We start from the raw sequence: 56,654 nt of genomic DNA, 5'->3' as shown, positions 1-56,654 counted from the left end.
GGCCGACGGCTACCCCGGTCCGGAGACCTGGCGCCGGCTCTTCGGGTGACACGACGGACATGACGGAGGCGGGTATGCGATCCACGGTGTCGGACAGCTCCGGAACCCCGGAGAACGGAAGGCCGCAGGAGGACGGGCGGGAGCCGGAGCCGGTCCAGGTGTGCGGCCCGGACCGGGTGGTGCCGCCCGGGCGGGAGGACGGCGGTCCGGACGGGCCCGGCGTCCCGGGGGCCTCGGTCGCGGTCGCCGTCCCGGGGGCGGGGTCCGTCGCGGAGGCCGGGGCGGAGGACGGGGCGGACTCCGTGGTCGATCTCGTGCTGGACCTGGTCCCGGGCGAGGACCTGGACTCCGCGTTCGGCGCGACCTCGGCCTCGGTGTCGGTCCCGGCCGCGGCCCCGGTGACCGAACCCGACCCGTCCTCGCCCCGGCACCGCTCGGCCCCCGACACCGTCTTCGACTCCCTCCCCGTCTCCGGCGGCGACGGGGCCGTGCAGCGGACCGACGACACGCTGTGGGGGATCGGGCGCCACCACGCGGTCATCGCCAACGAGCGGACCGCGTCCATCCCCGTGCACCTGCTCTTCCGCGAGGACGCCGTGCGCACCGACGCGGCCGCGCTCCCCGCCGGTGTGCTGCGGCGGGCGGCCGGTGGCGACCCGCCGCAGACGGGGGTGCGGCGGCCGCCCGTGCCGAGGGGGCCCCAGGTGCGGCCCTCGACGCGCCCGGCCCCGCTCGCCGATCCACGGCTCGCCGAGCGGCCGGGCCCCGCGCTCCCCGGCTGGCTCGCGCTGCTCGCCGGACTGGCCGGGGCCGCCGCCGGGGGCGCCGTGCTCTGGCGGATCGGAGCGCTGCCCGCCGCCGCGCTGGCCCGGTTCGGGATCGGCTCGCGCCCGTACGACGGGATCGGGACCGGCGCCTGGGCGGCGCTCGTCGCGCTGGTGTCGCTGGTGCTCTTCGCGCTCGGCGGCCTGAGCCGGGGACGTGTGGGGTACGCCTGGGTGCTGACGCTCTTCGGCGAGTACCGGGGGAGCGTGCGGCGGACCGGGCTGATGTGGATCAGCCCCCTGCTGCTGCGCCGCCGGGTCGACGTACGCCTGCGGCACTGGCGCAGCGAACCGCTGCCCGCCGTGGACGCCAACGGCACGGCGCTGCGCGTCGTCGTCCTCGTGGTGTGGCGGATCAAGGACACCGTACGGGCGACGCTCGGGGTCGCCGACCACGAGGCGTATCTGCGTGAACAGGTCGAGGCGGCGATGGCCCGGGTCCTCTCGCAGCTGCCCGCCGACGCCTTCCACGAGGACGCGCACACCCTGCGCAACGCCGAGGCGGTCGGCGACGCGCTGACCCGGATGCTGAAGGCGGACTGCGAACCCGTCGGCATCGAGGTGTACTCGGCGCAGCCGACCGGTATCGAGTACGCGCCGGAGGTCGCCGCGGCGATGCAGCGCCGCCGGATCGCGGCCATCGACGCCAAGCACCGCGACAGCGTCTTGACTTCGGTGGTCGACGCGGTCGACGACACGGTCAACCGGCTGACCGCCCGCGGCATCGTGGAGCTCGACGACTACGAACGGAAGTCCCTGGTCAAGGACTTGACGGTGGCGTTCTACACCGGGCGCAGCGGTGGGGAAGGCGCTTGAGGGCCCCGGGAGGAGGCCGTGGGGCCAAGCGGAATCCAACTCTCATTGGTCTGGACATGTTCATATCCCGTCAATAATCTAAGTCTTGGTCTAGACCGCAGGACACGCGTGCAGCACAGCTCATGGAACCTCCCCCACGTTCTTGAGGAGCGACAGCAATGCGTAAAAGGGCAAGCGCGGCCGTGGTCGGCCTGGCAATCGCGGGCGTCTCGATGTTCGCGACGAGCACTGCCAGCAGCCACGGCTACACCGACAACCCCATCAGCCGTCAGAAGCTCTGTGCCAACGGCACGGTGACGGGCTGCGGCAACATCCAGTGGGAGCCACAGAGCGTCGAGGGCCCGAAGGGCTTCCCGGCGGCAGGTCCGGCCGACGGCGCGATCTGCTCCGGCGGCCACGGCGAATTCGCCCAGCTCGACGACCCGCGCGGCGGCAACTGGCCCGCCACCCAGGTCACCGCCGGCCAGGGCTTCAGCTTCCGCTGGCAGTTCACCGCGCGCCATGCCACGACGGACTTCCGCTACTACATCACCAAGGACGGCTGGGACCCCACCAAGCCGCTGACCAGGGCCGCCCTGGAATCGCAGCCCTTCATGACGGTGCCGTACGGCGGCAAGCAGCCCCCGGCGACCCTGACCCAGCAGGGCACCATCCCCACCCAGAAGAGCGGGAAGCACATCATCCTGAGCGTCTGGAACATCGCTGACACGGGCAACGCGTTCTACGCCTGCTCCGATGTTCAGTTCTGACGCCTAGTCGGTTACCGTGCGGCGCCATGAGGAGCGCAGGCACCGTAGCGGAGCTCGTACAGCGCCAATGGGGCGACCACCGGCCCGGACTGAGACATCAGGACACCGTCCTCACTCATCACCAGGTCGCCTCGGGCGCTGCCGCGCGGGCCGCGCTCCTGGCGGATCTGCTGTCGGCGGGCAGCGAACCGCACCTCGGGGTGCTGCTGGACAACACCCCTGAATTCCCACTCTGGTTGAGCGCGGCGGCCCTGGCCGGGGCCGCCGTGGCCGGTATCAACCCCACCCGGCGCGGCGCCGAACTGGCCCGGGACATCCTGCACACCGACTGCCGGGTCCTGGTCACCGAACGCGCGCATCTGCCACTGCTCGACGGCCTGGACCTCCCCGGTGTCCGGATGCTGGTCACCGACAGCGACGCGTACGCCGAACTTCTCGCCCCGTACGCCGGGGCCCGGCCCGGCGACACGGCCCGGCCGGACATCGGCCCCGCAACCCGGATGCTGCTCTATTTCACCTCCGGATCGACCGGCGCGCCCAAGGCCGCGATCTGCACCCAGGGACGGCTGGCGGCGGCCGGACAGTCGCTCGTCGACCACTTCGGCGTACGGCGCCAGGACGTCCACTACATCTGCATGCCGATGTTCCACGGCAACGCCGTGATCGCGGACTGGGCACCCGCACTGGCCGGCGGGGCCGCCGTCGCGCTGCGCCGCCGCTTCTCGGCCTCCGGATTCCTCGACGACGTACGGGCGCACGGGGCGACGTACTTCACCTATGTCGGTCGCGCCGTGCAGTATCTGCTGGCCACCCCCGAACGCCCGGACGACCGCGAGCACCCGCTGCGGCTCGGCTTCGGCACCGAGGCCGGTGCGGTGGACGCGGCCCGGTTCCGGGAGCGGTTCGGGGTACGGCTGGTGGAGGGCTACGGCTCCTCCGAGGGCGGCGCGGCGATCCAGCGGACCCCGGACACCCCGGAGCGGGCGATCGGGAAGGCCGCGGCCCGCGACGATCTCGCGGTCGTGGACCCGGAGACCGGTGAGGAGCGGGCCGTCGCGGTCTTCGACGGAGCGGGCCGGCTGACCAACGGGGCCGAGGCGATCGGGGAGCTGGTCAACCGGGGACGTACGCCCTTCGAGGGCTACTGGCGCAACACGGCGGCGGAGGCCGAGCGGGTCCGCGACGGCTGGTACTGGACCGGTGACCTCTTCTTCCGCGACGCCGAGGGCTTCCTCTACTTCGCGGGCCGCACCGATGACCGGCTGCGGGTGGACAGCGAGAACCTGGCCGCCGCGATGATCGAGAACATCCTGGCCCGCTGGCAGGACGCGGCGGCCGTGGCGGTGTACGCGGTGCCCGACCCGGTCGCCGGGGACCAGGTGATGGCGGCGCTGGCCATGCGGGAGGGGGCCGCCTTCGACCCCGCCGCCTTCGCCGCGTTCCTCGCCGCGCAGTCGGACCTGGGTACGAAGATGGCCCCCGCCTTCGTCCGGATCGTCCCGGCGATGCCGGTCACGGCGACGAACAAGGTGCACCGTGCGGGGCTGCGCCGGGAGGGGTTCTGGTCCGGGGGACCCGTGTGGTGGAAGGGTGACGGCGCCGGGTACGAGCCGTTCGGCGAGGAGCGGCTGAGCGCTCTGCTGCGTGAGTACGAGACACACGGGCGTGCCGCGTTCGGCCCTCGACCGCCGGACGGACCGAACGCACCGGACGGACCGAACGCACCGGACGGACCGGACGCACCGGACGGGCGCGGAGTCCGAGCCCGTACGGCGGCCGAGGACACGGAGGCAGGGCGGGTGGACCCGCACTAGCCAGGATCTTTCGTCCGGGTCATGCAGGGCTCGCGGGGTCCGGCGCGCTTGCCGTCGTCGGCCCCTGGTTCCTCGGGGCCGGCTCCCGCTGCTGCGGCGGCCCCCGCCCTCCGCAGCAGCGAAAACACACTGGGCGGTTCACGTGTGTACGTGAACCGCCCAGTGCGTTGTCTGTGCGCCGCCAGGGACTCGAACCCCGGACCCGCTGATTAAGAGTCAGCTGCTCTAACCAACTGAGCTAGCGGCGCTTGCTGACTCGAAAATAATACCTGCTCCGGAGGGGTGCTGATGACACCCCTCCGGACGGCGCCTAGAGCGCCATCGACAGGAGGACCGGCGCCGCCCGCCGGTTCAGGGTGTCGGCCGCCGAGCGCAGGCGGTGCGCGTCCTCGATCGGCAGCGACAGTGCCAGGCAGCCCGCCGACGCACCGGCCGTCAGCGGTACCGCCGCGCACACCGTGCCGACCGCGTACTCCTGGATGTCGAGCATCGGGACCGTGGCCGGCTGGCTGTCCAGCTTGGAGAAGAGCACCTTCTCGTTGGTGATCGTCCGTGAGGTGAGCCGGGGCGTCTTGTGGCGCGAGATGTGGTCGCGGCGGCCGTTGTGATCCAGCTGGGAGAGCAGGCATTTGCCGACCGCCGAGGCGTGGGCGGCCGAGCGGAAGTCCACCCACTCGTTGACCGCGGGGGTGAGCGGGCCGTCGGCGTACTGCGTGACCCGGATCTCGCCGTCGACGTACCGGCTGATGTAGACCGCCGCGCCGACCGAATCGCGCAGCTGCGCCAGCATCTGCTGGAGTCTGGTCTCCAGGGCCTGTCTGCGGGCCGGGCCGGAACCGAGGAGCAGGAGCGAGGAACCGATGACGTACGCGCCGTCGGTGACCTGCTCCACGTAGCCCTCGCGGCGCAGGGTCAGCAGCAGGGAGGTGAGGTGGCCGGTGGGCAGTCCCGTCTCGCGGGAGATCTGGGTGTCCGTCACACCGTTGCCGTGCTTGGAGACCGTTTCGAGAACACGAAGGGCGTACTGCACCGAATGGAACGGTGCGGTCGGTTCGGGCTTCAACGTCACGGTTTCCCCCTACCAGGTTGTGACCGCAAGCTCTGCCTTCACGATAGCCGCCAAGGCCCTTGTCCGGGGCGGCTGTTGGCGACTCGCCGACGCGTGGCACCCCTGTGAGCTGCGGAGCATCCATCTGGCATATGTCAACGTCAATGCCGTTCGGCGAGTGGCGAGGTCACAGCGCCGTGCGCGGGAACGGACGGGTGCGTCCGCGCCCCGCGCCCGGAAAGATTTTTTCCGGTGAACCGAATTCGCTCGTCCGTCCACTGTCGAACGCCAGTGCCGCTTTCGGTCCCGGATCACTCACCCGGCTCCACCACGGGTACGTAACCGCGCTGCTTGTCCACCACGTTCGGCAGCGGCTCACCGGCCGCCCAGAGTTCGTACATCGCGACGAACTGCTCGCCCAGCCGGTCCCGCCAGCCCGCCGTGTCGCCGCTCATGTGCGGTGACACGACCAGATCCGGTACGTCCCAGAGCGGGCTCTGCGGCCCCAGTGGCTCCTGCTCGAACACATCGAGCGCCGCGCCCGCGATCCAGCGCCTGCGCAGGGCCTCGGCCAGATCGTCCTCGACGACCATCGGGCCGCGCCCCACGTTGATGAACCGGGCCGACGGCTGCATCAGCCCGAAGAACCGGGCGTCGAACATGCCGCGGGTCGACTCGGTCAGCGGAGCCGCGCAGATCACCCAGTCGGCCAGCGCGGTCAGCCGGTCCAGATCCTCGGCGCCGTGGATGGTGCGCCGCGCCCTGCGCCCCACGAGCGCCACCTGGACCCCCAGCGCGATCAGCAGCCTGGTGATCTCCCGCCCGATCGGGCCCGCGCCCACGACCACCGCGCGGCTGCCCGCGAGCTGCGTGCTCTCGCGGTGGCGCCACTGCCGCCGGCGCTGGAGCTCCAGCGTGCCGGGGAAGTCCTTGGCGAACGCCAGCACCAGACCGGTCACGTACTCGGCGATCGGCCGCTCGAAGATGCCCCGGGCGTTGGTCACCACCGTGCCGGAGGCCGTCAGCTCCGGGCAGAGCAGCCGGTCCACGCCCGCGCTCGCCGTGTGCACCCAGGCGGGGCGCGGCCCGTCACCGGGCCAGGCGGCCCGTACGGCGTCGGAGGTGAAGTCCCACACCAGCAGCACATCGGCCGACGGGAGCCGCGCGGCCAGTCCGGCCTCGTCCGTGTAGCGGATCCGGGCCCGGCCGGTCAGCCGGCCCAGCCGTGGTGACGGGTCGCTGTCCAGGACGAGCAGGGTGGGCTCTGACATGAGAGGCGCTCGCTCCGCTGCGTCTGGGATGTGCGGATTGACCACGCTCGCACCCGCGCCCCCACCCGTCAACAGGGCATCGGAGGCGTCGCGACATATGGGGGAATACTTGGAGGAAACGGAAACAGGGAGGGTGGACCTGTGGACATGACGATCGTCGGAATTCTCTACCCGGGTCACTTCGCGGCGGACGACTTCCCACGGATGGAGATCCTGCTCGACGCCGTCAGGCTGGTCGTGAACCGCACCGATGTCGACGAGGACGCCTACGGGATCGACGCCCTGATGCGGACCGGCTCGCCCGAACACCTGGCCGCCGGGGTGGAGGAGCTGCAGCGCGCCGGTGTCGAGTCCGTCGTGTGGGCGAGCGGCGGCGGCAGCTTCCTGTACGGCTGGGAGGGCGCCCATGAACAGACCGCCGCCCTGGCCCGGGCCGTCGGTGTGCCCGCCTCCAGCGCCTCCCTCGGCTTCGCCCACGCGGTACGGGAGCTGGGCGCCGGACGGGTCGCCGTCGCCTCCACCTACTCCGAGCGGGTCACCGGTCTGTTCGCCGACTTCCTGCATGCCGCGGGCATCGAGGTGGCCGCTGCCCGCGCCGCCTCGCTCGGCTCGGCCGCCGAGGCCGCCGCCTGGGACCTGGACCGGGTGAAGGAACTGGCCGTCGCCGCCGACCGGCCGGAGGCGGACGTGGTGCTGCTGCCCGACACGGCACTGCACACCGCCGGGCACGAGGCGGACCTGGAGGAACTCCTCGGCAAACCGGTCCTCACCGGGAACCAGGTCACCGTCCGCGAGGGCCTGCGCCTGGCCGGCCGCCGCTCGTGGTCCCCGCGACTGGGCCGGCTCTTCGCCGCCAGGGAAGCCCCGCCGGCCCCGGTCGCCGCCTGGGGCGAGGGCCGGGCACGCGCCCACAGCGGCAGGCGCGGCAGGCCGGGAACGTGACTCCGGTCCTTCCCGGAGACATGCGGGGGAATAACCGGAGACAACCTCCTGTTATCCGCTTCCGGACGTACGAGCCGGACGTACGAGCCGGACCGAGGCGCATCACCGGAGAGGTCAGCACGTGGACGAGATTCGAGGCGACGAGATCCGTGGCAGGGCGGAGGGAACGGCCCCCGTTCCGCTCTCCGTGCTGGACCTGGTGACCGTCGGGCAGGGCCGTACCGCCACCCAGGCGCTGCGCACCGGTGTGGACATCGCGCAGCTCGCCGAGCGCCGAGGCTTCCACCGCTACTGGGTCGCCGAACACCACTCCATGCCCGGCGTCGCCTCCTCCTCGCCCGCCGTGATCCTGGCCCACCTCGCCGCCCGCACCGAGCGCATCAGGCTCGGCTCCGGCGGCGTGATGCTGCCCAACCACGCACCGCTGGTCATCGCGGAACAGTTCGGCACCCTGGAGGCCATGGCCCCCGGCCGAATCGACCTCGGCCTCGGCCGCGCCCCCGGCACCGACGGCGCGACGGCGGCCGCCCTGCGCCGCAGCGACCGGCTGAACGAGGGCGCGGACGACTTCCCGCAGCAGCTCGCGGAGCTGACCCGGTTCCTGGACGACGACTTCCCCGACGGCCACCCCTACGCCCGCATCCACGCGGTCCCCGGCCCCGTCCAGGCCACGGCCGACGGCGGCGTCCAGTCGCCGTCCCGCCCGCCGCTCTGGCTGCTCGGCTCCTCCGGCTTCAGCGCCCGGCTGGCCGGTGTGCTCGGCCTGCCCTTCGCCTTCGCCCACCACTTCTCGGCCCAGAACACGATTCCGGCGCTCGACCTGTACCGGGAGTCGTTCCGGCCGTCCGCGGTGCTGGACGCCCCGTACGCCCTGATCGGTGTTGCGGCCCTGGCCGCCGACGACGAGCGCGAGGCCCGCCGGCAAGTGCTCTCCGGCGCGCTGTCCATGGTCCGGCTGCGCACCGGCCGCCCCGGTCTGGTCCCGACGCCCGAGGAGGCGGAGGCCTACGCCTTCAGCCCGATGGAGCGCGAGTTCGTCGACAGCTGGCTCGCCAACATCGTCCACGGCACCGCGGACCAGGTCCGTACCGGCCTCGACGGCCTGGCCAAGCGCACCGGCGCCGACGAGCTCATGATCACCGCCAACGCCCACAGCGGCGAGGCGAGGCTGCGCAGCTACGAACTGATCGCGGACGCGTACGGACTGCCCACGGCCTGACCCGGCCCCCCGCGCCGGCTCAGCCCTGCATCGGGCGGGTGCCGATCAGCTCGGCGATCCGCTCCGGGGCCACCGCGCGCGAGTAGAGCCAGCCCTGCCCGGTGTCGCAGCCGATCCTGCGCAGCCGTTCCGCCTGGCCGGCCGTCTCCACGCACTCCGCGGTGACGGTCAGGCCCAGCCGGTGCGCCAGCTGCACCATCGCCTCGACGATCGTCTCGTCGGCCGGGCTCGGGTGGGCGCCGTCGTCGTAGCGGAAGCCGCGTACGAAGGAGCCGTCCAGCTTCAGTACCGAGACCGGCAGCCGGCTCAGATAGGCGAGGTTGGAGTAGCCGGTGCCGAAGTCGTCGATGGCGATCCGTACGCCCATCTCGCTGAGCGACTGGAGCGCCTGGATCGGGCGCCCCGCCGAGCCCATCACCGCGGACTCGGTCAGCTCCAGCTGGAGCAGCGAGGGGTCCAGGCCGGTCTCGGCGAGGATCTCCGCGACATCGGTGACCAGGTCGGAGTCCCAGACCTGGCGCACGGCGACGTTGACGCTGATGAACAGCGGCGGATCGCAGGGGTGCTCCAGCTGCCAGCGCCGGGCCTGGCGGCAGGCGGACTGCAGCACCCACCGGCCGAGCTGGACGATCGAGCCGTCCTCCTCGGCGATCGCGACGAACCGATTCGGCGAGAGCATGCCGAACTGGGGATGGTTCCAGCGGACCAGGGCCTCCACCCCGCGCACGACTCCGTCGGCCATGCCGACCAGCGGCTGGTACTCGATGGTGAACTCGCCGCGCTCCACGGCGGGCCGCAGATTGGACGAGAGCGTCTGCCGGGTCATCCGGTGCGCGTTGCGCTCCGGGTCGAAGACCGTCCAGCGGGACTTGCCGTCCGCCTTCGCCCAGTACAGCGTGGTGTCGGCGGCCTGCATCAGGCCGGTGGCGGAGGTCCCGGCCACGGCCCGTTCCACCACCCCGATCGAGGCCGACACGGAGATCCGCTGTCCGGCCAGGTCGAAGGGCTGCTGGAGGGCCGCGAGAACGCTGCGGGCCAGGTCGGTGAGCTGCTGCGTACCGGCGGAGTCCTCGACCAGGATCGCGAACTCGTCACCGCCGAGGCGCGCCACCAGATGGGCGCCGGCGCGGTGCGGGCCGTCCTGGGCCGCGCAGTCGGTGAGCCGTGCGGCGACGGCGGCGAGCAGCCGGTCGCCGATCCGGTGGCCCATCGTGTCGTTGACGGCCTTGAAGCCGTCCAGGTCCAGATAGCAGAGCCCGACCCGGCCGTGCCCGGAGGCGCTGTCGCCGTACGGCGGGGTCTCCAGGACGGCCGAGAGCCGTTCGAAGAACAGCGTCCGGTTGGGCAGCCGGGTCACCGGGTCGTGCATCTGGAGGTGGCGCAGCCGCTTCTGCAGCTCGCGCCGGTCGCTGATGTCCGAGACGGAGAGCAGCACCCGGCCGGATGCGGATCCGTCGCCCGCACCCGTCACCTGCACGGGCATCGGTACGACGGTGACCTCGGCCCACAGGGCGCGTCCGTCGGGGTGCTTGAGCCGGTGGGTGCAGCGGAACCGTGAGCGCCGCCCGTGCAGCACCTCGCGGTACGCGTGCCAGGTGCGGCCGTCCGCCGCGAGGTCGAGCAGATCGGCCGCGGACTGGTTGGTCAGTGCGGAGGCGGGGCGGCCGAGGAGGCCGCCGAGGGCTTCGTTGGCGGTGACGACCAGGCCCTCGTGATCGACGACGGCCATCGGGAGGGTGGCGGCCAGGAACGCGGCCCGGTAGCCGTGCGGCTCGGAGCACCCGGCTCCGGCCGGTGGCCACGGAGTGTCACATTCCGTGGTCGCCGGTCCTGCGGAATACCGGGGTGTGCCCGCCGTGGGCCCGGGCCCTTCGGGGGTTCCGCTCACCGTTCGCTCCCGCCGTGCAGTTCTGTCCTGAACAGGTGTGGCCGGACTGGCCCGCCGCGCGGAGCGCCTGGGTCGAAGGCGGTATCCACGCGGGAAAGCCTGGTGAAGCATAGAGGTTGGTACGTCGGCCGTTCCAGCGTCCGACCCTTCCACGCCCCGCGTTCGCCCCGCATGGGCCATTCATGCGTAGCTCCGATTTGCACGTAACAGATCAGTTCTGAGTGATTGCGTTCTACTGCAAGGCCTCGCTGATCGATTGTGACTTTCTGTGAGGGTCAGGGTCGTGATCGATTGCTGACTCGACTGGGGCAGCCCAACAGGACGAAAGCCTCGAATCATCACAGGGTGAGTGGGTGACCGCATCTCGCACCCGGAGGTAGACGTGCCGCCGCGTCAGCACAGATCCGGGGGAGTGGAGAGGCCGAGCCTGCGTGCCGTGGGTGCCGCCGTGACCTCTCTTCTGGCGCTCGCTGCCACCTCCCTCGTCGCCGGGCCCGCCGCGGCCGGCGCTGACGGGGCCGGTCCCTGCGCCCTGCCCCGGACCGAGGCGCACCACTCCCTCGGTGTGAGCGACTGGAACGGCTCCTACCCCCGCCCCGACCACCCCCTCGACGCGGTCATGGTCTTCCTCTCCTTCCCGGACCACACCCCCGCCATGACCCCCGCACAGCTCGCCGCCGACCACTTCCCCGCCACCACCCGGTTCTTCCAGCGCGCCTCGTACGGGAAGTTCACCCTGCGCCCGCACCCGATGCGGCAGTGGATCCGGATGCCCAAGACGTCCGACCAGTACGGCATACGCCGCGACTGGGACAACGACCGGCGCAGCAGCTATCTGCACGACGCCGTCGCCGCGGCCGATCCGAAGGTCGACTTCTCCCGGTACGACATCGTCTATCTGGTCGCCGACCCGGACGCCCCGGGCGTCGACTCCGATGCCACCAAGGTCGTCAACTTCGACCGGCCGCTGCACGCCGACGGTACGGACATCCGGCGCGTCGTCACCGTCTTCGAACAGCACCCGCCGGACCACAATGTGCTGGCCCACGAGACCGGGCACGTCCTCGACCTGCCGGACCTGTACCACCGGCCGTCCGACGGCAAGGGCGACTGGGACACCTACGTCGGCGACTGGGACGTGATGGGCAGTCAGTTCGGACTCGCGCCGGACCTCTTCGGCTGGCACAAGTGGAAGCTGGGCTGGCTGGACAGCCAGCAGGTGATCTGTGTCCAGAAGAGCCGGGACGTCACCCTGGAGCCGATGGCCGCCGTGCCCGAGCCCGGTGCCTCCATCGGCACCCGGCTCGCGGTGATCAGGACCGGCGAGGACAGTGCCGTGGCCATCGAGGCCCGCAGCGCCACCGGCAACGACAGCATGACCTGCACCGAGGGCGTCCTGATCTACCGGGTACGCAACGGAACCCCGTCCGGCGGCGGCCCGGTCGAGGTCCTCGACACCCACCCCCGCACCGACGCCTGCTGGGACCGCTCGGTCTACGCGCCGCTCGCCGACGCCCCGCTGCGGGTCGGCGAGACGTACAGCATCCCCGGCGCGCACGCGAAGGTCGAGGTCGCCGACCGTACGCCGTCGGGCGCCTGGACGGTCCGGATCACCACCGGGACGTAGGGCGGCCGGCATCCGGCGGACACGAAGAAGCCCCCCGCTCGCGCGAGGGGCTTCTTCCGTCTGTGCGCCGCCAGGGACTCGAACCCCGGACCCGCTGATTAAGAGTCAGCTGCTCTAACCAACTGAGCTAGCGGCGCCTGCTGACGTCGTAGACATTAGCATCCGGATCGGCGGGAGGAAAAATCGAATTCCGGGCCATCGACGAGGGCGCCGATCTGGTCACCCGCACACAGGCCCAGAGCAGCACGTCGGGGCCCGGCAGCCAGGGGCTGCGAGTGTCGGGGGCGACCAGCCAGCGGGGGCCGGGAGTGGTGGAGGTGCAGGTCAGGGGCGGGACGGTCACCGCGTCCCCGGTGCCGTGGCAGAGCAGCGGCGGGACCTTGCCGTCGGCTTCCTCGCCGTCGCCCCACCCGTGCGGGCCCATGACGGCCCGCGGCCCGGGCCCGCCGCCCCACTCCTCCCAGTCGAGCAGCGAGGGGAGCCGCTGGGCGGTGCCGGGCGAGGCGAACAGCAGCATCCGCCCGCGGTGCGTGGCCACCGGACCGGAGCCGGGGCCGTCGGACCACAGGTGTTCCAGCATCCGGCGCCCGAAGAGGGTGGGCACATTCACCACGTCGAAGGCCGAACCGCAGGGCAGGACCCCCGGCGAGGAGGGGTGGGCCTCCCACTGGGCCAGTGTGCTGCGCGGATACGCGGCGGCGCCGGCGAGCCAGGCGGCACCGGCCGCCGTGACCTGAGCCGTCTGGTTCGCGGCCTGGTTCCGCAGAACGGCGAAGAGGCCCGCGTCCTGGTGGGTGTCGCCGTGGTGCAGGGTCGAATTGTCTGGCAGCCATGCGGTCATGCCGACATATCTACCGGGAGTGATCGAGCGGATTCCGAGAGTTGCCGGAAACCGGGACAGGCCGGGGTGCGGAGGAGTATCTTGCGCTCGGGCATATGCCAGTGGTTCTGCCCGGAGTCAGGACCGGCCCCTCAGGGCGTGGCACCGCCCAGCAGGCTCCGGCCGAACTCGACCATCTTCTTGGCGTAGTCCTCGGTCCACTGCGCACGCTGTGCGATGTCCGCGGTCGTGAGCCGGTCGAACCGGCGCGGATCGGCGAGCTGGGCGGCCGCGATCGCCTGGAACTCGACCGCGCGGTCGGTCGCGGCACGGAACGCCAGGGTCAGTTCGGTGGCGCGGGACAGCAGCTCCCTCGGATCCTCCATCGACTCCAGGTCGAAGAAGTGCTCGGGATCGGCGACCGCCGCCGACGGCTCGAAGAGCAGGGGCGCGGGGCGCAGCCGCTGCCGCTCGTTCCGCTCGGGTTGTGCCATGTGGTGTTGCCTCCTTGGGTCGGCCCGGTGGCCACCCTCCATTGTCCAACGCCCCGCAAGGGGGCCCGGAGCACGGCGGCCGTCACCCCGCCCACCGCACCCGGTGCTCCGCCAGATGCGCCAGCACCGAGTGGTTCGCCTCCCAGCCGTCCGGGAACTTCACCGTGACGCCCAGCTGCACCGGCTCCGTCGACGGGTGCTCGTCCAGCAGCTCGGCGACGCCCGCCCGGCACACCACGATGCAGGCGTGCCGGTGGCGCGAGGCCAGCACGCAGAGCCGGCCCGTCTCCAGGTGGAAGGCCGTGGCGTCGGGACGGCCGGAGAGCGGGTGCAGGACCACCGTCACATCGAACTCGCGGCCCTGGAGACGGTTCGCCGTGTCCACCGCGACGCCCGTCACACCCAGCTCCGCGAGCGCCGCCCGTACCGCCGCCGCCTGGTCACGATGGGCGGTGCCGACCGCGACCCGGTCCGCCGTCACCGCGACCGGGTCCGGCGAGCGCTCGCTGGTCGCCGCGCCGCCCCGGTCCAGCAGCCGGCGGACGACCAGGGCCACCGCGCGCACCGCCTCCGGGTCGGTGCGCGGAGTGTGCCGGGCCGGCAGCTCCAGCAGGCCCCAGCCGGACTCCGCCGCCTCGTCCAGCACCCGGTCCGGGGCCGACCCGTCGGACGCCACACCGAACGACAGCCGCCGGTCGCCGTGGTCCGTACCGCTGCGGAACGGGGTGTACGGGTAGAACGCGTCCGAGACCAGCGGCGCGGCGGAGGCGGGCAGCCGCCACGACACCGGAAGCCGGTGCTGCGGCAGCCGGGGGTTGTGCGCGAGCAGCGTGGAGACGGCGCTCGCCGACGGGTCGTACGAGAGCCCCGCCCACTGGTCCGCGCCGACGATCGAGAACGGGTCCAGCTGGCCCGGATCGCCGACGAACAGCGCCCGCTCGAAGAGCCCCGCGACGGCCAGCAGCGCGTCCGAACGCATCTGGTACGCCTCGTCGACGATCGCGTGGCCCCACGGCTCGACGTTCTTCACGTGCGCCCACTTCGCGGCCGTCGAGATGACGACGTCGAGCCCCGCGAGATCGGACGCCTTGGCCGACTTCCGTACGTTGGCCAGCCCGTCCAGCACCTTGTCGTACGGGTCGGTGTCATTGCTGTGCAGCCGGCCGACCGGCAGCCCCGGGTCCTTCTCGGCCAGCCGCACCACCAGGTCGTCGACCTGGGCGTTGGTCTGCGCGACCACCATCAGCGGACGCCCGGCCGCCGCGAGTTCGAGCGCGGCACGCACCACGAGCGTCGACTTGCCGGCACCCGGCGGGGAGTCCACCACGATGCCGCGCTCCGTACCGCCCAGGGTGTCGGCGAGGATCGCGTCGGTCGCCCGCGCGGCCTGGGCGCCCGGGTCGAATACGGCGGTCACAGAAGGTCCTCCGCGGTCACGGGGTCGGGGCTCTCGGCATGCCCGGCCGCACCCGGCGGGCCGCCGTGCGTCCAGGGCGTCTGCTCCGGGTCCGGCAGCTTCGGGCCGCCGCGCTGATCGTGCTCGAAGAGCGTCCAGGCGATCCGGTCACCCGGCTCGGGCACCGAACCCGGCGCCGGCTCCTTGCTCCGCCCCATCCGGTCGAGGATCCGCAGCACCAGCGGGGGCGCGCCCCCGTCCTCCGGCTCGGCGTACCCCACGAACTCGGCGGTCTGCGGTCTGCCCTCCAGCGAGCGGTACACCTTGGTGCGCTCGCCGAGATGCGGGTGCTCGTCCGTGCGGACCGTGACCAGCGGGCGCGGCGAGGGGCGCTTGGACTCGCTGTACGCCATCACCACCTCCGCCACCTCGGCGACGAACGCCTCGCCGGCCAGCCGCCGCCCGGCCAGCACCAGCGGATCGTCCAGCGCCTCCTGGGCCTCCAGCTGGGCCTGCGCCGTCTCCCGCGAGGCCAGCTTCTGCGCCGCCGTCACCGCGTCGTCCCGGCGCGGCTGCGGCGGCTCGCCCGAGCGCACCCGGTCCCGGTGACCCGTGAACGACCAGCGGTCCCTGGTCCAGCGGTCCTCGGCCCTGGCCCCCTCGGGGAGCTCCCTCAGCAGGTCGAGCCCGCGCCACACCGCGTCCCACGTCGGGCGCGTCACCCCGGCCAGCAGGGCCCTGATGCCGCGCTCGGCCGCCGTCAGTTCGCCGAGCCGGGCATCGGCCGCCAGCCCGTCCTCGGCGGCCGCGAGCGAGGTCCGCGCCCGGTCGTACTTCTCGATGGCGGGCGCCAGCAGCCGGTTGTCGAACGCCGGGTCCGTGGCCGGACCGGCCGGTGGGCACAGCAGCTGCCCCTCGCCGTCCCGCTCCAGCTCCGCGCGGAGCGCCGCCGAGGCGCCCGACTCGCCCGCCGGGGCGTCGATCCAGGCCAGCAGCGCGCCCAGGTGCTGGTCCTCCAGACTGCTCTGCCCGGTCGCCCAGTGCCGGTTCAGCAGATCGGTCGCGGAGAGCAGCAGCGAGGAGCCGGGCACCCTGGCCCGCTCCCCGTAGTGCGTCAGCCAGCGGCCCAGCAACGGGACCCGGGCGGGGGCGGGGTACGGGGTGTCGGGGTCCTCCTCGGCCGTGCGGCGGAACCGCATCGAGCGGCCCAGCAGCCGGACGAACTCGATGCCCGCCCGGCTCGGCACGATCAGCTGTGGCGCGTCCGCGCACAGCTCGACCTCGACCTTGACCTTCTTCCCGGTCTCCGGATCGGTCTCGTTGCGCTCGGCCGGCTCGACGACGTCCTCGTACGCCTCGATGTGCGGCAGCACCGCCTCGGCCAGCTCGGCGAGGAACGCGAACCTCAGGTCCCGGTCGCGCGGCTGCGAGACCGTCAGCAGCCGGGGCGCCTCCCGGTCGGTCCCGACGAGCGCGCCCAGCGGGGCGCCCGCCTCACCGGCCGTGGTCAGCGGAACCAGCACGAGGGGCCGGTCGGTGAGATGGCGGTGCAGGACCGTGGCCGTCGGCCGGGCCCGGCCGCTCTCCACGGCCTCCAGCCGGGCCAGGGTGCTGATCAGCGACATGCCGGACCGCCCGCCAGCGCCTCGGCGCGCAGGGCCGCCGCGCGCCGCAGGGCCGCGACCGTCGGATCCGCCGGGTCGCCCTCCTTGCCCGCGGCGGCCGCCAGCACCTCGCCCACCGTGGTCAGCCCGCCGAGCTCACCGCGCACACTCCGCCCCAGCGCCTCCACCGCACCGGCCGCGCGCGCCTTCGCCCGGCAGTGGAAGGCCAGCTCGCAGGCGGCCAGGCACTCCGGGGCGTAGGCCGCGCCGACCGATTCGACCGCGGCGTCCAGCTGCTGCCGGGGGCACTCCGGGTCGAAGGTGGTGCCCTCGGGCAGGGCCGCCGCGATCTCCTCGATCCGGGTCAGCCTGGTCAGCTGGCGACGGGTGACCGCGCGCTGCTTGCGCACGTCGACGACCGAGGCGGTGGGCAGGTTGGAGAAGTCCTTCGGGCAGACCAGCAGCACCCGGTGGCCCACCTCGGCGCCCTCGGTCAGCTCCGCGATCCGCTCCAGCGCCAGCACGTAGACGGCGGACTGCCGGGCCGCCGCACCGACCTTCGCCGCATCGGCCGAGCCGTCGACCATGGGGAAGGACTTGATCTCGACGACCGTCCAGGTGCCGTCGGGGTGCACCGCCACCGCGTCCGGCTCCAGATAGGCGGGGGAGCCCGCCACCTCCAGGGCCAGCATCGGGTGGTCCAGCAGCGCCCAGCCGCCCGCCTCGGTCGCCTCCCGCAGCGCCAGCGCCGTACGCGCGGCGCGGCCCTCGGGGCCCGCCGCCGTCAGATCGGGCACCGAGATCTCGCGCGGCGCCCCGTCACCGCCGCCGAGCCGTTCGTACAGCAGCCGCATCAGCTCCGTGCCCCCGTCGGCCTTGACCTTGGCCTCGAAGGCGTTGCCCCGGACGAAGGCGAACTGCGACTGGCCGAAGGGGGCCGGGGAACCGAGCGCCGAGGCCAGCGCGGCCTTGTCCACCCCGGCACCGTCGAGCAGGGCGCGGCGCCGGCAGCCGGGGTTGGCGGCGAGGGCGGCCAGCGCGCGGGCGTCCAGCGGGCGGGGCGGGACGGCCGGTCCCCGCAGCTCAGCGAGCCGCTGCCGGAGTGTCGTCCCCCGTGGCTCCCGCTCCCGTGGGGGCGGTGTCGGCCCGGGGCGGTCGGCCTGCCGAGGCGTCTGCGTCGGCCGGTGCCGCGGCATCGGTGGAGTCTGCGGAGGTGGTCCGCTGGCCAGGGATTCGCTCACCCGCGGAAGTCTTGCATCCGGCACTGACAATCGGGGACTCGACGACCGGGGCGACCCGCGGGAAGCGGGCCCCGACCAGGTCCCTGATCCGGTCCGCCAGCCGCATCGCGGGCCGGGCCAGCAGGGCTCCGACGCCCATCACGGCGGCGCCCGCGACCGCGTCGAGGAGGTAGTGGTTGGCCGTGCCCATCACCACGAACGTGGTGATCAGGGGGTAGGCGACGCCCGCGGCCCGGATGTACGGGTTCTTGCTGTGGCGCCAGAGCAGGATGCCGCACCAGAGCGCCCAGCCGACGTGCAGGCTCGGCATCGCCGCGTACTGGTTGGTCATTCCGCCCATGCCGCGCGGGGCGCTGGCCTCCGTGCCCCACCAGCCGTACGAGCTGTACTGCGCCATCGTGTCGACGAAGCCGTACCGGGCCTCCAGCAGCCGGGGCGGGCAGGTCGGCATCAGCGTGAAACCGATCAGGCCGAGCAGCGTGGAGGTCATCAGCCAGGTGCGGGCCCTGCGGTACACCTCCTGGCGGCGGCGGAAGAGCCAGATCAGGACGGCCGGCGTGACGAGGTAGTGCAGGGACGCGTACGCGAAGTCGGAGGGTATGCCTATCGAGGGGTGCGCGGTGAGCAGCCGGTTGAGCGGGTGTTCGAGGTTGATGTGGAGCGTCTTCTCCAGGCGCAGGAGGCTCAGGCCGTGGTCGACGGCGGTGGACACGTCGCCGCGCGCCACCAGCCGGCCCGCCGAGTAGGCCCCGTACACCAGAGCCAGCAGCGGCAGCTCGGTCCACCAACGGGGCCGCGGGGGCGGCACGGGCACGGTGCTGGCATGCTGCATCCGGAGTTTCTCCATCATGTGTTCATGCGACCGAAGGCGGGCGTTCAACCGTACGGTGCGGCTCGGTCGCGATTCCCCCGGGGTCCTTTCGGGGCTCCCTGTGCGCGCAGATTTCTCCGCGCAGAGTGGGACGCGTGTTCGGCCCGGGAGGTTGCCTCGCGATCACGTGCGCGATGATGGGAAAACCGGATGATCCATGTCGCCTCGATCGCCGGCCTCAGATCTCAGTTCAGGGAGAGCCGTCATGGCACCGCGTATCCTGCTCGCCCGGCACGGCCAGACGGAATGGTCCGTCAGGGGCAATCACACCGGCAGGACGGACATCCCGCTGCTCGACACCGGCCGGGCGGGCGCGAAGCTCCTCGGTGAGCGGCTGCGGCACGGGCCGTGGGCGGAGCTGCCGGGCCTGGAAGTGCGCACCAGCCCGTTGCTGCGGGCCAGGGAGACCTGCGAGATCGCGGGATTCGCGGACCGGGCCGAGCCGTGGGACGCACTCATGGAGTGGGACTACGGGGCGTACGAGGGCATGACACCGGCCGAGATCAAGGCGATCCGGCCGGACTGGTTCATCTGGCGCGACGGGGTGCCGGAGGGCGAGACCCTGGCCGAGCTGTCCGCCCGCGCCGACGAGATCGTGGAGTGGGCCCGCTCGGCCGACCGCGACGTGCTGGTCTTCGCCCATGGGCACATCCTGCGGGCGCTGGGGGCGCGGTGGCTCGGCGAGGACGTGTCGTTCGCGGCGCGGATCCGGCTCGACCCGACCTCGCTCTCGGTGCTGGGCTGGGCGTACGGGGCCCCCGCGATCGAACGCTGGAACGACACGGGCCACCTGGACCGTTAGCGCTCCTACGCGGAGGCGGCGGGCCGCGCCGTCTCCGCGTACCGCTCCAGGAACTCCCGTACCTCCGCCACGTACCGCTGCGGCTTCAGCACCCCCACCGCCTGCGCCAGCATCGCCCGGATACGGGTCGACTGGACGCGGTTCAGCAGGTCGAGCACCTGATGGCCGGCGGCCGCCGCCTCCGCGCCGCGGTCCGCGTGGGCCAGGTCCCAGGTCAGCTCGGCCCGGTACAGCGCCTGGTTCCGGGTGAAGTGCGGGTCCTGGAGCCGGGTGGCCCGGAGCGCGTGCCGGGCCGCCCGCGGCCAGTCGCCCAGCGCCGACCAGCACTGCGCCTCCAGCATCTCCAGCTCCGCCTCCCGGAAGAAGGTCATCCACTCCGGATCGGCGTCGCACGGACCGCGCCCGAACGCGGTGTGCGCCCGCCCGAGCGCCCGCTCGCAGCCCGTACGGTCCCCGAGCCCCGCCCGGCCCCCCGCCTCCCGCAGCGAGAGCAGCGCCAGCAGCCGGGGCGAGCCCAGCGGCTGCGCCGCCCGCTGCGCGGCCTCCGCGGCCCGCACCGACTCGCGGGGCCGCCCGGTGTCCCGGGCCAGGAACGACGTATTGCAGAACGCGTGCGCCTCCAGCGCCGGATCACCGGCCACCCGTGCCGTGGCGAGCGCCTCCGCGTAGTGCGAGCGGGCGTCCTCGAACCGGCCCGAGTCATGGGCCAGCCAGCCCACCGAGATGGCCAGTTCGCCCGCTCCGGCGTGCAACCGGTCGGCGGTGGTGCGCCGGGTGGCCGTCCCGGAGTCGAGCAGCGCGTACGCCGCCCGCAGCGGCTGGAACGCCTTGCGGTACAGGCCGTCGCCGCCGTGCCGGTCGTCGAGCAGCCGGATCTGCCGCACCGCCTCCTCCACGGTGCTCACCTCGCTCTCGCCGACCCGCCGCGGGTCGGGCCGGGCGGTGGCGGCAGCGGCGGATACGGAGCCCGGGCCCAGGCCCAGGGTCGCGGCCGCCATCGTGGTGGTGCCGCTCGTCATGAATACGCGACGCAGCACGTCGCTCTCCTCGTCGGGGTCGCTGTGGAGCGTAGGGGGCGGTGGGGTTTCGGCAGTGGCCCGCGCCCCCCGGCCGCGTACGGTTTCACGCGGCGAGAAGCCCAGGTCCGCCAGGGTCGTTCCGGGAAACATGTGCAGGAAGACCCGTTCGTACGCGTAGTTGGGGCAGCGGATCTCCCCGGACTCCACGCGTCCGACGTACCGGGCGTCGCACGCGACCTGCTCGCCGATCTCACGGGCCGATCTGCGTACCGCGGCAGCGAACTCCCCGGCGGAGCGCTGTCCGCGCAGCCGCCGGAAGGCGAGGTTGGGCACTGCCCCTGTCGACACCATGGGCGGGGACCTCTCTTCTGCAGCTCTTCTGCAGCCGGGCTTCCTGCTTCCGGTGTCCCGGCGGAGCAAGAACGTACCTGCTGTGAGGAGTCACACACACGGCGTTTGCTGATAAAGGGGGCATCTCGCCCGCAATCTGCCATGAACTGCCACCCTTTGCGGCGGCGTGGCACCGTAGCCCTTGACGCCGTCGGGCCGTTGGTCCATGAGGAGACGGAATCCGGCTCCGCCCGGCGATGAGAGGAGAGGTCCCTTGTTGCATCTCGGCACGGAGACCGACTCGCGGACGAATGCGACGACCCCGGCCGCGACGGGTGCCCCGGCGCCCACCACTGCCACGGACGGCCACGGCGGCGAACCCTGCGACCTGGTGACCGTTCCGGCCCGCCAGGGCCTGGAGGCCGTGGACATCCTGCGCCGGGACGCCGAGCAGGACATCGGCCCGGTCCTGCACGACGGCGCCTGCGACACCCTCGGCTTCCTCGTGCCGCCGGGGACCGCCGAGGCCTGGGACGTACCGGGCAGCGCCTGCACGCAGACCGCCGGCCGCGGGCTGCGCATCCCCGCCGAGCCGCCTGTCACCGGCAGCGGCTGGCTGCTGCCGCCCGGGAACGACGCCCCGGTCACCGACCCGGCGGTGCTGCGGGCCGCGCTCGACGAGGCGGCCCGGCTGATCGAGGCGGCCGACAACTGCCGCTGACCGCCTTCTCGCCCGCGTGCCCATAATGGGCAGGTGGACGGGTTTCCCCGGCACGGCCGGCTCCCTGCCGGTCCGGAGCGAAGAGCAGTGAGCGGGCACGAGCAGCGGTGGCACGTCGAGGAGCGTCGGGCGGAGGTGCGGGCGCCCGCAAACGGTCCGACCGCAGGGCCGGGAGCACGGCCGAGGAGAAGAGCGGGGGCCGGGCCGAGCGCGGCGCCGGGCGCGGCGGGCGCAGGACGGAGCCCCTCGCCGAACCGGTGGACGGCTCCCTCGCCGAGCTGGTCCCCGACCGGGAGCGGCCGCGCGCCTGGACGCTGACGCTGGACGGCGCCCCGCAGTCCCATGTCGATCTCGACGACCCCACGTTCCTGTCCTTCGAGTACCAGCGCAGGATCGGCCACATCGCCGATCTCGTCGCACCTCCCGGGCAGCCCCTGCACGTGGTGCACCTGGGCGGCGGCGCCTTCACCCTCGCCCGCTACATCGCGGCGACCCGGCCCCGCTCCACCCAGCAGATCGTCGAGGTGGACGCCGCGCTCGTCCAACTCGTCCGCCGGGAGCTGCCGCTGGACCCGCAGGCCAGGATCCGGGTCAGGGCCACCGACGCCCGCGCCGGGCTCGGGAAGATCCAGGACGGCTGGGCGGATCTCGTCATCGCCGATGTCTTCAGCGGGGCCCGTACCCCCGCACACCTCACCAGCACCGAGTTCCTCGCCGAGGTCCGCCGGGTCCTGAAGCCCGGCGGGAGCTACGTCGCCAACCTCGCGGACGGGCCGCCGCTGACCCATCTGCGCGGCCAGATCGCCACCGCGGCCGCGCTCTTCCCCGAGCTGGCGCTGGCCGCCGACCCGACCGTGTGGCGCGGCCGCCGCTTCGGCAACGCCGTGCTGCTCGCCTCGGACCTGCCGCTGAAGGTCGCGGAGCTGACCCGCCGGGTCGCGACCGATCCGCATCCCGGACGCGTCGAACACGGGCGCGCGCTCGCCGACTTCACCGGCGGCGCGGTGCCGGTGAGCGACGCGGACGCCAAACCGTCCCCGGCGCCGCCCCCGTCGGCCTTCGGGTAGGCGTGCGCCGCCGGTCGGACGGTCCCGACCGGCGGCGGACGGTCGTCGCGGGTGCGGAGGACCGCCGCCCGCGCTGGAACAGCGACTGGCCGCGAACATCGGCCGTCGCGGGTGCGGAGGACCGCCGGCGTCGTGCCGCCGTCCCGGCCGAAACCCACCCGATCGTCCAGGAACCGCCGGTCCTCACCAAGGCGTTCGGCGCGTACGAGCAGCCGCCCGGCGCCGAGTGGGGCGCCGCGCGCCCGCGCGTTCCTGCCGGGCTTCCGCCGCACCACCGCCGGCGGGGACGCGTGTACGGGCAACGGTCCGGCGCCCAGTGGGGCGGCCCGCGCCCGCGCCCTCCTGCCGGGCCTCCGCCGCACCACCAGCGCCCGGGACGCGCGCCCCATTTCCGTCGGACAGGCCCTACCCCGCCCGGTTCACCGCCGACAGCACCGCCAGGATCGAGGCCGTGAGGACCGAGGTGTCCTGTCCCGCTCCCCAGCGCACCTCTCCGTCCACCCGGCACTCCGCGTACGCCATCGCCGGGCTCCGCTGCCCCGGACCCGTCGCGTGCTCCGTGAAGTCGAGGACGTCCACCTCGATGCCCGCGGCGGCCAGTGCACGGGTGAACGCCGACACCGGGCCGTTGCCCGTGCCCTCGTAGTCGCCCTCCCGTTCGTCCACCCGCAGCGTGCAGATGAACCGGTGCTCACCGGCCGGGTTCCGGTCCGTGGACCAGGAGGCCAGGGCCACGTTCCCGTCCCGTCCGGGCAGCAGGTACGTCCTGTCGAACAGCTCCCACAGATCCTTCGGCGTGGCCTCCAGACCGCTGTCGTCGGTCGCGGCCTGCACCGCGTGCGAGAAGTCCGCACGCATCCGGGCCGGCAGGTCCACCCCGTGGTTGCTCCGCAGCAGATGGGCGATGCCGCCCTTCCCGGACTGGCTGTTGACCCGGATGACCGCCTCGTACGTACGCCCCACGTCCGCCGGGTCGATCGGCAGATACGGCACCGACCACAGCTCGGAACCGCTGCTCGCGTGATGGGCGAAGCCCTTGCTGATGGCGTCCTGGTGGGTGCCGGAGAACGCCGTGTACACGAGATCGCCGCCGTACGGGTGGCGGGGCGGCACCGGCAGCCGGTTGCAGTACTCGACCGTGCGGCGGATCTCGTCGATGTCGGAGAAGTCGATCATCGGGTCGACACCCTGGGCATGCAGATTCAGTGCCAGATTGACCAGGTCGACATTGCCGGTGCGCTCACCGTTGCCGAACAGGCAGCCCTCCACCCGCTGCGCACCCGCCAGGACGGCGAGTTCGGCGCACGCGGTGCCGGTGCCGCGGTCGTTGTGCGGATGGACGGAGAGGATCACCGAGTCCCGCCGCTCCAGATGGCGGTGCATGTACTCGATCTGGTCCGCGTACACGTTCGGCGTCGCGATCTCCACCGTGGCGGGCAGGTTGTGGATGATCGGCCGGTCCGGGGAGGCGTCCCACAGTTCGGTGAGGCTGTTGCAGATCTCCAGGACGAAGTCGGGCTCGGTGAGGATGAACACCTCGGGGGAGAACTCGAACCGGATGTCCGCCCCGGGCCGCGCCCGCGCCAGCCGTTCCATCCGCCGCGCGGACTCCAGCACCGTGGCGTGCACCTCGGCCCTGCTGCGGCCGAGCACCACCTCGCGCCAGACCGGCGCGGTCGGGATGTACAGATGGACGACCGCGCGCTCCATCCCCTCGATGGACTCGAAGGTCCGGTCGATCAGGTCCGGTTTCGCCGGGGTGAAGACGACCACGGTGACGTCGTCCGGCACGGCGTCGCCGTCGGCCAGATGCCGGACGAAGTCGAAGTCGGTGCGGCTCGCGGACGGGTAGCCGATCTCGATCTCCTTGAAGCCCATCGCGACGAGCAGATCGAACATTCGGCGCTTGCGCGGCGTGTCCATGGGCTCGGCCAGCGCCTGGTTGCCGTCGCGCAGATCCACCGGCACCCAGAGCGGGGCACGTTCGATACGGGCCTGCGGCCAGGTGCGGCCGGTCGGCGGGACCTCGACGCGGTCGAAGGCCGAACGGTAGCGGTGGGAGGGCATGGAGCTCGCCCGCTGCGGATTCCAGCGGGGGGCATCGGCGGGCACGGGCCCGCGCGGAGTGCAGATCGTGGGGAAGCCGTGCATCGGTGACTGACGGTCGGGCATGAGGACGGTCTCTTCTCGCATCGCCGGACGCGACCGGCGCAGCACGGCATCCCGCGGCGGGGTGCCGGTCGCTTCAGGCCCCGCCGCGGCAGCCGAGAAGAAGGAGACCGCTGTGCGTCATGGCCGGTAGAGTAGCCACAGATGAAGTCCTCAGACAACCTGACAGGTGAATGCGGTGTCCTCGCTCGGTCCACTCCGTCCCAGCCCTCTGGTCGAACAGGCCGCCGACCATCTGCGCGAGCAGATCACCGAGGGGCGCTGGCCGGTCGGCACGCGGATTCCCGGCGAGACGACCCTGGCCAGGACGCTCGGCGTGGGCCGCTCCACGGTCCGTGAGGCGGTGCGCACCCTGGCCACGCTCGGCCTGCTCCAGTCCCGTCAGGGCGCGGGTGTCTTCGTCATCGCCGACCGGGTGACGGAGGACTGGCCGGCCCGGCTGAGCCGGGCCGCGGTCACCGACGTGTACGAGGTGCGCATGCTGATCGAGGTCCAGGCCGCCCGGCTGGCCGCGCGGCGCCGTACGGACGAGGACCTGGCCGCCCTGGACGCGGCGCTCTCCGCGCGCCGGGCGGCGGGAGCCGGGGGAGACGCGGAGTTCGTGGACGCGGACATCGTGCTGCACCGGACCGTGGTGGCCGCGGCCCACAACCCCGTACTCACCGATCTCTTCGGCGAGTTCGCACCCGTGCTGCGGCAGGGGCTCGTCGACCTCGTGGAACTGCTCGGCCTGCGCCGCGAGGACCCGGGGCACGGCGATGCCGCCCATGACGCGCTGGTACGGGCCGTGGTCGCCGGGGACGCGGAGTCGGCGGGCCGGGTCGCGCAGGCCGAACTCGAAGCCACGCTGGCCCGGTTGCGGGCGGTGTAGGGCGGTGTAGGGCGGGCCGGGCGCGAAGTCATGCGCCGGCCCGGCTGCCGCCGGCGTGGGGCGGCCTAATTCCAGGGGCGGGGGAGAACGGCTTCGGAGAGAGAAGGCGGGTGTGCCCCCGACCGCCCCGCCGCAGGGCACCCCGTTCACCTTCCGGTGTGCGGGCCGGTGTGAACCGCGGATGACGAGAACCGCTCCCGAAGGCGGGCGCGGATGAGCGGTCCCGGGCGACCGGCGGGGCGCGTCCCGCCCGCCACGGCTCCGACCTGCGCTTTCCGCGAGAGACGTGAAATTCCGGGCAGCGTATACGGGTTGTGGCAAGACCCCGGCGGGACACGGTCCCGTGACTTGCCGGACACGCTCGGGCAACGGAAGCGTCTTCAACTCTTGACACCCACCCCTTCGAGGCAGGAACCTTCCGACATCGACGCATGGGAGCGCTCCCACATCGGACGGTCCTCCGCCCGAACGGCACTGCCCGCGCCCTCCCCCCCTCTGAGTCACGCGGCACCCGCACCCACCGACCACCCCGCCGCGCAGTCAGAACGCCCAGCCCCACCCCGGAACGTCCCACCCGGAACAAGGAGTAGTGGAATGCGCATCACCCGCACCGTCGCCGGACGGAGCCGCAGAGCCGCGGTTCTGGCCACCACGGGCCTGACGGCCTCGGCCCTGTTGCTGACCGGCTGCAGCAGCGACTCGGACTCTTCGGGCAGCACGGGCCCCGACGCGAACGGGAACATCACGCTGACCGTCGCCGACTTCGGGCAGTTCGGCTACAAGGAGGCCGGGCTCTTCGCCAAGTACCACGAGCTGCACCCGAACATCACGGTCAAGGAGGACGCCACCGCCGACGAGAAGATCTACTACCCCAAGCTGCTCCAGCAGCTGAACTCGGGCAGCGGTCTCGCCGACATCCAGGGCATCGAGGTCGGCCGGATCAAGGAGATCGCCGACACCAAGGCGGACTCCTTCGTCGACCTCGGCAAGGTGATCGACGTGAACGACTGGGTCTCCTGGAAGGCGAAGCAGGCCACCGCGCCCAGCGGCGCGGTGATCGGCGCGGGCACCGACATCGGCCCGATGTCCCTCTGCTACAACACCGAGCTGTTCAAGAAGGCCGGTCTGCCGACCGACCGCACGGAGGTCGCCAAGAAGGTCGCGGGCGGCTGGGAGGACTACATCAAGCTCGGTGAGGAGTACAAGAAGAAGGCCCCCGCGGGGACGTACTTCATGGACTCCGCGAGCGCCATGTTCAACGCGGTCGTGAGCTCGAACGCCGAGCAGTACTACGACGCGAGCGGCAAGCCCGTCTACAAGGAGAGCTCCAGCGTCCAGCAGGGCTGGAACCTGGCCGCCGAGGTCGCCTCCAAGAAGCTCTCCCAGGGTCTCGCCCAGTTCGACACCAACACCTGGGTCCCCGCGCTGCGCAAGGGCACCATCGCCACCGTGGCCTGCCCCGCGTGGATGGCCGGCCAGATCTCGGCCAACGCCGGTGAGGCCAACAAGGGCAAGTGGGACATCACCACTGCACCCGGTGCGACCGCCGCCAACTGGGGCGGCTCCTTCCTCGCCGTGCCCAAGTCGGGCAAGAACGTCGAGGAGGCCGGCAAGCTCGTGAAGTGGCTGACCGCGCCCGAGCAGCAGGCCGCGGTGTTCAAGGCGATCGGCGTCTTCCCGTCCAACAAGGGCGCGTACGAACTGCCGGACGTGAAGAACGCGAAGCTCCCGTACTTCAACGACGCCCCGATCGGACAGATCTACGCCGACGAGGCCAAGACCATCCCCGAGGCGGTGCTCGGCCCGAAGGACGGCGTCATCAAGGACACCATCTCCACCCAGATCACCAACATGGAGCAGCGCGGCACCAGCCCCGACAAGGCGTGGAAGGCCGCGACCGACGCGATCGACAAGGCGATCGGCTGACCGCCGCCGGTGCGGGCGGCCCCCGAGGCCGCCCGCACCGGCACGCACCCCCCGGCCCGACCGCCCCGGCCCCGCGCCCATGCCTCGCCGGCGCGCCCCCTCACTCAGGGAAGGACTCCCGCCCGTGGCCACCTCGACCCCCGCCCGGGACGCATTCGCCCCGCCGCCCGGCGGCTCCCCGCACCCGGCGGCCCCGTCCCGCCGGCAGAACTGGCGCAGCCGGCTGTGGCGGTTCGACGACAAGGCGTCGCCGTACGCCTACATAGCCCCGTTCTTCCTCGTCTTCGGCGCCTTCGGCCTCTACCCGCTGCTCTACACCGGGTGGATCGCTTTGCACCGGGTGGAGATGACCGGCCTGAACCAGATGGAGTGGGTCGGCTGGGAGAACTTCGACAAGATCCTGCACGACGCGGAGTTCTGGACGGCCGTCACCAACACCTTCCTGATCGGTGTGATGTCGACGGTCCCGCAACTGCTCGTCGCCCTGGGCCTGGCCCATCTGCTGAACTACCGGCTCCGCGCCAGCACCTTCTGGCGGACGGTCGTCCTCACCCCGTACGCCACCTCGGTGGCCTCCGCCGCCCTCGTCTTCGCCCTGGTCTTCCGGGCCGACGGCGGCCTGCTGAACTGGCTGCTGCACTTCGTCGGGCTCGGCGACACCAACTGGGCCAACGGACACTGGACTTCGAAGATCGCGATCTCCGTCATCGTCATCTGGCGCTGGACCGGTTACAACGCCCTGATCTACCTGGCCGCCATGCAGGCCGTACCCGCCGACCTGTACGAGGCGGCGTCGCTGGACGGCGCGTCGCGCTGGCAGCAGTTCCGCAAGGTGACCATCCCCTCGCTGCGGCCCACGATCCTCTTCACGATCGTCATCTCGACCATCGGCTCCATGCAGCTGTTCGGCGAGCCGCTGCTGCTGGAGGGCGGCAGGCTCGGAGCCACCGGCGGCAACGAGAATCAGTACGAGACGCTCAGCGTCTACCTCTACAACTACGGCTGGAATCTCGGGCATCTCGGTCCGGCCGCCGCAGTGGCCTGGGCGATGCTCGCCCTCCTGCTGATCATCGCCGCGGTCAACTGGCTCATCGGCCGCTTCGTACGCACATCCGCGGTCTGACCGGGAGCGAATTCCATGACCATGACCAGTACCGCCGAAGCCCCGGAAGCCGCCGTCCCGCCCGCCCGCCGACGGGACACGGGCCGCCCGAGCAGGTTCAGGCCGGGCGCGGGCAAGCAGTTGCAGGGCGGCCCGTTCGCCTACATCGCCCTGGCCGTCGTCGGCATCGGCTCGCTGCTGCCGCTCTACTGGACGCTGGTGGCCGCGTCCCACACCCAGGACGAAGTCCTCGCCACCACACCGCCGTTCCTGCCCGGCGGGCGACTGATGCACAACCTCGACGCGGCCTGGAACCAGGCACACCTCGGCAAGGCGATCGTCAACAGCTTCCTCGTCGCCGGCTGCATCACGGCGGCGACGCTCTTCTTCTGCACCCTGGCCGGCTACGCCTTCGCCAAGATGCGGTTCAGGGGCCGCGGCGCGCTGATGACCGGCGTCATCGCCACCCTCACGATCCCGCCGCAGCTCAGTGTCGTCCCGCTCTTCATGATGATGTCCGACATCGGCTGGGGCGGGCAGCTGGAGTCGGTGATCTTCCCGACCCTGGTGAGCGCCTTCGGGGTGTTCTTCATGCGGCAGTACCTGAGCGAGGCGCTGCCTTACGAACTCATCGAGGCCGCCAGGATCGACGGTGCGAACAACTTCCGCATCGTGCGCAGCGTGGTCCTGCCGGTGGCCCGCCCCGCCATGATGGTGCTGGGGATGCTCACCTTCGTGCAGGCGTGGAACGACTTCTTCTGGCCCTACCTCGCCCTCAACCAGCAGAACCCCACGCTCCAGGTGGCCCTCGGCCAGCTGAGCGCCTCGTACACCCCCGACCAGAGCATCGTGATGGCCGGCGCGCTGATCAGCACGCTGCCGCTGCTCGTGGTGTTCGTGATCTTCGGCAAGCGGATCGTCGGCGGGATCATGTCCGGCGCCGTCAAGGGCTGACACCGCGTCACCCGCTTCTCTCCTGCCCGTCCCTGTCCGACCACCCCTGGGAGCGCTCCCGCATGACTGCCGTACGACCCGAAACCGCCCCGAAGGCCGCACCCGAGGCAACGGAATTCCCGCCCGGCTTCGTCTGGGGCGCGGCCACGGCCGCCTACCAGATCGAGGGCGCCGCGGCCGAGGACGGCCGCACCCCGTCCATCTGGGACACCTTCAGCCGCACTCCGGGCAAGGTCCGAAACGGTGACACCGGAGACATCGCCGCCGACCACTACCACCGCTACCGCGACGACGTGGCGCTGATGAAGCAACTCGGCCTGACGGCCTACCGCTTCTCCGTCTCCTGGCCCCGGGTGCAGCCCACCGGCCGCGGCCCCGCCGTCGAACGCGGCCTGGACTTCTACCGCAGGCTCGTCGACGAGCTCCTCGAAGCGGGCATCGCACCCGTCGCCACCCTCTACCACTGGGACCTGCCCCAGGACCTGGAGGACGCGGGCGGCTGGCCCCAGCGGGAGACCGCCGAACGCTTCGCCGACTACGCCGACATCATGGCCGGAGCCCTCGGCGACCGCGTCGGCACCTGGACCACCCTCAACGAGCCGTGGTGCTCGGCCTTCCTCGGCTACGGCTCCGGCGTGCACGCCCCCGGCCGCACCGAGCCCGCCGCCGCGCTCCGCGCCGCCCACCACCTCAACCTCGCCCACGGCCGGGCGACCGGGATCCTGCGCGACCGTCTCCCCGCCACCGCGCAGATCTCGGTCACCCTCAACCTCCACCACGTCCGCCCGCTGACCGGCGGCGAGGCCGACGCGGACGCCGCCCGCCGGATCGACGCGGTGGGCAACCGGGTCTTCACCGGTCCGATGCTGCGCGGCGCGTACCCGGAGGACCTGATCGCCGACACCGGGCACCTGGTGGACTGGGGACAGCTGGTCCAGGACGGCGACCTGGCCGCCATCTCCAGCCCGGTCGACCTCCTGGGCGTGAACTACTACACACCCACCCTGGTCTCCACCCCGGCCGACGGCACCGGCGACTCCCGCGACGACGGACACGGCAACAGCGACCACTCCCCGTGGCCCGGCTCCGAGCACGTCGCCTTCCACCTCGCCGAGGGCCGCAAGCGCACCGCGATGAACTGGGCGATCGACCCCGACGGGCTGTACGAGCTGCTCACCGACGTCTCCCGCGCCCACCCCGGCCTGCCGCTCATGGTCACCGAGAACGGCGCCGCCTTCGACGACTACGTCTCGCCCGAGGGACGGGTGGCGGACCCCGAGCGCATCGAGTACCTGCACGGCCACCTCGACGCCATCCGGCGGGCCGCGGCCGACGGGGTGGACGTCCGCGGCTACTTCCTCTGGTCCCTGATGGACAACTTCGAGTGGGCGTACGGATACTCCAAGCGCTTCGGCGCCGTCTACGTCGACTACGCCACCCAGCGCCGCGTCCCCAAGGCGAGCGCCCACTGGTACGCCGACGTCATCCGTCGGCACGCCCTGCCCCCGGCCGCGTCCCCGGCCGCCGGCCTCGGCTGACCGAACGCTTCACCACCCGGACCCGGCCGCCCGCGGCCGGGTCCCCGGCGTTCCCCCACGCTTGGGTTTGCCCATCCGGCTGTGAGAAATTGACCGCGAACGGGAGGCAGCCATGACGGCAGCGCGAGTACGGAGCGGTGGCCGGCCCACGCTCGAAGAGGTCGCGGCACGGGCAGGGGTGGGGCGAGGCACGGCCTCACGGGTCATCAACGGCTCACCACGGGTCAGCGCGCACACCCGCGAGGCGGTGGAGGCGGCCGTCGCCGAGCTGGGCTACGTACCCAATCGCGCGGCCCGCGCGCTCGCCGCGAACCGCACGGACGCGATCGCCCTGGTGGTGCCCGAGCCGGAGACCCGCTTCTTCGCCGAGCCGTACTTCTCCGACATCGTCCGCGGTGTCGGCGCGGCGCTCGCCGACACCGACATGCAGCTGCTGCTCACCCTCGTCGGCAACGACCGCGAGCGCCGCCGGCTGGCCCAGTACCTGACCGCGCACCGCGTCGACGGGGTGCTGCTGGTCTCGGTCCACGCCGACGACCCGCTGCCGGACCTGCTGGAGCAGCTCGGCATGCCGGCCGTGATGAGCGGCCGCAGACGGTCCTCCGAGACGCTCGCCTCGGTCGACTCCGACAACTTCGCCGGCGCCGGCGCCGCGGTCGGCCATCTCGTCTCCGGGGGGCGCCGCGCCATCGCCACGATCACCGGGCCCCGGGACGTCTACGGCGCGCAGCGCCGCCTCGACGGCTACCGCGAGGCGCTGAGCCGGGCCGGTCTCGAAGCGGACGAGCGGCTGATCGCCCCGGCCGACTTCACCGAGGAGGGCGGTGCGCAAGCCATGCGCGAGCTGCTCGCCCGCCGCCCCGACGTCGACGCGGTCTTCGCCGCGTCCGACGTGATGGCCGCGGGCGCCCGCCAGGTGCTGCGCGAGGCCGGCCGGCGCATCCCGGACGACGTGGCCCTCATCGGCTTCGACGACTCGGCGGTGGCCCGCCACATGGACCCGGCCCTCACCAGCGTGCGCCAGCCGATCGAGGAGATGGGCCGCACCATGGCCCGCGTACTGCTCAAGGAGATCGCGAGCGAGAACCAGGAGCGCCCGCAGATCGTGCTCCCCACCGAACTGGTCGTCCGCGACTCGTCGTGACGGCCGTCACACGGCCGCCCGCTGAGGAGGGCTCAGACACGGGAAGGGCCCCGGTCCGAAGACCGGGGCCCTTCCCTTCAGGGTGAGTAACGGGACTCGAACCCGCGACATCCTGGACCACAACCAGGTGCTCTACCATCTGAGCTATACCCACCATGCCCGGTCTTTTTCTGACCGGCCGAGAAAAAGTGTACAGGGTCCGAGAGGGTGCTCGCTCCCCAGTTGTTCAGCCGCCGGCCCCACCCCCCGAAAGGGCTATGACCAGCGGCTTCACAAGGTCCTACGGCGCGGGCGGCGCGACGTGCGCCGCGATGGTCTTCGCGCGCTCCGAGTCCGGGCCGGGCTGCGGTACGAAGACCGCCTCGCGGTAGTAGCGCAGCTCGGTGATCGAGTCACGGATGTCCGCGAGCGCCCGGTGGTTGCCGTTCTTGGCCGGACTGTTGAAGTACGCCCGCGGGTACCAGCGGCGCGCCAGCTCCTTGATCGAGGAGACATCGACGATCCGGTAGTGGAGGTAGCCCTCCAGGGCCGCCATGTCCCGCGCCAGGAAACCGCGGTCGGTGGAGACGGAGTTCCCGCAGAGCGGGGCCTTGCCGGGCTCCTTCACATGCTCGCGGACGTAGTTCAGCACCTGGGCCTCGGCGTCGGCCAGGGTGGTGCCCCCGGCCAGCTCGTCGAGGAGGCCCGAGGCGGTGTGCATCTGCCGCACCACCTCGGGCATGGTCTCCAGGGCCGCGTCCGGCGGGCGGATCACGATGTCCACCCCTTCACCGAGCACGTTCAGCTCCGAGTCGGTGACCAGCGCGGCCACCTCGATGAGTGCGTCTTCCGTCAACGAGAGCCCGGTCATCTCGCAGTCGATCCACACCATGCGATCGTTCATGGCCCCACCCTACGGGGCACTCCGTTGCCCCGGCAGGGTCGGGCGTCCGGTCGTGTACGCGTCGGGGCCGGGTTTCCCCTGCTCCGACTGGACCGGGCCGGTCGTCGACGACGTGATGACATGCGGTCCCGGCGGGGTCGCCGCGGCAGCGGCACGCCGGATCGCCGCGTTGCCCTGGGCGGGCACGACGGGCTCGGTCACCGTGGCCACGGGCTCCGCGCCACCGCTCTGCGGACGGCGGGCCCGGTAGGCGGCCCGGTACGCGGCGGGGGAGGAGCCCAGCTGACGCCGGAAGTGTCCGCGCAGCGCGACCGGCGAGCGGAAGCCGCAGCGGCCCGCCACCTCGTCGACCGAGTACTCGGACGTCTCCAGCAGCCGCTGCGCCTGCAGCACCCGCTGGGTGATCAGCCACTGGAGCGGTGCGCTGCCGGTGAGCGAACGGAACCTGCGGTCGAAGGTCCGCCTGCTCATGTACGCGCGCGCGGCCAGCGTCTCCACGTCGAACTGCTCGTGGAGGTGCTCCAGCGCCCAGGCCACGACCTCGGCGAGCGGGTCGGAGCCGATCTCCTCAGGTAAAGACCTGTCGAGGTAGCGCTCCTGACCGCCACTGCGCCGCGGCGGCACGACGAGCCGGCGGGCCAGTGCCCCGGCGGCCTCCGTGCCGTGGTCCGTGCGGACTATGTGCAGACAGAGATCGATCCCCGCCGCCGTCCCGGCGGAGGTGAGCACATCGCCGTCGTCGACGAACAGCTCACGCGGATCGACGTGGACCGACGGGTAGCGCTTGGCCAGCGTCGGTGCGTACATCCAGTGTGTGGTCGCCGGGCGGCCGTCCAGCAGGCCGGCGGCGGCGAGCACGAACGCGCCGGTGCACAGACCGACGATGCGTGCGCCCTCCTCGTGGGCGCGGCGCAGCGCCTCCAGCGCCTCGGCGGGCGGCGGCGAGGTGATCGAACGCCAGGCGGGCACCACGACGGTGCCGGCCCTGCTGATCGCCTCCAGCCCGTAGGGCGCGGTGAGTTCGAGTCCCCCGGTGGTCCGCAGCGGCCCTTCCTCCCCGCCGCAGACGAGGAGTCGGTAGCGCGGAACTCCCGCGTCCTGGCGGTCGATTCCGAACACGGAGAGCGGGATCGAACTCTCGAAGATGGGGCCGCCGCTGAACAGCAGCACGGCGACGACTTCTCGTCGTCGACGGCCACTGAGCTTCCGTACGGCCTCCGTAACGGCGGCGGAGTCCTGGCTCATGACGCTAAGCCCCCCTCGGTGTTCGCGTCTCCCTGGTCCTTACGGGCCTGTCGCACCTGCACTGTTCCCCTCGGTCCTGCACGAGTTCCCCAGACTTCGATACCCAAGATCGAATCTACTGCGTCCCGTGGTGCCGGCGTGACAAGTTCACCAACCGGCGTTATGTCGACAAGGCAACTTGGCGGGATGCATTCGATCACGAAGCGTTTCATCCGGAGAGCGTGCAGGGAAGTGCGTCGTGCGTTCATGGCCCGTCCCCGTTGGGTGGAAGCGTACCGCGCGGTCTCTTCCTGCCTGGTGACAAGGGGGTTGATCGGCCATTTCGGCAAGGAATGGGCACGGGTATGAAGTTGGCTGAAAATAGATGGTTGTGCATACGTGATTCAGTCATTGAACCGGCGCACAACCCGGGTGATCAACCGCTTCTTTGCGCCCCCTGGGCAGGTCGGACGGCTGATCGTACGGAACGGCGTGATGGCAACCCGCAGCGACCGGATTCCGCCCGACGGGCCGGTGTCGGACCCCGGCCGGGAGGGCGCCGAGAACGGGGCGGACGGTCCGGAGCGGGCGCGGTGTGACTCCGGGGGGCCGAGAGGTCCGGATGCCGGCCCGGCGGTCGGTGACGGACCGGTGATCCACTCCGCGGCCGCCCCGGGGGTGCGGGGCCGCGCTCACGGTCCGGAGGGGCGGCGGACCGGGCTCGGTCCGGTCACCGAGGGCAGCCGTCCGGGCCCGCTGCGTCGGTGTACGGCACAAGCGGCATTGCCATACGGGTCAGCCTCGGGCATGCTCCGTGAAACGTCGCACGCGCTTTGCGCGGGTCTGGGCGGTGGAGGAGTGGCGCCGTACCCTTGGGGGTAAGGGGTTGGGAAGATGATTCCCGGACACCGCAACACCGCCCGCCGACGCACCTTCCCCACGTCGCTCTCCTCACGAGGACTCTCTTCGCCGAGACACCGATGGCCGGTCACGAAATCCCCGAACCCGCCGACCGCAAGCAGGTAGCCGACCCCATGTCGGACCCGCAGGCGGTCGAAGAAACACGCCACTCCTGCGATCCCGCGTTCCGCCACGGGGTCGTCGTCGGCTTCGACGGCTCGACCTCCAGCGAACGCGCTCTCGCCTATGCCATCGGGATGGCCCGAAGATCGGGTTCCGGCCTGATCATCGTCCATGTCGCCAACCGGCTGCCGACCACGGTCTGGGCAGGCTGCGAGCCGCCCGTCTTCGTGGATGTGCCCGACCACCGCACCGAGGTGCTCGGCCTGGAGCTCGCCTGCGCGGACTACCTCTCCGAGGTGCCCTGGGTGCTCGTCGAGCGGGGCGGGGACATCTGTCACGAGCTGGAGGAGGTCGGCCGGGAGTACTCGGCCGACGCCATCGTCGTCGGCTCCACGCACGGCATCGTCGGCCGCATCTTCGGTTCGGTGGCGGGGCGCCTCGCCCGGCGTGCGCAGCGCCCCGTCGTCGTCATCCCCTGATCCGCCGGACAGGCCCTGGGCCGGCTCTCGTTCGACATGGCGTCAACTCGCCCGCGTAAACCGGCAATTCATGCACTCGTCGGCTGTTTCGGGGCCGCCCCGCGCACGCGGTACAGCGTTTCGCGCGCCGGGGCGGCCCCGTGGACGGGCCTACTCGACGGTGACGGACTTCGCCAGGTTGCGCGGCTTGTCGATGTCACGGCCCATGGCCAGCGCCGTGTGGTACGCGAAGAGCTGGAGCGGGATGCCCATCAGGATCGGGTCCAGCTCGTTCTCGTTCTTCGGTACGACGATGGTGTGGTCGGCCTTCTCCTGCACCTGGTGGGCGACGGCGAGGATGCGGCCGCTGCGGGCCTTGATCTCCTCCATCGCGGCGCGGTTCTTCTCCAGCAGGTCGTCGTCCGGCACGATCGCGACCGTCGGCATCGCGGGCTCGATCAGCGCCAGTGGCCCGTGCTTCAGCTCGGAGGCCGGGTACGCCTCCGCGTGGATGTACGAGACCTCCTTGAGCTTGAGCGAGGCCTCCCGGGCGACGGGGTAGCCGCGCACCCGGCCGATGAACATCATCGACTTGGCGTCCGCGTACTCGGCCGCCATCTTCTTGATCTCGTCCTCGTTCGCCAGGATCTCGCTGATCTGGGCGGGCAGCCTGCGCAGCCCCTCGATGATCCGCTTGCCGTCGGCGACCGACAGGTCCCGGATCCGGCCCAGGTGCAGGGCGAGCAGCGCGAACGCGACGACCGTGTTGGTGAAGCACTTGGTGGAGACGACGCAGACCTCGGGGCCGGCGTGGACGTACGTACCGCCGTCCGCCTCCCGGGCGATCGCCGAACCCACCACGTTGACGACGCCGAGCACCCGGGCGCCCTTGCGCTTGAGCTCCTGGACGGCGGCCAGCACGTCGTACGTCTCGCCGGACTGGGAGACCGCGACGTACAGCGTGTCCGGGTCGACGACCGGGTTGCGGTAGCGGAACTCGGAGGCCGGCTCGGCGTCCGCGGGGATGCGGGCGAGCTCCTCGATCAGCTGGGCGCCGATCTGGCCCGCGTGGTACGAGGTGCCGCAGCCCAGGATCTTGATCCGGCGGACGCCGCGCGCCTCCCGGGCGTCCAGGTTGAGGCCGCCCAGGTGCACGGTGGCGAAACGGTCGTCGATCCGGCCGCGCAGCACCCGGTCGACGGCGTCGGCCTGCTCGGAGATCTCCTTGTGCATGTACGTGTCGTGGCCGCCCATGTCGTACGACTCGGCCTCCCACTCCACAGTGGTCGGCGTGGCCGTCGTGGACGAGCCCTCCGTGGTGTACGTACGGAAGTCGTCGGCCTTGAGGGTGGCCATCTCGCCGTCGTCCAGGGTGACCACCTGGCGGGTGTGGGCGACCAGCGCGGCGACGTCCGAGGCGACGAACATCTCCTTCTCGCCGATGCCGAGCACCACCGGGGAGCCGTTGCGGGCGACCACGATGCGGTCGTTGAAGTCGGCGTGCATGACCGCGATGCCGTAGGTGCCCTCGATGGAGCGCAGCGCCTCGCGGACCTTCTCCTCCAGGGTGTCCGCCTGGGCACGGGCGATCAGGTGGACCAGCACCTCGGTGTCGGTCTCGGAGAGGAAGACGACACCGTCGGCGACGAGCTTCGCACGGAGCTCGGAGGCGTTGTCGATGATGCCGTTGTGGACGACGGCGACCTTGTTCCCGGCGTCCAGGTGCGGGTGCGCGTTCTCGTCGCTCGGGGCGCCGTGGGTGGCCCAGCGGGTGTGGGCGATACCGGTGGTGCCGGTGAAACGCTTGGGGACGCGGGCCTCCAGCTCGCGGACCCGGCCCTTCGCCTTCACCATCCGCAGGGTGGCGGGCTTCCCGGCCGACGCCTTGCCGGTGATGACGATGCCCGCGGAGTCGTAACCCCGGTACTCCAGCCGCTGCAGCCCTTCCAGCAGCAGCGGAGCCACATCACGCTTCCCGATATATCCGACGATTCCGCACATAAAGTCTCTGCCCCTCCATCGACGTACCTGTGGTGCCCGTTGCTCAGCCGTAGACGATGCGGCGCAGCTGGCGGAGCGAGAGCTCCGGCGGCGCGACCGCGCGGTGCGGCAGCTCGGCCGCGATCCGCTCGAAGATCTCCGCGTTGACCAGGCCGCCGGACTGCAGTTCGCGGTGGCGGCGGCGGACGAAGTCGTCGGTCGTCTCGTCGAAGTACGCCAGCACATCGAGGATCACCCGGGCGGCTTCACCGCGCTGGAGCGCGGTGCTGCGCACCAGGTGGTCGATGAGGTCGTCATGCGACGGGCGGCGTTCGAGCACTCGTTGATATTGCGGCGGTCGGGGCGCTTACGCAACAATTCTGCCCGATATCGGGCAGGCTCGGATGTGATTGCGGTCTCGACCGCCTACAGGCGCTTGAGGACGGCCTGCTTGGCGGCGGTGAACTCGTCGTCGGTGAGGACCCCGGACCGGTGCAGTTCCCCCAGCTCGTGCAGTCGGCGCAGCAGCACGTCGTGATCGTCGTCGGCCGGTGCGGGGGGAGTGGCCGCTGCCGGGGCCGCGATCCCGGCAGGCGCGGGCGCGGGAGCCGGGCCCGGTGTGCCGGGCAGCCGGACCAGGACCGCCGCCGCGACCAGGACCGCCGTGTACTCCTTCTTGGACAGTCCCCACAGATCCAGCGAGTACGGGTCGTGCTCGGGCGCCGGGACCGGGCCCCCGCCGCGTACGAAGGTCAGGTGCCCGTTCTCCAGGCCGATGGAGGGCAGCCACCGCACGTCGGTCACCTCCGACACCGGGAACGCGACCGGACCGCCCGAGACCTTGGCCTCACCGGCCTTCCAGTTCCAGGTGAGACGGACGGTCTCCCCGTCGAACGAGGCCGTGCCGTCCCCGCCGCCGCCGGCGACCGGCACCGCCGGCCCCGGCAGCAGGAAGCCGTCCACCGCGCCGGTCGGCACCTGCTCGACCAGCAGCGCGCCGCGCACCTCGTCGACGAAGTACTCCGCCACCCCGTTGCGGTCCTTCTCCACGGCCAGCTGGTACGGGTCCGAGGCGCCCTTGAGTCGGCCGCCAGCCGCGCGCAGGACGGGGCACGCGCCATCGCGCAGCCGCAGTCGCAGCCGGCCGCCCTTGCGGTCCGGTTCGAAGGAGATGCCCGCCAACGCCCGCAGCGGGACCACGCATTCGCCCAGCTCCTGCCGGAGTGGATGGATGCCCTTGCCCCGGCCCGGCACGATCCGCACCGCTTCGCCGTCGAAGGTCCAGGTCCCGTCGCGCTGGATTATTTCCGCCATGCGGCAGATTCTCTCAGCCGCGGAACGGGGGAGTGGTCTACACCTTGACCATCCGTGAGGCGCACGATACGCATGGTGATGGTTCGGTTGCTCAGGAGACCCACAGGTGTGAACCCGTCGAAAGGGATCCGGCTCGTGAGACTGCACAGGACACAGCGCACCGCACTGCCCCGCCTCCTCGGCTCGCTGCTGCTCGTCACGGCGGCCGGGATCTCCGGTGTCGGCGCGGCACCGGGAGGAGCGGCGGCGAACAGCGGCCCGGCCGCCGCGCCCCGCCCGCTCGGCCAGATCGTGCCCGCCCCCGCCGAGGCGAAGCCCGGCGGCTCCCCGTACACCATCACCGCGGACACCAGGATCCGCGTCGACGGCTCCGGCGAGGCCCGCAGGGTCGGCGACTACCTCGCGGGCGTGCTGCGCCCGTCCACCGGATACCCGCTGCCCGTCACCGGCGATGCGGGCAACGGCATCCGGCTGCGCCTCGACCCCGGCAACGGCGCGCTGGGCGCCGAGGGCTACCGCCTGAAGTCCGGCCGGGGCTCCGTCACCATCACCGCCCGCGGCCCCGCGGGGCTCTTCCACGGTGTCCAGACGCTCCGTCAACTGCTCCCGGCCGACGTGGAGAAGAGGAGCATCCAGAAGGGTCCGTGGACGGTCGCGGGCGGCACGGTCACGGACACGCCGCGCTACGCGTACCGCAGCGCGATGCTCGACGTCTCCCGGCACTTCTTCTCCGTCGCCGAGGTCAAGCGCTACATCGACCAGCTCGCCCTCTACAAGATGAACAAGCTCCATCTGCATCTCTCCGACGACCAGGGCTGGCGGATCGCCATCGACTCCTGGCCGCGGCTCGCCACGTACGGCGGGCAGACGGAGGTCGGCGGCGGCCCCGGCGGCCACTACACGAAGAGCGACTACCGGGAGATCGTCCGTTACGCGGCCTCCCGCTACCTGGAGGTCGTGCCGGAGATCGACCTGCCCGGCCACACCAACGCCGCACTCGCCTCGTACGCGGAGCTGAACTGCGACGGGGTCGCGCCGCCGCTGTACACCGGCACCAGTGTCGGCTTCAGCTCGCTCTGCGTCCCGAAGGCGGTCACGTACGACTTCGTGGACGACGTGGTCCGTGAACTCGCCGCGCTCACCCCCGGCAAGTACCTCCACATCGGCGGCGACGAGGCGCACTCCACCAGCCATGAGGACTATGTGGCCTTCATGGACAAGGCGCAGGCCGTCGTCGGCAAGTACGGCAAGACCGTGATCGGCTGGCACCAGCTGACCGGGGGCACGCCGGTGAAGGGGGCGGTCGCCCAGTACTGGGGGTACGACAGGACGGGCGCCGCCGAGCGCGAGCAGGTCGCGGACGCCGCCGCGAACGGCACGAAGCTGGTGCTGTCCCCGGCCGACCGCAGCTACCTCGACATGAAGTACGACAAGGACACCGAGCTGGGCCTGGCCTGGGCCGGCTACGTCCCGGTGCGGCGCTCCTACGACTGGGACCCGGCGACGTACCTGGCCGGGGTCCCGGAGGACTCGGTGCTCGGCGTCGAGGCGCCGCTCTGGTCGGAGACCCTGACCGACAGTGACGAGATCGAGCAGATGGCGTTCCCCCGGCTCCCCGGGGTCGCGGAGCTCGGCTGGTCACCGGCGGCCACGCACGACTGGGACACGTACAAGGTGCGGCTGGGCGCACAGGGGCCGAGGCTCTCGGCGCTCGGCGTCCACTACTACCGGGCACCGGAGGTCCCCTGGGCCGCCGAGTGAGCCGACCGGGCCCGTCCGGCGACCGCGCGTCCCGGGCCGCCGGACGGGCCCGGTGCCCGCGCTCGTCCCCGGCCGCCGCCTCCGGTCACCAGACCAGGACCCCGCCGCCCACCGACCGGGCCCGCAGCGCGGCCCGGGTGATGTTGGCGAGCCGGGCCGCCACGTAGTCCTCCCGGTAGCCGCTGTGCGCGCCGAGCTCCGCCGTGTGCCCGCTCAGCAGCTCGCACTCGGCGAGGAACTCCTCGATGTCCTCCGGCTGTACGTAGAGGTCGTCGGCGGCCAGCTCGGGAAGGAACCGGGCCCCGAGCGCACGGGCGAGCTCCGAGCCCCAGAGCCTGGTCCGGCTGCTCTCGAACCCGGCCATGTCGCCGCCGTCCTCGGGGTCGTCGAGCAGCCGCAGCTTCCCCGGCTCGTCGTAGACGAAGGTGTGCACCAGCAGCGTCATGCCCCGAACTCCGTCCGGCAGCCGTCGAGTCCCTCGACGGTGACCTCGATGCTCCGGCACTCCTCCCAGCGCGCCCGGTCCATCCGCAGCCGGCGCAGGACGGCCGGCGCTCCCCGTACGGCGGCGACGGTGGTGCCGTCCGGCAGATAGCCGAGCCGGTGCGAGACGCCCAGCGAACGCGGGTTGTCGGTCATCGCGGCCGACACCGCGGTCCGGGCCCCGAGACCGGCGAAGGCGAGATGCAGGACGGCGGCCCGCATCTCGGTGCCGATGCCCCGGCCCTGGTGGGCGAGGCCCAGCCACGACCCGGTGCTGACCTGGCCGGTCACGGCGAAGTCCCTCGCCATCAGGTCCTGCCGCCCGACCACCCGGCCCTCGCACAGCACGGCCAGGCTCAGCGCCCAGTCCCGTACCGACCAGTCGGCGACGGTGGACAGTACGTGCTGGAACACCACCTTGCCGCGTTCCGCGGGCGGTACGGCGGTCCAGGGCACCGTGAACGGCATCTCGTCCGGCGCGTGCACCCCGTCGGCGGCGACCGACGCGAGCTCGTCCAGCAACTCCAGGTTGGGGAGGCGCAGTTCCAGTCGGGGCGTGCGGAGGCGGAGCCCGTAAAGGGGCCAGTGCTGTGGCTTCATGGGCGGACTCTGCCGCGTGGCGCGGCACGCTGTCGAACGGATTGCCGGCCCGGCCGCAGTGCGGACCGGGCGGACCGCGAACCGTCAGGGGCGGGGCCAGGGGCGGCCGCCCAGGCGCTCGATGTCGGTGTTGAAGCGCCTCAGATAGGCGGCGAAGCCGGAGATGTCCTCGTCCGACCAGTTGGCCATGACCCGCTCCAGCGAGCGGACCAGGCCCTCGCGTTCCGCGTCGAGCATGCGGGCGCCCTCGTCGGTGATCCGGAACTTGCGGGCCATGCCGCCCTCGGGGTCCGGGATGCGTTCCACGAGTCCGGCGCGCATGGCCGCCGCGGTCTGCCGGTTGAGGGTGGAGGCGTCGAGCCCGAAGGCGTCGCTGAGCTCACCGATCGACATCGGACCCTGGATACGGACACGGCTGAGCAGGATGTAGGCGCTGTGGTCCATCAGGCCGTCCTTGCGACGGCCGCCCTTGTTCTGCAGGAGGCCGTGGCGGCTGAGGAGCATCTGCTCGTACTCGACCTCGTGGGTGGGCCTGGTCATGCGCCTGCCGCCTCCTGCTGTCGTCCGGGCGTCCCGGCGTGTTTCCGAATGTGGGCTTCCATTCTCCCACAGGCCCGTGCAAGGTACATATAACGTGCCTGATACATAAAGTATGTATGATGCATACTCTTCTTCCGATACACACCCGAGGAGTCCCGGATGGGTGCCCCCCAGCCATCAACCCGCACCGGCGGCGTCGTCGCCACACTGGCCATCGCCGGTGTCACGGCGGCGATCATGCAGACCCTGGTCACCCCGCTCATCGCGGAGCTGCCGCAGATCCTGAGCACCACCCCCTCGAACGCGGCATGGGTGATCACCGTCACCCTGCTGGTGTCCGCCGTCTGCGTGCCCGTCTCCGGACGTCTGGGCGACATGGTCGGCAAGCGCCGGATGCTTCTCGTGTGCTCCGTGCCGCTGATAGTCGGCTCGGTGGTGTGTGCGCTCTCCTCGTCCGTCGTCCCCATGATCGTCGGCCGCGGTCTGCAGGGCATGGGCATGGGTGTGCTGCCGCTCGGCATCGCCCTGCTGCGTGACGTGGTCCCGGCGGAGAAGCTCAGCTCCTCCATCGCGCTGGTCAGCGCCTCCATGGGCATCGGCGGCGCACTCGGCCTGCCGATCGCCGCGGCGGTCGCCCAGTACACGGACTGGCGGGTGCTGTTCTGGGGCTCGGCCGGCCTCGCCACCGTGGTCGCGGCGCTGATCTGGTTCCTGATCCCCGACGTGCCGGCCGGCGCCAAGGGCCAGCGGTTCGACCTGCTCGGCGCGCTCGGCCTCGGGGCGGGTCTGGTCTGCCTGCTGCTCGCGGTCTCCAAGGGTGCCGACTGGGGCTGGGGCTCGGCCACCACGCTCGGCCTGTTCGCCGGCGCCGTCGTGGTGCTGCTCGCCTGGGGCCTGTGGGAGCTGCGTACCCGGGACCCGCTGGTGGACCTGCGCACCACCGCGCGTCCCCGGGTGCTGATGACCAACCTCGCCTCCGTCTTCGTCGGCTTCGGCATGTACGCCAGCATGCTGATCGCGCCGCAGCTCCTTCAGTTCCCCTCCGCCACCGGCTACGGCCTGGGCCAGTCGATGCTCGCGGCGGGCCTGTGGCTGGCGCCCGGTGGGATCATGATGATGATCGTCTCCCCGCTCGGCGGAAAGCTCGTCGACGCCCGGGGCCCGAAGTTCACCCTGGTCTGCGGCATCCTGGTCATCGCGGCCGGTTACGGCCTGGCGCTGGTGCTCATGGGCTCCGCATGGGGCCTGATGGTGGTCTCCATGGTGACCAGCAGCGGTGTCGGCCTGGCGTACGGTGCGATGCCCGCGCTGATCATGGGCTCGGTCCCGCTGTCCGAGACCGCCGCCGCCAACGGCTTCAACACGCTCATGCGCTCCCTCGGCACGTCGATCGGCGCCGCGGTGATCGGCGTGGTCCTCTCGCAGATGACCGTCACCATGGGCGGCCACACCCTCACCTCCGAGAGCGGCTTCCGTACCGGACTCCTGGTCGGCTGCGGCGTCGCCCTGGTCGCGGCGGTGATCGCCGCCGCCATCCCGGCCGCGCGCCGCGTGGAGGCCGACGCCGATGCCGCTGTGGAACAGGTCGCGGTCAAGGCCTGACCGGTGGCTCGCACGACGATGCCCCGTGCCCGTGGCTGCGGAGAACGAGCGGGTCTCCGGTCCGGGCGGCACACGGGCCGACGGCATCGTGGGCAGCACCATCCGTCAACCGGCGTCGCACCGGCGCCGGTTGACGTAGCCGCTTGACGGAGCCGGCCCGGATCTTCGTGCCGGGCCGGCCGGCCGCGCCGGCGGCCCCTCCCGGTAAGGTGGCGACCTTCGGACGGCGTCAGCCTCCGGAGCCCCGAAGGCGAACGTCCATGACGTACTCCCTGCCGCATCCCGCCCGCCGTCGCCTCGACGCCGCACTGGACGGCCTCACGAGCACCTTCCGCGGAATGACCGCCCACCCCGACGAGCACAACTGCGAGTGCCACTGGGGCAGCGCCGAGGAGCTCGCCCGGCTCAAGGCCCCGGACGTCGAGCTGGACCACGATCTCCTGCAGCGCACCTGGCGGGCTCCCGACTGGAGCGACCACGCGTCGGTGCTGCGCCGGATACTCCCTCAGTTCGCCCGGTCCCTCGTCGCGGGACGCGTCGAACCCTTCCTCGGCCCGGAGGAGATCGGCCGTGCGTTCGACCGTGGCCACTGGCAGCAGTGGCCCGACGAACAGGCCGCGGCGGTAAAGGAGTTCCTCCACGCCTGGTGGTCCCACACGCTCACCGACCCGGCCCCGGCCGTCCCGGCCCACGAACTCCTCGCCCTGGTCGTCGAGGCATCCGGCACGCTCACCCCGTGGCTCACCCACTGGGAGGCGCAGACCGGCACCACGGCCACCCGGCACCTCGCCGAGGCCGTCGACCACTGGGAGTACCACCTCCTCGGCGACAAACTCCCCTGGGACGCCTGGGGCGTCTGGGACGACGAGGGCGAGAAGTACGCCGAACTGACGGCCTGGGTGCTGGACCACGCCCGGCCCCGCCTCGTCGCCCACGGCGCACCCGACGAACTGCTCCACCGGATACGGCTCATCGGCCTCACCGGCCCTGCCCGCTGGGAGGACCCGCACTGGCCCTGTCACCGCTACTGACGCAAGCGGGCCCGCCCGGCAGGTCAGACGGTGACCCGGGGCTGCGCCGGGCCGAGGTGGTGCACCGCGGTCCGTTCGGCGTGCGGGGCGAGCAGGTCCCGCAACTCCCCGGCCGCGGCGGTGAGGAGCCGGCCGTCGCGGGCGGCGTGGAGGGTTTCGAGGAGGAAGGCGACGCGGGTGGAGTCCTCGGTGACGCGGGTGCGGTGGGCATCCCGGTGGTTCCAGTGGCGGGTCAGGACATCGGTGGTGTCCGCGTAGACGATCTCGCCGGGCTTCGGGTTCTCGACGGTGTCCGGTTCGCCGAGCGGGGTGAAGGACTCGGTGCCGTCCGCCCGGCGGATGACGACCTCGCCGGTGACCCGGTCCAGGTCGAAGGCCCCGGCGGGCAGGCCGTTGCGGACGGAGACGACGTTGTAGGAGTCGACGGCCGGGTTGATGCGCGGCAGGGTGCCCTTCTTGGCGAGGCGGCGGCCGAGCGCGTCGACGCTGGGGCGGATCCGGCGCGGGTTGGTGCCGAAGGAGCGGTAGGCGGTGTGCCAGGCCTCGATCCGGGGGTCGGTCTCGTCGGCGGGCTGCCAGCTTCCGTCGGCGAGCCGCTGTTCCAGGTCCGCCAGGGCGGCGGCGGTGTCGGGCCAGGGCTCGTGGCCGCGCAGGCCGGTGGCGGTGACCAGGGCGACGAGGGTGTCGGGGAAGGCTTCGGCGACGGCGGGGGAGAGGTGGAAGGAGGGCATGGCGGATTCCTTGGTGCGGCGGGTTGAGGTGAGGCGGTGGGCGGTGTGCCCGGGTCAGGTCAGGGCGAGGAGGCCGACGGCGACGGCGGCGGTGCCCAGGCCGACGAGCTGGCCGCGGTGGATGCGTTCGGCGAGCACGCTCCGGGCGAGCAGGACCGTACCCGCGGGGTAGAGGGCGGTGATCACGGCGACGACGGTGAGGTCCCCGCTGCGGGCGGCGAGCAGGAACATCAGGTTCGCCAGGGAGTCCAGCATGCCCGCGGTCGCCGACATCGCGTACGCGGGCCGCTCGGAGCCCAGCCTGCGGTGCAGCAGCCCCGCCGCGGCCAGGGTGATGGCCGAGGAGACCGCCCGGCCCACGATCAGCGGGGCCACCCCGCTGTCGGACGGTGCCTGGTGCAGGAAGACCAGCTGGAGCGCGATGGCGGTGCCCGCGCCGAAGGCCAGCAGCAACGCGGTACGGGAAGGGCGTGCCATCTCCGCGCCGCGTCCGGCGCTGACCAGCACCACCGCCGCCAGCGCGAGCGGCAGGCCCACCAGCCCGGCGGCGCCCAGGTGCTCGCCCTGCGTCAGCCCCACGCCGACCGGCAGTGCGGCGGAGACCAGCGCGGTGACGGGCGAGAGCACGTTCATCGGGCCGATCGCCAGGGTCCGGTAGAGCATGGCGAACGCGGCGGCCGAGGCGACCCCCGACGCCGCCCCCCAGCCGAGGGCACCGGCACCGAACGAGGCGCCGAGGAGCGGCCACAGCAGCAGCTCGACCGCGAGGCTGGCCGGCGCCGCGATCATCACGGTGCGCAGCACGTGTGCCTTGCGGGCGCCGAGGCCGCCGAGGAAGTCGGCGCACCCGTAGGCGAGTGAGCTGCCCAGGGCGAGCAGCAGAGCAAGCACAGCACATCCCTTACCATTCAATGGAACGACCGCACCGTACAACGGACCGACCGGGTTGTGTCAACCAACCGACCGTACGGTGCATTGAAGTGTTCCACTTGCAAGGATGGTGATCAGGTGGCCGAGACGGCCGCAGCCCTGCGGACGGTCGCGCACAATGTCCGGGCGGCCCGCACCCGCGCCGGCCTGTCGCTGGAGGAGCTCAGCCGGCGCGCCCAGGTCAGCAAGGGCGCCCTGGTGGGGCTGGAGAAGGCCCAGGGCAACCCCAACCTGGCCACCCTGGTCCGGCTGGCCGACACCCTCGGCATCTCGGTCTCCGCCCTGATGCAGGGGCCTCCCGAGGGGCGGGTCCGCGTCGTGACCGCCGACGCCGTGGCCCCGCTGTGGACCGGAGCGAAGGGCAGCGAGGCCCGGCTCGTACTGACGACCTCGGGGCCGGCCCCCGTCGAGCTCTGGCGCTGGCGGCTGCAACCGGGCGAGGAGTACCCCAGCCATCCCCATCAGGCCGGGGTCGTGGAGACCGTCAGTGTCACCTCCGGCCGGATGACCCTGGTCGTCGACGGCACCGAGCACCCCCTCGAAGCGGGCCAGACCGCCACGTTCGACGGCGACACCCCGCACGCCTACCGGGGCGCGGGCACCGAACCCTGCGCCTTGATCATGACCGTCCACCTGCCGGCCGGCCCCGCCGCCACGGGCTGAGCGGCCGGGCGGATCGCCGGGCGGTTCCGGGCCGGCCGGCCACCCGTCCGCCCCGTCCGCCCGGCCCGTGCCTCGTCCGGTCAGGCCGGGAGGCCCAGCTCACGGGCGATCAGCATCCGCTGGACCTCGCTCGTGCCCTCGCCGATCTCCAGGATCTTGGAGTCGCGCCACATCCTGGCGACCGGGTACTCGTTCATGAAGCCGTAGCCGCCGTGGATCTGGGTCGCCTCGCGGGCGTTGTCCACCGCCACCGTCGAGGAGTACAGCTTCGCGATCGCCGCCTCCTTCTTGAACGGCTCGCCCGCCAGCATGCGCGAGGCCGCGTCGCGCCAGCCGACGCGGGCCATGTGGGCGCGCATCTCCATGTCCGCGATCTTGAACTGGATGGCCTGGTTGGCGCCGATCGGCTTGCCGAACGCATGGCGCTCGGCGGCGTACTTCACCGACTCGTCGACGCAGCCCTGCGCGAGGCCCGTGGACAGCGCGGAGATGGCGATCCGGCCCTCGTCCAGGATGCGCAGGAACTGGGCGTAGCCACGGCCCTCCTCGCCCAGCAGGTTCTCCAGCGGGACGCGGACATCGGTGAAGGACAGCTCGCGGGTGTCCGAGGCGTTCCAGCCGACCTTGGAGTACGGGGCGGCGACGGTGAAACCGGGGGTGCCGGACGGCACGATGATCGAGGAGATGAGCGGGGCGCCGTTCTCCTTGCGGCCGGTGACCGCCGTCACCGTGACCAGCTCCGTGATGTCCGTACCGGAGTTGGTGATGAAGCACTTGGAGCCGTTGATCACCCACTCGCCGGTGGCCTCGTCGCGCACCGCCGTCGTCCGGGTGCCGCCCGCGTCCGAGCCGCAGTCCGGCTCGGTCAGGCCGAACGCGCCGAGCGCCTCGCCCGAGCAGAGCCTCGGCAGCCACCGCTGCTTCTGCTCCTCGGTGCCGAAGCGGTGTACGGGCATCGCGCCGAGCGAGACCCCGGCCTCCAGCGTGATCGCCACGGAGGAGTCGACCCGGGCCAGCTCCTCCAGGGCGATCCCGAGGGCGAGGTAGTCGCCGCCCATGCCGCCGTACTCCTCCGGGAACGGCAGCCCGAACAGGCCCATCCGCCCCATCTCCCGCACGATCTCGTACGGGAACTCGTGCCGTTCGTAGAAGTCGCCGATCTTCGGCGCGACGACGTCGTGCGCGAACTCCTCGACGGTGCGCCGCAGTTCCTCGTGCTCGGCGGTCAGCCGGTGGTCCAGGGACATGGCAGGGGTCACTCCTTGTGGGGACGGGTGTCTATCGCACCGAGAGCGCGCGGACGGTACGGGACGGGCTGGGTCGGCCCAGTTGATCGGCGAGCCACACGCTGGTGGCGGTGAGCGCGTCGAGATCGACCCCGGTTTCGATGCCGAGGCCCTGGAGCATCCACACGAGGTCTTCGGTGGCGAGGTTTCCGGTGGCGCTCTTCGCGTACGGGCAGCCGCCGAGGCCGCCCGCGGAGGCGTCCACCGTGGTCACCCCGTGCCGGAGCGCGGCGAGGGTGTTGGAGAGGGCCTGGCCGTACGTGTCGTGGAAGTGCACGCCGATGGTGTCGGTGGGCACGCCCTCCTCGTTCAGCCCGGTGAGCAGGGCCTGCACATGGCCGGGTGTGGCGACGCCGATGGTGTCGCCGAGGGAGAGCTCGTCGCAGCCGAGGTCCATCAGCGCCCTGGCCACCCGCACGACCTGGTGGACGGGGACGGGCCCCTCCCACGGGTCGCCGAAGCACATCGACAGATAGCCGCGGACATGCACCTTCTCCGCCCTGGCGCGTGCCACGACCGGCTCGAACATGGCGAGCGACTCGTCGACGGTGCGATTGAGGTTGCGGGCGGCGAACGTCTCGGTCGCGGAGCCGAACACGGCGATCCGGCGGGCACCGAGCGCCAGCGCCCGGTCCAGGCCGCGTTCGTTCGGTACGAGGACCGGCAGGGCGACGCCGTCGATGTCGGCTAGACGGGGGAACAGGTCCTCGGCGTCGGCCAGTTGGGGCACCCACTTGGGGTGCACGAAGCTGGTCGCCTCGACGGTGGTCAGGCCCGAGGCGGCCAGCCGGTGGATGAACTCCGCCTTCACCGCGGTCGGTACGACGGTCTTCTCGTTCTGCAGCCCGTCGCGGGCGCCGACCTCGTGGATGCGGACCCGGGCGGGCAGATCCTGGGCCGGCACGGTCATGGGCAGGGTGCGCGATGTCGTCATGCCTCCTCCCCGGGAGCCTCGACGGGGGCGACCACGGCCAGGACCTGGTCCATGGCGACCGTGGTACCGGCGCTGACGTCCAGTTCGGTCACGGTCCCGGCGTGCGGGGCGGAGATGACGTGTTCCATCTTCATCGCCTCGACGACGAGCAGGCTCTGGCCGGCCGCGACCTCGTCCCCGACCGCCACCTTCACCACGGTGACCGTCCCGGGCATGGGCGCGGCGAGGGTGTCCGCACCGGAACGGCCCGCGCCGGCCAGCGACGCCGCCACCGGGTCGTGATCCTGTACGTGCCAGCTGTCGCCGTCCCGGCCCAGCCACACACCGTCCGGGGAGGGGGCGTGGGTGAACGCGTGGGTGACACCGGCGAGTTCGATCGAGAGGCGGGGCCCGGAGACCTCCACCAGCCTGGCCGTCTCCCGGCCGCCCGGCAGCGGGGCCAGCGGACCGCACGCCCCCGTCACGGGCTCCGGCGGCTGTGCGCCCTCACCGACATGGCCGAACGTCAGCTCCGTACCGGCCGGGCAGGAGCGCAGCGAGACCTGCACCGGGTCGTGGCCCGGCAGCCGGAAGCCGAGCACCGTGCGGGCCGGAGTGCCGCCGAGCCGCCAGCCGCTCGCCACCGAGAACGGGTCGACCCAGCCGGCGGGGGAGGCGGCGGGGGCCGTGGACCGCAGCAGCGCCGCCGCCGCGTACACCTCCTCGGGCACGCCCTCCGGCACCAGGCCGTCCACCTCGCGCTCCACCAGGCCGGTGTCCAGATCGCCCGCCACCACCGCCGGGTGGGCGAGCAGCCGGCGCAGGAAGCCCGCGTTGGTCGGGACGCCGAGGATCACCGTGTCCGCGAGCGCCGCCCGCAGTCGGCGCAGGGCCGTGGCGCGGTCGGGACCGTACGCGATGACCTTCGACAGCATCGGGTCGTACAGGCTGCCGACCTCGCCGCCCTCGGCGAGCCCGGAGTCCGTCCGCGCCCCGTTGCCCTGCGGCTCGTGCAGTGCGAGGACCGTGCCGCCCGAGGGCAGGAAGCCGCGCGCCGGGTCCTCGGCGCAGACCCGGGCCTCGACGGCATGGCCGGTGAGGGTGATGTCCTGCTGGCCGTAGGGGAGTTGCTCGCCCGCCGCGACCCTCAGCTGCCACTCCACCAGGTCCAGGCCGGTGATCAGCTCGGTGACCGGGTGCTCGACCTGGAGGCGGGTGTTCATCTCCATGAAGAAGTACGAGGCGGGGTCGTTGCCCGGGACGATGAACTCCACCGTGCCCGCGCCCACGTAGCCGCAGGAGCGGGCCGCCTGGACGGCCGCCTCGCCCATCGCCGCCCGGGTCTCCTCGTCGAGCAGGACCGAGGGCGCCTCCTCGATGATCTTCTGGTGGCGGCGCTGGAGCGAGCACTCGCGCTCGCCGAGGTGGACCACGTTGCCGTGGGCGTCGGCCAGCACCTGGATCTCGATGTGGCGCGGGCGGTCGATCCACCGCTCCACCAGCAGGGTGTCGTCGCCGAACGAGGCCCGCGCCTCGCGCCGCGCGGCCGCGATCTCGTCCCCGAGCAGGGTCTCGTCGCGCACCAGCCGCATGCCCTTGCCGCCGCCGCCCGCCGAGGGCTTCAGCAGCACCGGCATCCCGATCTCGCGGGCCGCGTCGACCAGCAGGTCGTCGGTGAGCCCGCTCCCGGACGAGCCGGGCACCACCGGAACCCCGGCCGCCGCGACCGTCTCCTTGGCCCGGATCTTGTCGCCCATCAGGGTGATGGCGGAGGCGGGCGGGCCGATGAAGACCAGCCCCGCCTCGGCGCACGCCCGCGCGAAGCCCGCGTTCTCGGCGAGGAACCCGTATCCCGGGTGGACCGCCTGCGCACCGGTGCGGCGGGCCGCGTCCAGCAGCGCGGGCACGCTCAGATAGCTCATGGCGGCCGGGGCGGGCCCGATCCGTACCGCCGTGTCGGCCTCCCGGACGTGCCGGGCGTCCGCGTCCGCGTCGCTGAAGACGGCGACCGAGCGGACGCCCAGCTCCCGCAGCGTGCGGATGACACGTACCGCGATCTCGCCGCGGTTGGCGACCAGAACCGTGTCGAACATCGTCATCTGTTCCTCACATCCGGAAGACGCCGAAGCCGGCATCGCCCAAGGGGGCGTTGGCGCAGGCGGTCAGAGCGAGTCCCAGCACCTGCCGGGTCTCCAGCGGGTCGATCACACCGTCGTCCCAGAGCCGGGCCGTGGCGTAGTACGCGTTGCCCTGCGTCTCGTACTGCTCGCGGATCGGGGCCTTGAAGGCCTCCTCGTCCGCCGTGCTCCAGTCGTCGCCCAGCTGATCGCGCTTGACCGTCGCGAGGACGGACGCGGCCTGCTCGCCGCCCATGACCGAGATCTTCGCGTTGGGCCACATCCACAGGAAGCGGGGGGAGTAGGCCCGGCCGCACATGGAGTAGTTGCCCGCGCCGTACGAACCGCCGACCACCACGGTCAGCTTCGGGACACGGGTGCAGGCGACCGCCGTCACCATCTTGGCGCCGTGCTTGGCGATGCCGCCGGCCTCGTAGTCCCGGCCCACCATGAAGCCGGAGATGTTCTGCAGGAAGACCAGCGGGATGCCGCGCTGGTCGCACAGTTCGATGAAGTGGGCGCCCTTCTGGGCCGACTCGGAGAACAGGATGCCGTTGTTGGCGACGATGCCGACGGGGTGGCCGTGGATGTGGGCGAAGCCGGTGATCAGCGTCGTCCCGTACTCGGCCTTGAACTCGGCGAACCGGGAGCCGTCGACGACCCGGGCGATCACCTCCCGTACGTCGTACGGGGTGCGGGAGTCGACCGGGACGGCGCCGTACAGACCCGCGGGGTCGACCTTCGGCTCGTCGACGGGCCGCACGGACCACGGCAGCGCGCCCCGGTCCGGCAGGGTGGCCACGATGTTCCGCACGATCCGCAGCGCGTGCGCGTCGTCCTCGGCGAGATGGTCGGTCACCCCCGACGTACGGGAGTGCACCTCGCCGCCGCCCAGCTCCTCGGCGGTCACGACCTCGCCGGTCGCGGCCTTCACCAGCGGCGGCCCGCCCAGGAAGATCGTGCCCTGGTTGCGGACGATCACGGCCTCGTCGCTCATCGCGGGGACGTACGCCCCGCCCGCCGTGCACGAGCCCAGCACCGCGGCGATCTGCGGAATGCCGGCCCCCGACATCCGGGCCTGGTTGTAGAAGATCCGCCCGAAGTGCTCCCGGTCGGGGAAGACCTCGTCCTGCATCGGCAGGAAGGCACCGCCCGAGTCGACGAGATAGAGGCAGGGGAGACGATTCTCCAGCGCCACCTCCTGGGCGCGGAGGTGCTTCTTCACCGTCATCGGGTAGTACGTGCCGCCCTTGACGGTCGCGTCATTGGCGACGATCACGCACTCCCGGCCGCTGACCCGGCCGATCCCGGCGATCACCCCGGCCGCCGGGGCGGCGCCCCCGTACAGCCCCTCGGCCGCCAGCGGGGCCAGCTCCAGGAACGGGGAACCCGGATCGAGCAGGGTGTCCACCCGGTCCCTGGGCAGCAGCTTGCCGCGCGCCACATGCCGGGCGCGGGCCCTCTCACCCCCGCCGAGCCTGGCCGTGGCGAGCCGCTCACGCAGCTCGTCGGCGAGCGCGTGATGCGCCGCCTCGTTGGCCTTCCAGGCCTCGGAGGCGGGATCGGCCGCGCTCGCCAGCACCGGTGCCTGCTGCATCGTGTCGAGCCCCCTTGCCCGTACCGCAGTAGTTAGTGACCGTTAACGTCCGCCTTCAGGTTAACGAGCGCTAACAGGCTTGTCCAGGGTGGAATGCCGGGGCGGAATAATGGCCCGCGCCGCTCCCCGATCCGGGGCGGCGCCGGTCGCGGGCCGGTGATGACCTTCGGGGTGGGGCAAAAGGCGGATGGCACGGCAGTCGAGGACGGTGACGGGCGACGCGGGTGCGGGGGCGGCCGCTGTACGGCCGTACGGGTGCCGCGGCGGCGGTCGGCGGGGCGCTCGTGCTGTACGCAGGGCGGCTCGCGCTCGGCGGGTGGCTGATGCGCCGGTGCCGGCCCGGGCCGGTGGAGTGGCTGCTGCGCACGGTGACGCCGTGGGCGCGGCCCGCACCAGTTAACGTTCGCTAACCGGACTGTCTAGAATCGAATCCATGACCACGAGGACGGACGCCCCCACCCGCCGCGAGCAGATCCTCAAGGAGGCCGCCCGCCTCTTTGCCGAGCGCGGCTTCCACGGCGTCGGCGTCGACGAGATAGGTGCCGCCGTCGGCATCAGTGGCCCCGGGCTCTACCGGCACTTCCCCGGCAAGGACGCGATGCTCGCCGAGCTGCTGGTGGGGATCAGCGAGCGGCTGCTGGCGGGCGGGCAGCTGCGCGTGTCGGAGGACGCCGCCTGCGCGGGCGGCTCCCCGCGGGCCCTGCTCGACGCGCTCATCGAGGGGCACATCGACTTCGCCCTCGACGACCGCCCCCTGATCACCCTCCACGACCGCGAGCTGGACCGGCTGCGGGACGCCGACCGCAAGCGGGTCCGCCAGCTCCAGCGGCAGTACGTCGAGGTGTGGGTGGAGGTGGTCCGCGAGATGTACCCGGACCTGCCCGAGCACGAGGCCCGCGCCGCCGTCCACGCCGTCTTCGGCCTGCTGAACTCGACCCCGCACCTGGGCCGCCCCGGCGCGCAGCCGGACCGCGCGGACACGGCGGCGCTGCTGCACCGGCTGGCCCGCGGAGCGTTCGAGGCGGCGGCCCGCGCGTAGGGCGGCCGGGCGGGTGTCCGGCGGGTGTGTCCGCGGTTTTCGCCCGGCCTTGAATATATGAATTGATGCGAAAGGGATGAGGCGTCTCCTCATATTCCCTCTCCTTTTCCTCGAAGCGCTCCGTCGGACGCGGTGTCGCGAGGCCCTCAGGCTTATGGTTTGAGCTGTCCCGCCCACGCCTGATGGGGAATTTAAATGAAAACATGTCAGGTTTCGATCGTTGTCCCCTGTTTCAATGAGGACGAGGTCATCGAGGTATTCCACCGTGCGTTGATCTCCGCCCTCGAACCGACTCGGCGGACCTTCGAGATCTGTTATGTCGACGACGGCAGCAGCGACCTGACCAGGCATCGGATCGGTTCGCTCGCCACTGCGGACCGACGGGTCCGCTACACCTCCTTCAGCCGCAATTTCGGCAAGGAGGCCGCCATGCTCGCGGGACTGCGCATGTCCCGCGGTGACGCCGTCGTCCTCATGGACGCCGACCTCCAGCACCCGCCCGAACTGCTGCCGCGCATGCTGGAACTGCGGCAGCGCGGCTACGACCAGGTCGTCGCGCGGCGCGACCGCGCGGGCGAAGGCGTCCTGCGCACCTTTCTCAGCGCCCTCTACTACCGGGCCATGGGCCGGTGCATGGACATCGAGGTCGTCGACGGCGAGGGCGACTTCAGGCTGCTGTCGCGCACCGCCGTGGACGCCGTGCTCGCCCTGCCCGAGACCAACAGGTTCTCCAAAGGGATCTTCTCCTGGATCGGGTTCGACACCGTCGGCTTCACCTACCGGAACATCCAGCGCGCGGCGGGACGTTCGAAGTGGGGCGGCAGGCGCCTGTTCAACTACGGGATCGACGGGCTGATCTCCTTCAACAGCCATCCGCTGCGGCTGGCCATCCACATCGGCCTCGCGCTCGCGCTGGCGGCACTGGGATACGCCGTGTGGACCATCGTCGGCGTCGTGCTCCACGGTGTCGTCGTACCCGGCTACGCGACCCTGCTGACCGCCATCGTGGCGCTCGGCGGAATCCAGCTCGCCACGCTCGGCGTCATCGGCGAATACGTGGGACGGATCTACTCCGAGTCGAAACGCCGCCCGCACTACCTGGTGCGGGAGACGAGCGAATCCCCGCACGTCCGCCCGGTCGACATCCCGGCCGGGGCGCGTTCGGACCCGTCCGCCCCCGGGGGCGGGAGGCCGTCGGTGCGACGCACCGGGGCGACCGCGCTCGGGGCGTCGAGGAGGCGCACCCTGCGCCAGTTCATCGAATTCGGGATGATCGGAATCATCAATACGGCGGTATATCTGGCGGTGTACGCCTCGCTGAATTCCTGGATTCCCTATCTGGCCGCACACGTCATCGGATACACGGTCAGCGTCGTGGGATCATTCCTGCTCAACTCCTGCATCACCTGCCGGACGAAGCCGACCTGGCACGCCTTCGTCCGGTATCCGCTGTCGAGCGTCGTCAATCTCGTACTCACCGGAATTCTCCTCTACCTCGGCGTGAGCAGGCTGGGCATGGACAAGAACATCGCCGCCGTGGCCGCGGGGATCCTCGCCACCCCCTTCTCGTTCCTGCTCGCCCGCTGGGCCATCGACTCCGGTGCCGCCCTCGCCCGGCAGGGCGGCGGCCCGGCCGGGAGCAGTACCGGACACACCACACCGTGAACCCACCGCCCGAGCCTCCAGACCCTGTCGTCAAGGACACGCGCAACGTACGAAGGGCACCAGTGCACATGACCACGGACACCTCGAAATCCGCCGGCACGCAGGCCGAGGGGGAGCAATCCCCCGGGCCGGAACCCGGTCGGCCCCCCGCACGGCGGTGGGCGGCGATCGGGACGTCGGGCCTTGCCCTGCTGCCGCTCGCCCTGCTCGGCGCGGCCTTCTGGATCGGCCGGCTGGTCCGCCCGGGAGGGGACGACTGGTGCTTCCTCCCGGTCGTACGGGACGGGGGCGCCTCCGGGATGATCGGGAAGTTCTTCCTCCACGACAACGGACGCATCGCCAACGCGCTGCTCGTCATCGGGTACGGAGCCTTCGGCGTCCCGGGCCAGCAATGGTTCGCCCTGGTCAGCGGGGTGCTCATGCTCGGCATCCTCTGGGCGCTGATCGCCTCCGCGCTCAAGCGGGCCGGACTGACCGCGCCGCGCGGGACGGCACTGCTGGTGGGCGCGACGACGGCGGCGCTCTTCTTCTTCGCGACGCCCAACCC

50 protein-coding genes and 3 tRNA genes (2 of these 53 cut by a window edge) are annotated in these 56,654 nt (G+C 72.0%); 25 read left to right on the top strand and 28 right to left on the bottom strand.

From position 1 onward, the window contains the following. The 4 genes from AB0D53_RS19570 to AB0D53_RS19555 all read left to right on the top strand — a co-directional run. Positions 1–49, top strand: partial view of a peptidoglycan-binding protein gene (locus tag AB0D53_RS19570; protein ID WP_362447949.1) — the final stretch only. The gene continues 1,274 nt to the left of window position 1, outside the view; 49 of the gene's 1,323 nt are visible here — the last part of the coding sequence; its start codon lies beyond the left edge, outside the window; its stop codon occupies positions 47–49. A 25-nt stretch (positions 50–74) separates the two neighbouring features. Next, positions 75–1,640 (top strand): SPFH domain-containing protein, encoded by a 1,566-nt coding sequence (locus AB0D53_RS19565; protein WP_362447946.1) that lies wholly within the window; start codon positions 75–77, stop codon positions 1,638–1,640. A gap of 158 nt (positions 1,641–1,798) precedes the next feature. Further along, positions 1,799–2,389 carry a lytic polysaccharide monooxygenase auxiliary activity family 9 protein gene (locus AB0D53_RS19560; RefSeq protein WP_362447943.1) on the top strand — a complete coding sequence of 197 codons (591 nt, stop codon included), beginning with the start codon at positions 1,799–1,801 and terminating at the stop codon, positions 2,387–2,389. Positions 2,390–2,415: 26 nt separating this feature from the next. Then, positions 2,416–4,203 carry an AMP-binding protein gene (locus AB0D53_RS19555; RefSeq protein WP_362447940.1) on the top strand — a complete coding sequence of 596 codons (1,788 nt, stop codon included), beginning with the start codon at positions 2,416–2,418 and terminating at the stop codon, positions 4,201–4,203. A gap of 174 nt (positions 4,204–4,377) precedes the next feature. Here AB0D53_RS19555 and AB0D53_RS19550 read toward each other — a convergent pair. The 3 genes from AB0D53_RS19550 to AB0D53_RS19540 form a co-directional block, all read right to left on the bottom strand. Beyond that, a tRNA-Lys gene (locus AB0D53_RS19550) sits at positions 4,378–4,451 on the bottom strand. 62 nt (positions 4,452–4,513) lie between these two features. Beyond that, entirely contained in the window at positions 4,514–5,272 is a 759-nt protein-coding gene (locus tag AB0D53_RS19545) for an IclR family transcriptional regulator C-terminal domain-containing protein (protein WP_362447937.1), read from the bottom strand. Positions 5,273–5,562: 290 nt separating this feature from the next. Next, positions 5,563–6,522: a D-2-hydroxyacid dehydrogenase gene (locus tag AB0D53_RS19540; protein WP_329820890.1), complete on the bottom strand. Its 960-nt coding sequence runs from the start codon at positions 6,520–6,522 to the stop codon at positions 5,563–5,565. Between the two features lie 147 nt (positions 6,523–6,669). Here AB0D53_RS19540 and AB0D53_RS19535 point away from each other — a divergent pair, with 147 nt between their 5' ends. Then, the gene (locus tag AB0D53_RS19535; RefSeq protein ID WP_362447933.1) at positions 6,670–7,464 is read left to right on the top strand and encodes a decarboxylase; all 795 of its coding nucleotides are present in this window, start codon (positions 6,670–6,672) and stop codon (positions 7,462–7,464) included. 121 nt (positions 7,465–7,585) lie between these two features. Continuing rightward, positions 7,586–8,683 carry an LLM class flavin-dependent oxidoreductase gene (locus AB0D53_RS19530; RefSeq protein ID WP_362447930.1) on the top strand — a complete coding sequence of 366 codons (1,098 nt, stop codon included), beginning with the start codon at positions 7,586–7,588 and terminating at the stop codon, positions 8,681–8,683. 19 nt (positions 8,684–8,702) lie between these two features. Here the strand turns inward: AB0D53_RS19530 and AB0D53_RS19525 are convergent, their stop codons facing one another. Next, positions 8,703–10,571, bottom strand: a complete 1,869-nt coding sequence (locus AB0D53_RS19525) for an EAL domain-containing protein (RefSeq protein WP_362447927.1) — start codon at positions 10,569–10,571, stop codon at positions 8,703–8,705. 412 nt (positions 10,572–10,983) lie between these two features. Between AB0D53_RS19525 and AB0D53_RS19520 the strand changes: the two genes are divergently transcribed. Continuing rightward, on the top strand, positions 10,984–12,198 hold the full coding sequence (locus tag AB0D53_RS19520; RefSeq protein ID WP_362447924.1) for a M6 family metalloprotease domain-containing protein: 1,215 nt from the start codon (positions 10,984–10,986) through the stop codon (positions 12,196–12,198). 63 nt (positions 12,199–12,261) lie between these two features. Here the strand turns inward: AB0D53_RS19520 and AB0D53_RS19515 are convergent. From AB0D53_RS19515 to AB0D53_RS19485, 7 genes are all read right to left on the bottom strand, one after another. Further along, positions 12,262–12,335, bottom strand: a tRNA-Lys gene (locus tag AB0D53_RS19515). Beyond that, positions 12,326–13,039, bottom strand: a complete 714-nt coding sequence (locus tag AB0D53_RS19510) for a hypothetical protein (RefSeq protein WP_362447921.1) — start codon at positions 13,037–13,039, stop codon at positions 12,326–12,328. The genes AB0D53_RS19515 and AB0D53_RS19510 overlap by 10 nt, the downstream gene beginning before the upstream one ends. A gap of 131 nt (positions 13,040–13,170) precedes the next feature. Then, a complete protein-coding gene (locus AB0D53_RS19505) occupies positions 13,171–13,512 on the bottom strand; it encodes a hypothetical protein (protein ID WP_329820885.1) in 342 nt (113 codons plus the stop codon). A gap of 82 nt (positions 13,513–13,594) precedes the next feature. After that, complete coding sequence (locus tag AB0D53_RS19500; protein WP_329820884.1) at positions 13,595–14,929, bottom strand: AAA domain-containing protein; 1,335 nt, start codon at positions 14,927–14,929, stop codon at positions 13,595–13,597. Beyond that, positions 14,926–16,533 (bottom strand): hypothetical protein, encoded by a 1,608-nt coding sequence (locus tag AB0D53_RS19495; protein ID WP_362447917.1) that lies wholly within the window; start codon positions 16,531–16,533, stop codon positions 14,926–14,928. The genes AB0D53_RS19500 and AB0D53_RS19495 overlap by 4 nt, the downstream gene beginning before the upstream one ends. After that, positions 16,524–17,708 (bottom strand): hypothetical protein, encoded by a 1,185-nt coding sequence (locus tag AB0D53_RS19490; RefSeq protein ID WP_362447914.1) that lies wholly within the window; start codon positions 17,706–17,708, stop codon positions 16,524–16,526. The genes AB0D53_RS19495 and AB0D53_RS19490 overlap by 10 nt, the downstream gene beginning before the upstream one ends. Continuing rightward, positions 17,596–18,585, bottom strand: a complete 990-nt coding sequence (locus AB0D53_RS19485) for a phosphatase PAP2 family protein (protein WP_362447911.1) — start codon at positions 18,583–18,585, stop codon at positions 17,596–17,598. Before AB0D53_RS19485 ends, AB0D53_RS19490 begins: the two co-directional genes overlap by 113 nt. A 244-nt stretch (positions 18,586–18,829) precedes the next feature. Between AB0D53_RS19485 and AB0D53_RS19480 the strand changes: the two genes are divergently transcribed. Continuing rightward, positions 18,830–19,426 carry a histidine phosphatase family protein gene (locus tag AB0D53_RS19480; protein WP_362447908.1) on the top strand — a complete coding sequence of 199 codons (597 nt, stop codon included), beginning with the start codon at positions 18,830–18,832 and terminating at the stop codon, positions 19,424–19,426. Positions 19,427–19,431: 5 nt separating this feature from the next. Here AB0D53_RS19480 and AB0D53_RS19475 read toward each other — a convergent pair whose 3' ends face one another. Beyond that, a complete protein-coding gene (locus AB0D53_RS19475; RefSeq protein WP_362447905.1) occupies positions 19,432–20,796 on the bottom strand; it encodes a tetratricopeptide repeat protein in 1,365 nt (454 codons plus the stop codon). A 253-nt stretch (positions 20,797–21,049) separates the two neighbouring features. On the opposite strand from AB0D53_RS19475, the gene AB0D53_RS19470 reads away from it, so the two are divergent. Both AB0D53_RS19470 and AB0D53_RS19465 read left to right on the top strand, forming a co-directional pair. After that, positions 21,050–21,496, top strand: coding sequence for a hypothetical protein (locus AB0D53_RS19470; RefSeq protein WP_362447903.1), 447 nt, complete (start codon positions 21,050–21,052; stop codon positions 21,494–21,496). 107 nt (positions 21,497–21,603) lie between these two features. Beyond that, positions 21,604–22,563: a fused MFS/spermidine synthase gene (locus AB0D53_RS19465; RefSeq protein WP_362447900.1), complete on the top strand. Its 960-nt coding sequence runs from the start codon at positions 21,604–21,606 to the stop codon at positions 22,561–22,563. A 405-nt stretch (positions 22,564–22,968) separates the two neighbouring features. Here AB0D53_RS19465 and leuA read toward each other — a convergent pair whose 3' ends face one another. Continuing rightward, positions 22,969–24,756 carry a 2-isopropylmalate synthase gene (gene leuA / locus AB0D53_RS19460; protein ID WP_362447897.1) on the bottom strand — a complete coding sequence of 596 codons (1,788 nt, stop codon included), beginning with the start codon at positions 24,754–24,756 and terminating at the stop codon, positions 22,969–22,971. A 154-nt stretch (positions 24,757–24,910) separates the two neighbouring features. Here leuA and AB0D53_RS19455 point away from each other — a divergent pair, with 154 nt between their 5' ends. The 6 genes from AB0D53_RS19455 to AB0D53_RS19430 all read left to right on the top strand — a co-directional run bounded on the left by AB0D53_RS19455 (position 24,911) and on the right by AB0D53_RS19430 (position 32,267). Beyond that, a complete protein-coding gene (locus tag AB0D53_RS19455) occupies positions 24,911–25,603 on the top strand; it encodes an FCD domain-containing protein (RefSeq protein ID WP_362447894.1) in 693 nt (230 codons plus the stop codon). A 594-nt stretch (positions 25,604–26,197) separates the two neighbouring features. Next, on the top strand, positions 26,198–27,529 hold the full coding sequence (locus AB0D53_RS19450; RefSeq protein ID WP_362447891.1) for an extracellular solute-binding protein: 1,332 nt from the start codon (positions 26,198–26,200) through the stop codon (positions 27,527–27,529). Positions 27,530–27,653: 124 nt separating this feature from the next. Continuing rightward, positions 27,654–28,652 carry a sugar ABC transporter permease gene (locus AB0D53_RS19445; RefSeq protein WP_362447888.1) on the top strand — a complete coding sequence of 333 codons (999 nt, stop codon included), beginning with the start codon at positions 27,654–27,656 and terminating at the stop codon, positions 28,650–28,652. Between the two features lie 15 nt (positions 28,653–28,667). Next, on the top strand, positions 28,668–29,585 hold the full coding sequence (locus tag AB0D53_RS19440; RefSeq protein WP_362447885.1) for a carbohydrate ABC transporter permease: 918 nt from the start codon (positions 28,668–28,670) through the stop codon (positions 29,583–29,585). Positions 29,586–29,647: 62 nt separating this feature from the next. Beyond that, positions 29,648–31,123, top strand: coding sequence for a GH1 family beta-glucosidase (locus AB0D53_RS19435; protein ID WP_362447882.1), 1,476 nt, complete (start codon positions 29,648–29,650; stop codon positions 31,121–31,123). Positions 31,124–31,235: 112 nt separating this feature from the next. Next, positions 31,236–32,267, top strand: coding sequence for a LacI family DNA-binding transcriptional regulator (locus AB0D53_RS19430; protein ID WP_362447879.1), 1,032 nt, complete (start codon positions 31,236–31,238; stop codon positions 32,265–32,267). Between the two features lie 81 nt (positions 32,268–32,348). Here AB0D53_RS19430 and AB0D53_RS19425 read toward each other — a convergent pair. The 3 genes from AB0D53_RS19425 to AB0D53_RS19415 all read right to left on the bottom strand — a co-directional run bounded on the left by AB0D53_RS19425 (position 32,349) and on the right by AB0D53_RS19415 (position 34,395). Then, positions 32,349–32,421 (bottom strand) — tRNA-His (locus tag AB0D53_RS19425). 126 nt (positions 32,422–32,547) lie between these two features. After that, positions 32,548–33,150 (bottom strand): oligoribonuclease, encoded by a 603-nt coding sequence (gene orn, locus AB0D53_RS19420; protein WP_362447876.1) that lies wholly within the window; start codon positions 33,148–33,150, stop codon positions 32,548–32,550. A 9-nt stretch (positions 33,151–33,159) separates the two neighbouring features. After that, complete coding sequence (locus tag AB0D53_RS19415; protein WP_362447873.1) at positions 33,160–34,395, bottom strand: helix-turn-helix domain-containing protein; 1,236 nt, start codon at positions 34,393–34,395, stop codon at positions 33,160–33,162. A gap of 959 nt (positions 34,396–35,354) precedes the next feature. Here AB0D53_RS19415 and AB0D53_RS19410 point away from each other — a divergent pair. Further along, positions 35,355–35,876 carry a universal stress protein gene (locus AB0D53_RS19410; RefSeq protein ID WP_072489220.1) on the top strand — a complete coding sequence of 174 codons (522 nt, stop codon included), beginning with the start codon at positions 35,355–35,357 and terminating at the stop codon, positions 35,874–35,876. Positions 35,877–36,026: 150 nt separating this feature from the next. Here AB0D53_RS19410 and glmS read toward each other — a convergent pair whose 3' ends face one another. The 3 genes from glmS to AB0D53_RS19395 all read right to left on the bottom strand — a co-directional run bounded on the left by glmS (position 36,027) and on the right by AB0D53_RS19395 (position 39,149). Continuing rightward, the gene (gene glmS / locus AB0D53_RS19405) at positions 36,027–37,856 is read right to left on the bottom strand and encodes a glutamine--fructose-6-phosphate transaminase (isomerizing) (RefSeq protein WP_362447869.1); all 1,830 of its coding nucleotides are present in this window, start codon (positions 37,854–37,856) and stop codon (positions 36,027–36,029) included. A gap of 43 nt (positions 37,857–37,899) precedes the next feature. Continuing rightward, positions 37,900–38,175 carry a hypothetical protein gene (locus AB0D53_RS19400; RefSeq protein ID WP_072489218.1) on the bottom strand — a complete coding sequence of 92 codons (276 nt, stop codon included), beginning with the start codon at positions 38,173–38,175 and terminating at the stop codon, positions 37,900–37,902. Between the two features lie 86 nt (positions 38,176–38,261). Then, complete coding sequence (locus tag AB0D53_RS19395) at positions 38,262–39,149, bottom strand: DUF4429 domain-containing protein (protein ID WP_362447866.1); 888 nt, start codon at positions 39,147–39,149, stop codon at positions 38,262–38,264. Positions 39,150–39,284: 135 nt separating this feature from the next. Between AB0D53_RS19395 and AB0D53_RS19390 the strand changes: the two genes are divergently transcribed. Further along, positions 39,285–40,910 carry a beta-N-acetylhexosaminidase gene (locus AB0D53_RS19390; RefSeq protein WP_362447863.1) on the top strand — a complete coding sequence of 542 codons (1,626 nt, stop codon included), beginning with the start codon at positions 39,285–39,287 and terminating at the stop codon, positions 40,908–40,910. An 85-nt stretch (positions 40,911–40,995) separates the two neighbouring features. Here AB0D53_RS19390 and AB0D53_RS19385 read toward each other — a convergent pair whose 3' ends face one another. From AB0D53_RS19385 to AB0D53_RS19375, 3 genes are all read right to left on the bottom strand, one after another. Beyond that, positions 40,996–41,355, bottom strand: coding sequence for a hypothetical protein (locus AB0D53_RS19385; protein WP_362447856.1), 360 nt, complete (start codon positions 41,353–41,355; stop codon positions 40,996–40,998). Next, complete coding sequence (locus tag AB0D53_RS19380) at positions 41,352–41,993, bottom strand: GNAT family protein (protein ID WP_362447853.1); 642 nt, start codon at positions 41,991–41,993, stop codon at positions 41,352–41,354. Before AB0D53_RS19380 ends, AB0D53_RS19385 begins: the two co-directional genes overlap by 4 nt. An 84-nt stretch (positions 41,994–42,077) precedes the next feature. Next, positions 42,078–42,533 (bottom strand): MarR family transcriptional regulator, encoded by a 456-nt coding sequence (locus AB0D53_RS19375; RefSeq protein WP_072489137.1) that lies wholly within the window; start codon positions 42,531–42,533, stop codon positions 42,078–42,080. A gap of 159 nt (positions 42,534–42,692) precedes the next feature. On the opposite strand from AB0D53_RS19375, the gene AB0D53_RS19370 reads away from it, so the two are divergent. Both AB0D53_RS19370 and AB0D53_RS19365 read left to right on the top strand, forming a co-directional pair. After that, entirely contained in the window at positions 42,693–44,135 is a 1,443-nt protein-coding gene (locus AB0D53_RS19370; protein ID WP_362447849.1) for an MFS transporter, read from the top strand. Positions 44,136–44,395: 260 nt separating this feature from the next. Beyond that, positions 44,396–45,166, top strand: coding sequence for a hypothetical protein (locus AB0D53_RS19365; protein WP_362447846.1), 771 nt, complete (start codon positions 44,396–44,398; stop codon positions 45,164–45,166). Between the two features lie 23 nt (positions 45,167–45,189). Here the strand turns inward: AB0D53_RS19365 and AB0D53_RS19360 are convergent, their stop codons facing one another. Together AB0D53_RS19360 and AB0D53_RS19355 are read right to left on the bottom strand one after the other, a co-directional pair. Continuing rightward, a complete protein-coding gene (locus tag AB0D53_RS19360; RefSeq protein WP_362447843.1) occupies positions 45,190–45,897 on the bottom strand; it encodes a phenylalanine--tRNA ligase beta subunit-related protein in 708 nt (235 codons plus the stop codon). Between the two features lie 54 nt (positions 45,898–45,951). Continuing rightward, positions 45,952–46,788, bottom strand: a complete 837-nt coding sequence (locus tag AB0D53_RS19355) for an EamA family transporter (RefSeq protein ID WP_362447840.1) — start codon at positions 46,786–46,788, stop codon at positions 45,952–45,954. A gap of 117 nt (positions 46,789–46,905) precedes the next feature. Here AB0D53_RS19355 and AB0D53_RS19350 point away from each other — a divergent pair, with 117 nt between their 5' ends. Then, positions 46,906–47,490 carry an XRE family transcriptional regulator gene (locus tag AB0D53_RS19350; RefSeq protein WP_362447837.1) on the top strand — a complete coding sequence of 195 codons (585 nt, stop codon included), beginning with the start codon at positions 46,906–46,908 and terminating at the stop codon, positions 47,488–47,490. Between the two features lie 80 nt (positions 47,491–47,570). Here the strand turns inward: AB0D53_RS19350 and AB0D53_RS19345 are convergent, their stop codons facing one another. Genes AB0D53_RS19345 through AB0D53_RS19330 form a run of 4 tightly spaced genes read right to left on the bottom strand, consistent with a single transcriptional unit; the run spans position 47,571 to position 53,403 of the window. After that, the gene (locus AB0D53_RS19345) at positions 47,571–48,737 is read right to left on the bottom strand and encodes an acyl-CoA dehydrogenase family protein (protein WP_362447834.1); all 1,167 of its coding nucleotides are present in this window, start codon (positions 48,735–48,737) and stop codon (positions 47,571–47,573) included. A gap of 31 nt (positions 48,738–48,768) precedes the next feature. Continuing rightward, on the bottom strand, positions 48,769–49,710 hold the full coding sequence (locus AB0D53_RS19340) for a hydroxymethylglutaryl-CoA lyase (RefSeq protein ID WP_362447831.1): 942 nt from the start codon (positions 49,708–49,710) through the stop codon (positions 48,769–48,771). Beyond that, on the bottom strand, positions 49,707–51,782 hold the full coding sequence (locus AB0D53_RS19335) for a biotin carboxylase N-terminal domain-containing protein (protein ID WP_362448242.1): 2,076 nt from the start codon (positions 51,780–51,782) through the stop codon (positions 49,707–49,709). The genes AB0D53_RS19340 and AB0D53_RS19335 overlap by 4 nt, the downstream gene beginning before the upstream one ends. Positions 51,783–51,795: 13 nt before the next feature. Continuing rightward, on the bottom strand, positions 51,796–53,403 hold the full coding sequence (locus AB0D53_RS19330; RefSeq protein WP_266418906.1) for a carboxyl transferase domain-containing protein: 1,608 nt from the start codon (positions 53,401–53,403) through the stop codon (positions 51,796–51,798). 224 nt (positions 53,404–53,627) lie between these two features. Here AB0D53_RS19330 and AB0D53_RS19325 point away from each other — a divergent pair, with 224 nt between their 5' ends. The 4 genes from AB0D53_RS19325 to AB0D53_RS19310 all read left to right on the top strand — a co-directional run. Continuing rightward, a complete protein-coding gene (locus tag AB0D53_RS19325; protein WP_362447827.1) occupies positions 53,628–53,813 on the top strand; it encodes a DUF418 domain-containing protein in 186 nt (61 codons plus the stop codon). Between the two features lie 23 nt (positions 53,814–53,836). Further along, positions 53,837–54,442: a TetR/AcrR family transcriptional regulator gene (locus AB0D53_RS19320; protein ID WP_362447824.1), complete on the top strand. Its 606-nt coding sequence runs from the start codon at positions 53,837–53,839 to the stop codon at positions 54,440–54,442. A 195-nt stretch (positions 54,443–54,637) separates the two neighbouring features. Next, positions 54,638–56,107 carry a glycosyltransferase gene (locus tag AB0D53_RS19315; protein WP_362447820.1) on the top strand — a complete coding sequence of 490 codons (1,470 nt, stop codon included), beginning with the start codon at positions 54,638–54,640 and terminating at the stop codon, positions 56,105–56,107. 68 nt (positions 56,108–56,175) lie between these two features. After that, a protein-coding gene (locus AB0D53_RS19310) for a DUF6056 family protein (RefSeq protein ID WP_362447817.1) crosses the window boundary here: on the top strand, positions 56,176–56,654 show its start. The gene runs 1,036 nt beyond the window's last position; 479 of the gene's 1,515 nt are visible here — the first part of the coding sequence; it begins with the start codon at positions 56,176–56,178; its stop codon lies beyond the right edge, outside the window.

Source organism: Streptomyces sp. NPDC048295 (assembly GCF_040652135.1).
Lineage (GTDB): Bacteria > Actinomycetota > Actinomycetes > Streptomycetales > Streptomycetaceae > Streptomyces.
Note: the sequence above shows the minus strand (reverse complement) of the source record. Positions and strands in the feature narration are given on the sequence as shown.

Bases quoted from the DNA above. Each gene is read 5' to 3' on its own strand.
- AB0D53_RS19565 (WP_362447946.1), top strand. From the start codon at position 75: ATGCGATCCACGGTGTCGGACAGCTCCGGAACCCCGGAGAACGGAAGG.
- AB0D53_RS19560 (WP_362447943.1), top strand. From the start codon at position 1,799: ATGCGTAAAAGGGCAAGCGCGGCCGTGGTCGGCCTGGCAATCGCGGGC.
- AB0D53_RS19555 (WP_362447940.1), top strand. From the start codon at position 2,416: ATGAGGAGCGCAGGCACCGTAGCGGAGCTCGTACAGCGCCAATGGGGC.
- AB0D53_RS19540 (WP_329820890.1), bottom strand. From the start codon at position 6,522: ATGTCAGAGCCCACCCTGCTCGTCCTGGACAGCGACCCGTCACCACGG.
- AB0D53_RS19535 (WP_362447933.1), top strand. From the start codon at position 6,670: ATGACGATCGTCGGAATTCTCTACCCGGGTCACTTCGCGGCGGACGAC.
- AB0D53_RS19510 (WP_362447921.1), bottom strand. From the start codon at position 13,039: ATGACCGCATGGCTGCCAGACAATTCGACCCTGCACCACGGCGACACC.
- AB0D53_RS19505 (WP_329820885.1), bottom strand. From the start codon at position 13,512: ATGGCACAACCCGAGCGGAACGAGCGGCAGCGGCTGCGCCCCGCGCCC.
- AB0D53_RS19495 (WP_362447917.1), bottom strand. From the start codon at position 16,533: ATGTCGCTGATCAGCACCCTGGCCCGGCTGGAGGCCGTGGAGAGCGGC.
- AB0D53_RS19490 (WP_362447914.1), bottom strand. From the start codon at position 17,708: ATGCCGCGGCACCGGCCGACGCAGACGCCTCGGCAGGCCGACCGCCCC.
- AB0D53_RS19485 (WP_362447911.1), bottom strand. From the start codon at position 18,585: ATGCAGCATGCCAGCACCGTGCCCGTGCCGCCCCCGCGGCCCCGTTGG.
- AB0D53_RS19480 (WP_362447908.1), top strand. From the start codon at position 18,830: ATGGCACCGCGTATCCTGCTCGCCCGGCACGGCCAGACGGAATGGTCC.
- AB0D53_RS19475 (WP_362447905.1), bottom strand. From the start codon at position 20,796: ATGGTGTCGACAGGGGCAGTGCCCAACCTCGCCTTCCGGCGGCTGCGC.
- leuA (WP_362447897.1), bottom strand. From the start codon at position 24,756: ATGCGAGAAGAGACCGTCCTCATGCCCGACCGTCAGTCACCGATGCAC.
- AB0D53_RS19450 (WP_362447891.1), top strand. From the start codon at position 26,198: ATGCGCATCACCCGCACCGTCGCCGGACGGAGCCGCAGAGCCGCGGTT.
- AB0D53_RS19440 (WP_362447885.1), top strand. From the start codon at position 28,668: ATGACCATGACCAGTACCGCCGAAGCCCCGGAAGCCGCCGTCCCGCCC.
- AB0D53_RS19435 (WP_362447882.1), top strand. From the start codon at position 29,648: ATGACTGCCGTACGACCCGAAACCGCCCCGAAGGCCGCACCCGAGGCA.
- AB0D53_RS19430 (WP_362447879.1), top strand. From the start codon at position 31,236: ATGACGGCAGCGCGAGTACGGAGCGGTGGCCGGCCCACGCTCGAAGAG.
- orn (WP_362447876.1), bottom strand. From the start codon at position 33,150: ATGAACGATCGCATGGTGTGGATCGACTGCGAGATGACCGGGCTCTCG.
- AB0D53_RS19415 (WP_362447873.1), bottom strand. From the start codon at position 34,395: ATGAGCCAGGACTCCGCCGCCGTTACGGAGGCCGTACGGAAGCTCAGT.
- AB0D53_RS19410 (WP_072489220.1), top strand. From the start codon at position 35,355: ATGGCCGGTCACGAAATCCCCGAACCCGCCGACCGCAAGCAGGTAGCC.
- glmS (WP_362447869.1), bottom strand. From the start codon at position 37,856: ATGTGCGGAATCGTCGGATATATCGGGAAGCGTGATGTGGCTCCGCTG.
- AB0D53_RS19395 (WP_362447866.1), bottom strand. From the start codon at position 39,149: ATGGCGGAAATAATCCAGCGCGACGGGACCTGGACCTTCGACGGCGAA.
- AB0D53_RS19385 (WP_362447856.1), bottom strand. From the start codon at position 41,355: ATGACGCTGCTGGTGCACACCTTCGTCTACGACGAGCCGGGGAAGCTG.
- AB0D53_RS19380 (WP_362447853.1), bottom strand. From the start codon at position 41,993: ATGAAGCCACAGCACTGGCCCCTTTACGGGCTCCGCCTCCGCACGCCC.
- AB0D53_RS19375 (WP_072489137.1), bottom strand. From the start codon at position 42,533: ATGACCAGGCCCACCCACGAGGTCGAGTACGAGCAGATGCTCCTCAGC.
- AB0D53_RS19370 (WP_362447849.1), top strand. From the start codon at position 42,693: ATGGGTGCCCCCCAGCCATCAACCCGCACCGGCGGCGTCGTCGCCACA.
- AB0D53_RS19365 (WP_362447846.1), top strand. From the start codon at position 44,396: ATGACGTACTCCCTGCCGCATCCCGCCCGCCGTCGCCTCGACGCCGCA.
- AB0D53_RS19360 (WP_362447843.1), bottom strand. From the start codon at position 45,897: ATGCCCTCCTTCCACCTCTCCCCCGCCGTCGCCGAAGCCTTCCCCGAC.
- AB0D53_RS19345 (WP_362447834.1), bottom strand. From the start codon at position 48,737: ATGTCCCTGGACCACCGGCTGACCGCCGAGCACGAGGAACTGCGGCGC.
- AB0D53_RS19340 (WP_362447831.1), bottom strand. From the start codon at position 49,710: ATGACGACATCGCGCACCCTGCCCATGACCGTGCCGGCCCAGGATCTG.
- AB0D53_RS19335 (WP_362448242.1), bottom strand. From the start codon at position 51,782: ATGTTCGACACGGTTCTGGTCGCCAACCGCGGCGAGATCGCGGTACGT.
- AB0D53_RS19330 (WP_266418906.1), bottom strand. From the start codon at position 53,403: ATGCAGCAGGCACCGGTGCTGGCGAGCGCGGCCGATCCCGCCTCCGAG.
- AB0D53_RS19320 (WP_362447824.1), top strand. From the start codon at position 53,837: ATGACCACGAGGACGGACGCCCCCACCCGCCGCGAGCAGATCCTCAAG.
- AB0D53_RS19315 (WP_362447820.1), top strand. From the start codon at position 54,638: ATGAAAACATGTCAGGTTTCGATCGTTGTCCCCTGTTTCAATGAGGAC.